At 61.3% G+C, this 55758-nt stretch carries 51 protein-coding genes and 1 riboswitch (1 of these 52 cut by a window edge); of the genes, 12 read left to right on the top strand and 39 right to left on the bottom strand.

Annotated features, from left to right (window positions below; genetic code table 11):
- Positions 1-179: 179 nt before the first annotated feature.
- The 10 genes from AC1D2N_RS22780 to bcoG form a co-directional block, all read right to left on the bottom strand.
- The gene (locus AC1D2N_RS22780; protein ID WP_130654230.1) at positions 180-2183 is read right to left on the bottom strand and encodes a CocE/NonD family hydrolase; all 2004 of its coding nucleotides are present in this window, start codon (positions 2181-2183) and stop codon (positions 180-182) included.
- A gap of 51 nt (positions 2184-2234) precedes the next feature.
- Positions 2235-3866 (bottom strand): ABC transporter ATP-binding protein, encoded by a 1632-nt coding sequence (locus AC1D2N_RS22775; protein WP_130653982.1) that lies wholly within the window; start codon positions 3864-3866, stop codon positions 2235-2237.
- Positions 3859-4686, bottom strand: a complete 828-nt coding sequence (locus AC1D2N_RS22770) for an ABC transporter permease (protein ID WP_028732395.1) — start codon at positions 4684-4686, stop codon at positions 3859-3861. The genes AC1D2N_RS22775 and AC1D2N_RS22770 overlap by 8 nt, the downstream gene beginning before the upstream one ends.
- A complete protein-coding gene (locus tag AC1D2N_RS22765) occupies positions 4683-5687 on the bottom strand; it encodes an ABC transporter permease (protein ID WP_018449111.1) in 1005 nt (334 codons plus the stop codon). The genes AC1D2N_RS22770 and AC1D2N_RS22765 overlap by 4 nt, the downstream gene beginning before the upstream one ends.
- A gap of 97 nt (positions 5688-5784) precedes the next feature.
- Positions 5785-7374: an ABC transporter substrate-binding protein gene (locus tag AC1D2N_RS22760; protein WP_130653983.1), complete on the bottom strand. Its 1590-nt coding sequence runs from the start codon at positions 7372-7374 to the stop codon at positions 5785-5787.
- 118 nt (positions 7375-7492) lie between these two features.
- Positions 7493-8275 carry a carnitinyl-CoA dehydratase gene (locus AC1D2N_RS22755; RefSeq protein ID WP_112908374.1) on the bottom strand — a complete coding sequence of 261 codons (783 nt, stop codon included), beginning with the start codon at positions 8273-8275 and terminating at the stop codon, positions 7493-7495.
- A gap of 6 nt (positions 8276-8281) precedes the next feature.
- Positions 8282-10336, bottom strand: a complete 2055-nt coding sequence (locus tag AC1D2N_RS22750) for an acetate--CoA ligase family protein (protein ID WP_130653984.1) — start codon at positions 10334-10336, stop codon at positions 8282-8284.
- A 4-nt stretch (positions 10337-10340) separates the two neighbouring features.
- Positions 10341-11501, bottom strand: coding sequence for an acyl-CoA dehydrogenase family protein (locus tag AC1D2N_RS22745; RefSeq protein WP_018246824.1), 1161 nt, complete (start codon positions 11499-11501; stop codon positions 10341-10343).
- Between the two features lie 10 nt (positions 11502-11511).
- Positions 11512-13002 (bottom strand): carnitine 3-dehydrogenase, encoded by a 1491-nt coding sequence (locus AC1D2N_RS22740; protein WP_130653985.1) that lies wholly within the window; start codon positions 13000-13002, stop codon positions 11512-11514.
- A gap of 7 nt (positions 13003-13009) precedes the next feature.
- Positions 13010-13912 carry a 3-dehydrocarnitine:acetyl-CoA trimethylamine transferase BcoG gene (gene bcoG / locus AC1D2N_RS22735; protein WP_018449115.1) on the bottom strand — a complete coding sequence of 301 codons (903 nt, stop codon included), beginning with the start codon at positions 13910-13912 and terminating at the stop codon, positions 13010-13012.
- A 101-nt stretch (positions 13913-14013) separates the two neighbouring features.
- Here bcoG and AC1D2N_RS22730 point away from each other — a divergent pair, with 101 nt between their 5' ends.
- A complete protein-coding gene (locus tag AC1D2N_RS22730; protein ID WP_130653986.1) occupies positions 14014-15012 on the top strand; it encodes a GlxA family transcriptional regulator in 999 nt (332 codons plus the stop codon).
- Here the strand turns inward: AC1D2N_RS22730 and AC1D2N_RS22725 are convergent.
- Positions 14987-15862, bottom strand: coding sequence for a LysR substrate-binding domain-containing protein (locus AC1D2N_RS22725; RefSeq protein ID WP_115157858.1), 876 nt, complete (start codon positions 15860-15862; stop codon positions 14987-14989). The two genes, AC1D2N_RS22730 and AC1D2N_RS22725, sit on opposite strands and share 26 nt — an antisense overlap.
- A gap of 112 nt (positions 15863-15974) precedes the next feature.
- Between AC1D2N_RS22725 and AC1D2N_RS22720 the strand changes: the two genes are divergently transcribed.
- Together AC1D2N_RS22720 and fdhA are read left to right on the top strand one after the other, a co-directional pair.
- Positions 15975-16880: a DMT family transporter gene (locus AC1D2N_RS22720; protein ID WP_018246819.1), complete on the top strand. Its 906-nt coding sequence runs from the start codon at positions 15975-15977 to the stop codon at positions 16878-16880.
- 161 nt (positions 16881-17041) lie between these two features.
- Positions 17042-17241: riboswitch (cobalamin riboswitch) on the top strand.
- Between the two features lie 219 nt (positions 17242-17460).
- Positions 17461-18651 carry a formaldehyde dehydrogenase, glutathione-independent gene (fdhA, locus tag AC1D2N_RS22715; protein WP_130653987.1) on the top strand — a complete coding sequence of 397 codons (1191 nt, stop codon included), beginning with the start codon at positions 17461-17463 and terminating at the stop codon, positions 18649-18651.
- 83 nt (positions 18652-18734) lie between these two features.
- On the opposite strand, the gene AC1D2N_RS22710 is transcribed toward fdhA, so the two are convergent.
- Positions 18735-19541 carry a transporter substrate-binding domain-containing protein gene (locus AC1D2N_RS22710; protein WP_130653988.1) on the bottom strand — a complete coding sequence of 269 codons (807 nt, stop codon included), beginning with the start codon at positions 19539-19541 and terminating at the stop codon, positions 18735-18737.
- 105 nt (positions 19542-19646) lie between these two features.
- On the opposite strand from AC1D2N_RS22710, the gene AC1D2N_RS22705 reads away from it, so the two are divergent.
- A complete protein-coding gene (locus AC1D2N_RS22705; RefSeq protein WP_130653989.1) occupies positions 19647-22013 on the top strand; it encodes a putative bifunctional diguanylate cyclase/phosphodiesterase in 2367 nt (788 codons plus the stop codon).
- Positions 22014-22087: 74 nt separating this feature from the next.
- Complete coding sequence (locus AC1D2N_RS22700) at positions 22088-22672, top strand: cysteine hydrolase family protein (RefSeq protein ID WP_047620493.1); 585 nt, start codon at positions 22088-22090, stop codon at positions 22670-22672.
- Positions 22673-22751: 79 nt separating this feature from the next.
- Here the strand turns inward: AC1D2N_RS22700 and speB are convergent, their stop codons facing one another.
- Positions 22752-23807, bottom strand: a complete 1056-nt coding sequence (gene speB / locus AC1D2N_RS22695; RefSeq protein WP_018246814.1) for an agmatinase — start codon at positions 23805-23807, stop codon at positions 22752-22754.
- A 96-nt stretch (positions 23808-23903) separates the two neighbouring features.
- Here speB and AC1D2N_RS22690 point away from each other — a divergent pair, with 96 nt between their 5' ends.
- Positions 23904-25067, top strand: a complete 1164-nt coding sequence (locus AC1D2N_RS22690) for an aminotransferase (RefSeq protein ID WP_028732388.1) — start codon at positions 23904-23906, stop codon at positions 25065-25067.
- On the opposite strand, the gene AC1D2N_RS22685 is transcribed toward AC1D2N_RS22690, so the two are convergent.
- The 4 genes from AC1D2N_RS22685 to AC1D2N_RS22670 all read right to left on the bottom strand — a co-directional run bounded on the left by AC1D2N_RS22685 (position 25044) and on the right by AC1D2N_RS22670 (position 28821).
- Entirely contained in the window at positions 25044-25580 is a 537-nt protein-coding gene (locus AC1D2N_RS22685; protein ID WP_018449125.1) for a flavin reductase family protein, read from the bottom strand. The two genes, AC1D2N_RS22690 and AC1D2N_RS22685, sit on opposite strands and share 24 nt — an antisense overlap.
- Positions 25577-26932 carry an LLM class flavin-dependent oxidoreductase gene (locus tag AC1D2N_RS22680; RefSeq protein ID WP_130653990.1) on the bottom strand — a complete coding sequence of 452 codons (1356 nt, stop codon included), beginning with the start codon at positions 26930-26932 and terminating at the stop codon, positions 25577-25579. Before AC1D2N_RS22680 ends, AC1D2N_RS22685 begins: the two co-directional genes overlap by 4 nt.
- A gap of 218 nt (positions 26933-27150) precedes the next feature.
- Positions 27151-28083, bottom strand: a complete 933-nt coding sequence (locus tag AC1D2N_RS22675) for a LysR family transcriptional regulator (protein ID WP_130653991.1) — start codon at positions 28081-28083, stop codon at positions 27151-27153.
- Positions 28084-28113: 30 nt separating this feature from the next.
- Positions 28114-28821: a UTRA domain-containing protein gene (locus AC1D2N_RS22670; protein ID WP_018246809.1), complete on the bottom strand. Its 708-nt coding sequence runs from the start codon at positions 28819-28821 to the stop codon at positions 28114-28116.
- Between the two features lie 227 nt (positions 28822-29048).
- Here AC1D2N_RS22670 and AC1D2N_RS22665 point away from each other — a divergent pair, with 227 nt between their 5' ends.
- The 4 genes from AC1D2N_RS22665 (at position 29049) to AC1D2N_RS22650 (ending at position 32069) form a co-directional block, all read left to right on the top strand.
- On the top strand, positions 29049-29876 hold the full coding sequence (locus AC1D2N_RS22665) for a transporter substrate-binding domain-containing protein (protein ID WP_130653992.1): 828 nt from the start codon (positions 29049-29051) through the stop codon (positions 29874-29876).
- 98 nt (positions 29877-29974) lie between these two features.
- Complete coding sequence (locus tag AC1D2N_RS22660) at positions 29975-30616, top strand: amino acid ABC transporter permease (RefSeq protein WP_130653993.1); 642 nt, start codon at positions 29975-29977, stop codon at positions 30614-30616.
- Complete coding sequence (locus AC1D2N_RS22655; RefSeq protein ID WP_065277311.1) at positions 30613-31281, top strand: amino acid ABC transporter permease; 669 nt, start codon at positions 30613-30615, stop codon at positions 31279-31281. Before AC1D2N_RS22660 ends, AC1D2N_RS22655 begins: the two co-directional genes overlap by 4 nt.
- Positions 31278-32069: an amino acid ABC transporter ATP-binding protein gene (locus AC1D2N_RS22650; protein ID WP_130653994.1), complete on the top strand. Its 792-nt coding sequence runs from the start codon at positions 31278-31280 to the stop codon at positions 32067-32069. Before AC1D2N_RS22655 ends, AC1D2N_RS22650 begins: the two co-directional genes overlap by 4 nt.
- 49 nt (positions 32070-32118) lie before the next feature.
- Here AC1D2N_RS22650 and AC1D2N_RS22645 read toward each other — a convergent pair whose 3' ends face one another.
- From AC1D2N_RS22645 to AC1D2N_RS22605, 9 genes are read right to left on the bottom strand one after another with little or no spacing between them, the layout of a single operon-like run.
- On the bottom strand, positions 32119-32472 hold the full coding sequence (locus tag AC1D2N_RS22645; protein WP_128400744.1) for a cupin domain-containing protein: 354 nt from the start codon (positions 32470-32472) through the stop codon (positions 32119-32121).
- Positions 32465-33133, bottom strand: coding sequence for a cysteine hydrolase family protein (locus tag AC1D2N_RS22640; protein WP_065277314.1), 669 nt, complete (start codon positions 33131-33133; stop codon positions 32465-32467). Before AC1D2N_RS22640 ends, AC1D2N_RS22645 begins: the two co-directional genes overlap by 8 nt.
- On the bottom strand, positions 33133-34683 hold the full coding sequence (locus tag AC1D2N_RS22635; protein ID WP_130653995.1) for an ABC transporter ATP-binding protein: 1551 nt from the start codon (positions 34681-34683) through the stop codon (positions 33133-33135). The genes AC1D2N_RS22640 and AC1D2N_RS22635 overlap by 1 nt, the downstream gene beginning before the upstream one ends.
- Before the next feature lies 1 nt (position 34684).
- Positions 34685-35740 carry a cyanuric acid amidohydrolase gene (gene atzD, locus AC1D2N_RS22630; RefSeq protein WP_130653996.1) on the bottom strand — a complete coding sequence of 352 codons (1056 nt, stop codon included), beginning with the start codon at positions 35738-35740 and terminating at the stop codon, positions 34685-34687.
- Positions 35740-36441: a biuret amidohydrolase gene (gene biuH, locus AC1D2N_RS22625; protein WP_130654231.1), complete on the bottom strand. Its 702-nt coding sequence runs from the start codon at positions 36439-36441 to the stop codon at positions 35740-35742. Before biuH ends, atzD begins: the two co-directional genes overlap by 1 nt.
- A gap of 11 nt (positions 36442-36452) precedes the next feature.
- The gene (locus tag AC1D2N_RS22620; protein ID WP_130653997.1) at positions 36453-37469 is read right to left on the bottom strand and encodes a formamidase; all 1017 of its coding nucleotides are present in this window, start codon (positions 37467-37469) and stop codon (positions 36453-36455) included.
- A gap of 12 nt (positions 37470-37481) precedes the next feature.
- Positions 37482-38408, bottom strand: a complete 927-nt coding sequence (locus tag AC1D2N_RS22615) for an ABC transporter permease (RefSeq protein WP_130653998.1) — start codon at positions 38406-38408, stop codon at positions 37482-37484.
- A complete protein-coding gene (locus AC1D2N_RS22610) occupies positions 38408-39535 on the bottom strand; it encodes an ABC transporter permease (protein WP_028732379.1) in 1128 nt (375 codons plus the stop codon). Before AC1D2N_RS22610 ends, AC1D2N_RS22615 begins: the two co-directional genes overlap by 1 nt.
- Before the next feature lie 20 nt (positions 39536-39555).
- The gene (locus tag AC1D2N_RS22605) at positions 39556-40683 is read right to left on the bottom strand and encodes a BMP family ABC transporter substrate-binding protein (RefSeq protein WP_130653999.1); all 1128 of its coding nucleotides are present in this window, start codon (positions 40681-40683) and stop codon (positions 39556-39558) included.
- Positions 40684-41021: 338 nt separating this feature from the next.
- On the opposite strand from AC1D2N_RS22605, the gene AC1D2N_RS22600 reads away from it, so the two are divergent.
- On the top strand, positions 41022-41696 hold the full coding sequence (locus AC1D2N_RS22600; protein ID WP_018246795.1) for a GntR family transcriptional regulator: 675 nt from the start codon (positions 41022-41024) through the stop codon (positions 41694-41696).
- 92 nt (positions 41697-41788) lie between these two features.
- Here AC1D2N_RS22600 and AC1D2N_RS22595 read toward each other — a convergent pair whose 3' ends face one another.
- From AC1D2N_RS22595 to AC1D2N_RS22575, 5 genes are all read right to left on the bottom strand, one after another.
- Positions 41789-42586 (bottom strand): ABC transporter ATP-binding protein, encoded by a 798-nt coding sequence (locus AC1D2N_RS22595; RefSeq protein ID WP_130654000.1) that lies wholly within the window; start codon positions 42584-42586, stop codon positions 41789-41791.
- A gap of 11 nt (positions 42587-42597) precedes the next feature.
- On the bottom strand, positions 42598-43491 hold the full coding sequence (gene ntrB / locus AC1D2N_RS22590; protein ID WP_130654001.1) for a nitrate ABC transporter permease: 894 nt from the start codon (positions 43489-43491) through the stop codon (positions 42598-42600).
- 59 nt (positions 43492-43550) lie between these two features.
- Positions 43551-44864 (bottom strand): CmpA/NrtA family ABC transporter substrate-binding protein, encoded by a 1314-nt coding sequence (locus tag AC1D2N_RS22585; RefSeq protein ID WP_130654002.1) that lies wholly within the window; start codon positions 44862-44864, stop codon positions 43551-43553.
- A 467-nt stretch (positions 44865-45331) separates the two neighbouring features.
- On the bottom strand, positions 45332-46336 hold the full coding sequence (locus AC1D2N_RS22580) for an inorganic phosphate transporter (protein ID WP_018246791.1): 1005 nt from the start codon (positions 46334-46336) through the stop codon (positions 45332-45334).
- On the bottom strand, positions 46336-46980 hold the full coding sequence (locus AC1D2N_RS22575) for a DUF47 domain-containing protein (protein ID WP_018246790.1): 645 nt from the start codon (positions 46978-46980) through the stop codon (positions 46336-46338). The genes AC1D2N_RS22580 and AC1D2N_RS22575 overlap by 1 nt, the downstream gene beginning before the upstream one ends.
- 96 nt (positions 46981-47076) lie before the next feature.
- Between AC1D2N_RS22575 and AC1D2N_RS22570 the strand changes: the two genes are divergently transcribed.
- Positions 47077-47610: an NUDIX hydrolase gene (locus AC1D2N_RS22570; protein ID WP_018246789.1), complete on the top strand. Its 534-nt coding sequence runs from the start codon at positions 47077-47079 to the stop codon at positions 47608-47610.
- Positions 47611-47704: 94 nt separating this feature from the next.
- Here the strand turns inward: AC1D2N_RS22570 and AC1D2N_RS22565 are convergent, their stop codons facing one another.
- The 8 genes in view from AC1D2N_RS22565 to AC1D2N_RS22530 are tightly spaced (at most 25 nt apart) and all read right to left on the bottom strand, a layout consistent with a single transcriptional unit that may run on beyond the window.
- Complete coding sequence (locus AC1D2N_RS22565; protein ID WP_130654003.1) at positions 47705-48616, bottom strand: ABC transporter permease; 912 nt, start codon at positions 48614-48616, stop codon at positions 47705-47707.
- On the bottom strand, positions 48613-49713 hold the full coding sequence (locus tag AC1D2N_RS22560) for an ABC transporter permease (protein WP_047620483.1): 1101 nt from the start codon (positions 49711-49713) through the stop codon (positions 48613-48615). Before AC1D2N_RS22560 ends, AC1D2N_RS22565 begins: the two co-directional genes overlap by 4 nt.
- Positions 49710-51233 (bottom strand): ABC transporter ATP-binding protein, encoded by a 1524-nt coding sequence (locus AC1D2N_RS22555; RefSeq protein ID WP_130654004.1) that lies wholly within the window; start codon positions 51231-51233, stop codon positions 49710-49712. The genes AC1D2N_RS22560 and AC1D2N_RS22555 overlap by 4 nt, the downstream gene beginning before the upstream one ends.
- A gap of 3 nt (positions 51234-51236) precedes the next feature.
- Positions 51237-52334, bottom strand: a complete 1098-nt coding sequence (locus AC1D2N_RS22550; RefSeq protein WP_130654005.1) for a BMP family ABC transporter substrate-binding protein — start codon at positions 52332-52334, stop codon at positions 51237-51239.
- Between the two features lie 25 nt (positions 52335-52359).
- Entirely contained in the window at positions 52360-53739 is a 1380-nt protein-coding gene (locus AC1D2N_RS22545; protein ID WP_130654006.1) for an amidohydrolase, read from the bottom strand.
- 1 nt (position 53740) lies between these two features.
- Complete coding sequence (locus AC1D2N_RS22540; RefSeq protein ID WP_130654007.1) at positions 53741-54400, bottom strand: glutathione S-transferase family protein; 660 nt, start codon at positions 54398-54400, stop codon at positions 53741-53743.
- Positions 54397-55242 carry an aromatic ring-hydroxylating oxygenase subunit alpha gene (locus AC1D2N_RS22535; protein ID WP_130654008.1) on the bottom strand — a complete coding sequence of 282 codons (846 nt, stop codon included), beginning with the start codon at positions 55240-55242 and terminating at the stop codon, positions 54397-54399. The genes AC1D2N_RS22540 and AC1D2N_RS22535 overlap by 4 nt, the downstream gene beginning before the upstream one ends.
- On the bottom strand, positions 55239-55758 hold the 3' portion of the coding sequence (locus AC1D2N_RS22530; protein ID WP_130654009.1) for a Rieske 2Fe-2S domain-containing protein. The gene runs 131 nt beyond the window's last position; only the last 520 of its 651 coding nucleotides appear in the window; the start codon falls outside the window, past its right edge; it ends in the stop codon at positions 55239-55241. The genes AC1D2N_RS22535 and AC1D2N_RS22530 overlap by 4 nt, the downstream gene beginning before the upstream one ends.

The raw sequence follows: 55758 nt of genomic DNA, 5'->3' as shown, positions 1-55758 counted from the left end.
CGATCGCCTTTGATCCTGGCGGAAAGATGCCCGGCCCTTCGGGTTGGCTGAAACGGGCCAGCTGATCGACCGGCCGGCTTGGCCGTAGAACTGGGCTACGACGCGCGCCGGCCGGTCGACCATCCGACTCCGTTTGAGCCAACAGAATGCTGCAATCTAACCCGGAAACGCTCTAACGATCACATCAGGTCACGCGCGATCCGCTTTTCCGCAAAGACCTTTTCGAAGATCTGCACATCGTCCTCGAAAGCGGTGACGACAGCGCTGATGATCCAGTCGGTCTGGGTGCAGGCAATGCGCGCGGTCGCGACTGTGCGGACGAACCAGCCGGGGCGGCGCATGTCGCAGGTCCAGGTCGACGTCCCGGTCATCGACAACGGATTATCGGGCGCAATCGACCAGACTTCCTCCCGCAATTGCCGGGTCGAGAGGCCGGTCTCAGGGTGTTCGGTGAGCCCGGTATCCTCGTGGATGTGATACTCCGTTCGGGCGGCCGAGAGATCGCGGACGACCTGCCGCTTCGTCGCGGCGGCCGCGTGCTCGATGTATTTCGGCAGCGGATCGGGATTGGCCGGTTCCTTGATGTCGATCCGCTGGTGCTCGCCGAGCATCGGCAGCCCCAGGCCGAGTGCCGCGATATCGACCTCGATGCCTTCGTCATCAGGCGGCGGCAGGATCATCGGCCAATATGCGGTGGACAGCGAAAGGCGGATGCGATGCCCCTTGCGGAAGCGATAACCGCAGGCATCGAGCACCAGCCGGATCGACACCTTCTCGCCTGGTATCAGCGCCTTTGGATCTGCATTGCCGTCGCGGTGAGTGAGATTGACGACGCCGAAGGCGACACGCGTTGCCGTGCCATCCGGATGAACATCGACGAGCCGGGCGCAGAGATTTCCGCCCGCCGTCCGAGAGCGCAGCGCAAGCGTGAGCACAGGCCGGCCGAGATAGTCGTAATCGCCAGCAAGCGGCATCGTATCGAAGATCAGCGAGCCGGCATCGTCCGAGCGTTGATCGATCGCCATTTCGGCATCGGGCTTCAGCGTAAAATACTCACCGGATGCCGTCCCGGTGTCGAGCGGAGAGCGGAGATAGACGGGATGCTCGGGCGCGTGCGGAATCGGCATGCCTTCCGTCAGCTTGCCGAACTGCTCGACATAGAAACACTGCATCTGCGGCGGCGACCAGACGTCCTTGGCGACCCAGAAACCCGGGTCGCTGTCGCGTCGCGGGGCAGGGCGGATGGCATCGAGAATATAGGCGCGGGCCTGCGGCAAGGTGTCGATGCCGTTATCCTCGCCACGCAGCCATTTGTTCCACCAGGCGATCGCTTCGCCATGGAAATCCGTGCGCGGCTTCGGCCAGGCAAAGTGCGGATATTTGTGAACCCAGGGACCGATCAGTGCCTTCGCTTTGTGGCCCAGACCTTCGACCGCCATCAGCGGCGTATTGCGGTAGCCGTCGGCCCAGCCGGCAATCACCAGCGCCGGGATTTCCACGCTCGAAAAATCCTCTGAGATCGAGCCGTGACGCCAGAAATCGTCGCGCCGCTGATGGGTCAGCCACTCCTCCATGAAGAAGGGTTCGCCCGCCAGGCGTTCCAGCCACATCTCCTTCCAGCGTTCGCCGACAAGTGCGGGATCGGGCGGGCGCGACTGGTAGCCGAGCATCGTTGCCGCCCATGAGAGCTGGGCGGAGAGATGGCAGCCGTTCTTGTAGTGGATGTCGTCATTGTAACGATCGACGGTCGAGGCGATCGATATGACGGCCTTCAGCGCCGGCGGTCGCAATGCTGCGACCTGCAGGCTGTTGAAGCCGCCCCAGGAGATGCCCATCATGCCGACCGAGCCGTTCGACCATGGCTGCGCGGCAATCCAGGCGATCAGCTCGCAGGCATTGGCAAGCTCGCTTTCGGTATATTCGCCGTCGATGACGCCGCCGGATTCTCCGGATCCGCGGATATCGACGCGCACACCGGCAATGCCTGCGGCCGCGAACACCGGATAGGTCGACTCATCCCTGAGGCAGGTTCCATCCCGTTTGCGATAGGGCAGGAATTCGAAGACGGCAGGAACCGGATCTTCCTCAGCACCATCCGGCATCCAGATGCGCGCGGCAAGCCGCGTCCCATCCTTCAGGGTAATCCATTCATTTTCGATGGTGGCGAAGCCGCGCGAGGTCATGCTCATTCCTTGATGCACTTTCCGTGAGACGAGGGCTCTGCCCTCGTCGAGTCAATTACCGGCGCTCTCCATGCGACGCGTGGCAAGCACCCGTTCCAGCCAGCCGATTTCCATTTCCGGTACGGATTTCAACAGCAGATCGGTGTAGTCGTCAAAGGGCGGGGAGAGCGCCGTCGATTTCGGACCGAACCGCACCAGCTTGCCACGATGCATCACCGCCACGCTGTCGGCAATCGCCCTGACGATCGCGATGTCGTGGGTGATGAAGACGTAGGACAGCTGTTCTTCTTCCTGCAGGCGCAGGAGCAGCTTGAGGATACCCTCCGCCACCAGCGGATCGAGCGCCGAAGTCGGCTCGTCGCAGAGGATGAGTTCAGGCTTGGCGGCAAGCGCTCTGGCGATCGCGACGCGCTGCTTCTGGCCACCTGATAGTTCGGCCGGGTAGCGGTCGACGAAACCCTTGCCCATTTCGATCTGGTCGAGCAGTTCCTTGACCCGGGCGGTTTTCTCGGCACCTCGAAGGCCAAAATAAAAGGTCAGCGGGCGGCCGATGATGTCGCGAACCGTCTGCCGCGGGTTCATCGCCGTATCGGCCATCTGGTAGATCAGCTGGATACGCCTCAAGTCGTCATTCGGCCGGCTCTTAAGGCCTGGCATCAGCGGCTTTCCATCAAAGACGATGCGCCCGCTGCTCGGCGGCAACAGGCCGGTGATGACGCGCGCCAGGGTCGATTTGCCCGAGCCGGATTCGCCGACGACGGCAAGCGTCTGGCCCTTCGGCACATGCAGCGAGACATCGTGCAGCACCTTGAAGCCGTTGGAATATTCGGCACTGACATTTTCCACCTTGAGAAGTGCCGTGGACTGATCGGCCGCCTCCTCACGATAGGCCTGCCTGACATTGACGAGGGCGCGGGTATAATCCTGTCGCGGCGCCTCGATGATCTGCTGGACGCTGCCGTATTCGACTTGCTTGCCATAGCGCAGAACCATGATGTCGTCGGAGATCTGGGCGACGACAGCAAGATCATGGGTGATATAGAGGGCGGCCGTGTGCGTTTCCTCGATGGCATGCTTGATCGCCGCCAGCACGTCGATCTGCGTGGTGACGTCGAGCGCCGTGGTCGGCTCGTCGAAGACGATGAGTTCGGGGTTGGAGCAGAGCGCCATCGCCGTCATCGCCCGTTGCAGCTGGCCGCCGGAGACCTGGTGGGGAAAGCGCTCACCGAAGGTTTCGGGATTGGGCAGGCCGAGAACCCCGAACAGATAAAGCGCACGTTTGCGCGCCGCGTCCTTGGTCATCAAACCATGCTTGACCGAAGCTTCGATCACCTGATCGCCGAGTCTGTGCGCCGGATTGAAGGCGGCGGCGGCCGATTGCGCGACGTAGCAGACCCGGGCGCCGCGGATTTTCCGGATGCCGTTCTTGCCGAGCGTCAGGATATCGGCGCCGTCGAGCAAGACCTCGCCGCCGGTGATTTCGGCGCCGCCACGGCCATAGGCAAGCGCGGAAAGGCCGATCGTCGACTTGCCGGCGCCCGATTCGCCGATCAGGCCGAGGACCTTGCCCTTCTGCAGGTCGAAGGAAACCCCGTCGACGATCGTCACCCGCCTGGGCGGTTCGCCCGGCGGATAGCTGGTTGCTTCGATCTTCAGATTGCGAACGGAAAGAAGCTCAGGCATCGCCGCGCCCTCCCTTGAGGCTGGATGTGCGTTTCAGGAGCCAATCGACGACGAGGTTGACGCAGACGGCAAGCACGGCGATCGCCGTGCCCGGCACCAGCGCCGCCGAGATGCCGAAGATGATGCCGTCCTTGTTGTCCTTGACCATGCCGCCCCAATCGGCCGCGGGCGGCTGAATGCCAAGGCCGAGGAAGGAAAGCGTCGAGAGGAACAGGATCGAAAAAGCGAAGCGCAGCCCGAACTCGGCCAGCAGCGGCGACAGGGTGTTCGGCAGGATTTCGCGGAAGATGATCCAGAGCTTGCCTTCGCCGCGCAGCTTGGCGGCCTCGACGAATTCCATCACCGCGACATCGAGTGCCACGGCGCGGCCGAGACGGTAGACACGGGTGGAATCGAGGATCGCCATGACAAGGATCAGGACGATGATGTTCTGCGGCAGGACCGCAAGAACCACCAGCGCGAAGATCAGCGTCGGGATCGACATCATCAGATCGTTGAAGCGCGAAAACACCGTGTCGATGATGCCGCGCGAGACGGCAGCGGTGAAGCTCAGGATAATGCCGAGCGAGAAGGAGATGACGGTGGCGGCGGACGAGACCAGCAGCGTCGTGCGCGCGCCATAGATCAGGCGCGAGAGGATGTCGCGGCCGAGATTGTCGAGGCCGAAGATGTATTGATTATCGGGCAGCTGCCAGACGTCGCCGACGACCTGCGTCTCGCCATAGGGGGCGAGCCAGGGGGCGAAGAGCGCGAAGATGAAGGCGATGGCGATACCGGCCATGCCGATCCAGGCGGTGATGGGGATGTCTCTCAATCTCATCGCGGATGCCTCAGCCGGGGATTGGCGATAATCGCGAGGATATCGGCCGTCATATTGAGGAAGATGTAGACAGCCGCGAAGATCAGGCCGCAGGCCTGTACCACGGGCATGTCGCGCACGGTGACCGCATCGACCATATATTGCCCCATGCCGGGATAGACGAAGACCACTTCGACAACGACGACGCCGACCACCAGATAGGCAAGGTTCAGCGCGATGACATTGATGATCGGCGCGAGCGCATTGGGGGCGGCATGCTTGACGATCGCGCGGAAGGCGCTAAGGCCCTTCAGCTCTGCGGTCTCCATGTAGGCGGAGGACATGACTGAGAGGATCGCCGCTCGCGTCATGCGCATCATGTGCGCGAGCACGACGAGCACGAGGGTCGCCGTCGGCAGCGCGATCGCCTTCAATCGTTCGACGAAACCCATGCTGTCATAGACGGTCGCTGGAAAGGTCGCCATGCCAAGGTTCACCGCGAAGACGAGGATCAGCAGGTAGCCGATGAAGAATTCCGGCAGTGAGATCGCCGCAAGCGAGATCACGTTGATGATCTTATCCGGCAGGCGGTTGCGGAAATGCACCGACAGCATGCCGAGGCCGACCGCGAGCGGCACGGATATCACCGCTGCGAAACCCGCCAGGAAAAGCGAATTGCCGAGGCGCTTGCCGATCTGTTCGCTCACCGAATTCTTGCTGGCCCAGGAGGTGCCGAAGTCGCCCTGAACGGCGTTGCCGAGCCATTCGACGTAGCGCGTCGTGATTGGACGATTCAGCCCGAGATCCTCTCGAATATTGGCAACGGCCTGCGGTGTCGCCGACTGACCGAGATAGGTGGTGGCAAAATCGCCGGGCAGGGCTTCCAGACCGCCGAAGATCAGGATGGAAACGGCAAAAAGCAGGACCAGGCTGAGCACGAAGCGCTCGAGGATAAGGGCAAGTAGCGGAAAGCGCTGCCGGAACCCGAGGCCGGGCAAGATGCTTGGGGCAGGATTGGTCATGGCGAGGACCTCGCGCTAGAACGTCGGGAGGACCGCGGGGTTTCATCCCACGGTCCAGGCTTCGTTGGAGATCGGAGGGGCAAACGCCCCCTTGCCATCAGGCGTCCAGCCAGACGCGGGTCGCGACGTAGCCGTTCGACATGTCGTTGCCGATGTCGTGGACATAGCCCTTCACCTGCTTGGTGGAGGCGTTCACGAAGTCGTTGAACATCGGCAGGATCACCCCGCCCTCGTCGCGCACCGTCATCGCCATGGTGCGATACATGTCCTTGCGCTTGGCTTCATCAAGTTCGGAGCGGGCCTGCAGCAGCAGCTTGTCGAAGTCAGGACGCTTGAACTTGGTGTCGTTCCAGTCCGCTGTCGAGAGATAGGCGGTGGAATACATCTGATCCTGCGTCGGACGGCCGCCCCAATAAGAGGTCGAGAAGGGCTGGACGTTCCAGACGTTGGTCCAGTAGCCGTCGCCCGGCTCGCGCTTGACCTCGATTTCGATGCCGGCCTTCTTGCAGCTTTCCTGATAAAGGACGGCCGCGTCGACGGCGCCGGGGAAGGCGACTTCGGAGGTGCGCAGAAGGACCGATCCGCTATGGCCCGACTTCTTGTAGTGGAACGCCGCCTTGTCAGGATCGTAGGCGCGCTGCTCGATGCCTTCGGGGAACAGCGCATAGGTGCTGTTGATCGGGAAGTCGTTGCCGACCTTACCGTAACCGCCGAGGATCTTCTGCACCATGGTCTCGCGGTCCATGGCGTATTTGAGGGCCAGGCGCAGGTCGTTGTTGTCGAACGGCGCCTTGTCGCAATGCATGATGAAGACGTAGTGGCCGCGGCCGGCAGTCGAGAGGATCTCGACATTCGGCGCGCGCTTCAGCAGGTTGACGGTCTTCGGGTCGACGCGGTTGATGTAGTGCACCTGGCCGGACGACAATGCCGCGATGCGGGCGGTGGCGTCGTTCATGCCGATGATCTCGATCGAATCGACATAACCCCGGTCGGAGCGCCAGTCGTCCTTATTCTTTTCGAAAGTTGCGCGGACGCCGGGCTCGAAGCTCGTCATCTTGTAGGGGCCGGTGCCAATCGAGGCCAGCGGATCATCGACGCCGCCGTTCGGCTGAATGACCAGATGGTAGTCGGACAGCAGCAGCGGCATGTCGGCATTGCCTTCGCTGAGCGTCAGCACGAGATTGCCGCCGTCGGCCTTGATTTCCTTGATCGAGCCGAGAACACCGAGCGCGCCGGATTCCGACTTCGCGTCCGTGTGGCGCTTCAGCGTCGCTACAACGTCGTCGATCGTCAGCTCCTTGCCATCGTGGAACTTGACGCCCTTGCGGATCTTGAAGGTCCAGGTGACAGCGTCCTTCGACGGCTCCCAGGATTCGGCAAGCGAGGGCACGGCAGCACCCGTCAGTGGATCGGACTCGACCAGCATGTCACCCCAGCAGCGGCCGATGCAGAACATGACCTGCGATAGGAACTTTGCCGGATCCTTCGAATCGGTGGCCGCACCTCCTTCGAGGCCGAGCTTCAAGTGGCCACCGCGTTTCGGTTCGGCGGCTTCGGCGCTTTCGGTGAAGAGCTTGTCGGCGACGGCAAGTGTGATGCCCGCCGCCATGGCGCGTCCCATGAATTCGCGGCGGCTGAGCCCGCCGGCGGTGACACGGCTTGCGAGATATTTCGTGTAGTCGTTCATTCCCCAGTTCCTTCTTTATGGTGCGTTGACAGAACTTCCGGGCAGGTCCGCAGACGGTTTCCTCTCCATCTCCGGTGCCCGCATCATGCGGGAAAACAGTGCGGTTGCTGCCGCGCGGTTATTTTCCTTTCCAAATGGGGCTTCGCTTCTCGGCGAAGGCCCGTGCGCCTTCCAATTGGTCTTCGCTCGAATAGAGCCTGTCGACGGTCGCAAACTGCCGCTTGGTGATCTTGTTCATGGCAGTCTGGAACGTCGAACCCTCCGCTTCGCGCACGATTTCCTTGATGGCCGCATGGACGAGCGGCGGCCCGCTCTCGAGCAGCCTAGCAAGCTCCCATGCTCTCTCCATCAGCCTGTCGGCCGGCAGGACCTCGTTGACGAAACCCCAGCGATGCGCCTCGTGAACGTCGAGCCAGCGACCGGTCAAAAGCATGTCCATGGCGATGTGGTAAGGAATGCGTTTCGGCAGCTTGATCGAAGCTGCATCGGCAACCGTGCCCGAACGGATTTCCGGCAGGGCGAAGGTCGCGTGCTCGGCGGCGATGATCAGGTCGGCAGAAAGCGCAATCTCCAATCCACCGCCGCAACAGATGCCGTTGACCGCACAAATGACCGGCTTGTTGAGATCGCGCAGTTCCTGCAGCCCGCCGAAGCCGCCCACACCGTAGTCCCCGTCGACCGCATCACCTGATGCCGCTGCCTTGAGATCCCAGCCGGCACAGAAAAATTTCTCGCCGGCGCCCGAGACGATGGCGACACGCAAGGCCGGATCGTCGCGGAAATCCCGGAAGATCACCCCCAGGGCACGGCTGGTCGCAAGGTCGATGGCATTCGCCTTCGGCCGGTCGATGACGACTTCGAGTACTCCACCGTCATGTCGTGTGCGAATGTGGTCGCTCAACCTTTACTACCTCCTCCGCCGTACGAGGGCATCGACTACGACAACACCATGCCCTTCGGGAAGAACCATCAATGGATTAATGTCGAGTTCCTCCAGGGATGCCGCGTTCTTTACGACATAATCTGCCGTTGCTGAGACAGCACCGACAGCGGCTTCGAGATCGCCTTTTGGCCGCCCGCGATAGCCATAGATCAATTTTGCAAGTTTGAGACGCGAAATTGCCGCGTGAATGTCGGTTTTCGTCGCCGGAAGCGGCAGAATGACGGAATCTTCAAGCAATTCAACGAAGATTCCGCCCGCTCCCAAGGTGAGCGACAATCCGAAGACAGGGTCGCGGATGGCGCCGACAATGAGCTCGGCGACCGGTGAATCGATCATTTTCTCGACGAGATAACCGGCATTCGGCGGCATGGCCGCCGCCGCATTTGAGACCGCTTGCATATACTGTAGGTTGAGTGCGACCGCCCCAGCCTCGGTCTTGTGTGCAATGCCGAGCGCTTTGAGCACGACAGGAAAACCGAGCCGCTCAGCCTGCTCGGCCGCTTGACCGGGAGAGGAGGCCACCAGCCCTTGCGGAACCGGAAGGCCGAAGGCGGCAAGCTCGACCTTCGCATCGGCCTCCGTCAGCGTCTCGATCTCGCCATCGATAGAGGACACATCGAGCAGCGGCAGGGGCGGCGGGCGATCCCACGCCTGGCCGATGCCGGCGGCGACTTCCGCAGCCGTGATGGCTTCGTCGATACCGCAGAAGGCAATGATGCCATTTGCCATCAGCCGATCGGCGATCGGCTCCGGCATGTTTTCCGGAAGGGTTGCCAGAAGGCCGGCCAGCGCACCGGTTGCGGCGGCAGCCGTCATGACCGCGTCTGCCGTCATCGCCCATTCGGATGCATCGCAGCGGTCACCGCGGGGGAAGTCGAGGACGACGAGATTGAGGGCATAGCCGCCGTCGAACATGGCGCTGAAGGCTTCGGTCTGGCGTGCGAGATCCCCCCACACGAAGGTGTGGTAATCGAGCGGATTGGAAAGCGTCACCATCTCGCCCAGCACCCGCCGCAGCCGTGGCAATTGTTGCGGCTGCAACGCCGGGAATTCCACATTGCGACCGACGGCGGCATCCGCCATCAGCGAGGCTTCGCCCCCCGAACAGCTCATCGACGAGATCGAATGGCTGGCGAGCGGTCCGGCGACATGCAGCAACTTCAGGGTTTCGAGCAGCGCCGGCAAGGTCTGGACACGGCCAAGGCCGAGGCGGGCGAGCACGGCGTCGGCGACCGCATCGCTGCCGGCAAGCGAGGCTGTATGCGACACCGCCGCGCGTTTTGCCTGCTCGGACCTGCCGACCTTCAGCACGACGACCGGCTTCCTCGACCGCCGGGCCATGGTGGCCAGACGTTCGAGTGCAGAGAGATCGCCGAAACCTTCGACATGAAGGCCGACCGCCGTGACGCGCGGGTCGTCGATCAGTGCGCAGGCGACATCGGCAAGCGATGTCTGCGCCTGATTGCCGGCAGTGACCACATAGGCGATCGGCACGCCGCGGGTCTGCATGGTCAGGTTGATGGCGATGTTGGAGGATTGCGTGAGGATGGCGACGCCACGTTCGATACGCTGCATGCCATGCTGATCGGGCCAGAGCAGCGCACCGTCGAGACCGTTGATCAGCCCGTAGCAATTCGGCCCGAGGATCGGCATGTCGCCAGCCGCCTCCAGCAAGGCCTGCTGCAGCGCGGCACCGTCGCCGAGTTCACCTGTCGCCTCGCTGAAACCCGATGCATAACAGACCGCCCCGCCGGCACCGGCCTCAGAAAGGCTGCGGACAATCTCGACGGTCAGCGTCCTGTTGACGCCGACGAAGGCGGCGTCAGGCGCCGAAGGCAGATCGGATACGGAGCGATAACAGGGCCGCCCGAGCACCTCTTCGAGCTTCGGATGGACAGGCCAGATCTCGCCCGCAAAACCCATGCGATCGCACTGCTCGATCACCCTGCGCGCCTCGCGGCCGCCAAAGACGGCGATCGTTTGCGGTCTGAGCAGGCGGTCGAGCGGGCGAGGCGTCATCGGCTCACGCTCCCAAGGGTCTAAGCAGGTCGCGGCTGATGATATGCCGCTGGATTTCAGAGGTGCCGTCCCAGATGCGCTCGACGCGCGCATCGCGCCAGAAGCGGGCGAGCGGCAGGTCGTCCATCAGGCCCATGCCGCCGAAGATCTGGATCGCCTCATCGGTGACGCGGGCCAACATTTCGGAGGAGTAAAGCTTGGCCGAGGCGATCTGCCGGTCTGCGGAGAGCCCGGCATCGAGCCGCCAGGCGGCGGCGAGCGTCAGCCAGTCGGCCGCGTCGATCTCGGTTATCATATCGGCGAGCTTGAACGACACGCCCTGATTAGCGCCGATCGGCTTGCCGAACTGTTTGCGCTCGGCGGCGTAGGGCAGCGTCATGTCGAAGACGCGCCGTGCCCGGCCGACGCAGGTGGCGGCAACCGTCAACCGTGTGCCGTAGAGCCATTGATTGGCGATATCGAAGCCGCGATGCACCTCGCCAAGTACCTGGCTCGCCGGAATCCGGCAATCTTCGAAGCTGAGCGTTGAGTTGTGGTAGCCGCGATGCGAAACGGAATCGTAGCCTTTGAGGATTTCGAAGCCCCGCGTGCCGCGATCCACCAGGAAGGCGGTGATCTTCTTCTTGATGCCTTTCGGCGTCTCTTCCTCGCCCGTCGCGGCAAAGACGATGACGAAATCGGCGACATCGGCATGGGAGATGAAATGTTTCGTGCCGTTGAGGACGAAATCGCCACCGTCGCGGCGGGCAGCGCATTTCATGCCGCGCATGTCAGATCCGGCGTCCGGCTCGGTGATGGCGAGCGCGTCGATCTTCTCACCGCGCACTGCGGGCAGGAGGTAGCGCTCTCGCTGCTCGCCCTCGCAGGCCATCAGGATGCCGGAGGGCCGGCCGAAGAAAACCGTCAGCCCCAGGGAACCGCGCCCGAGCTCCCGCTCGACCAGCGTGAAGGTGAGATGGTCGAGGCCGGCGCCGCCGACTTCTTCCGGGAAATTGCAGGCATAGAAGCCAAGATCGATGCATTTGCGCCGGATCTCGTCTCCGAGCTCCGGCGGGACGACACCGCTGCGCTCGACCTGGTTCTCGTGCGGATAGATTTCGGTCTCGACGAAGGCGCGGACCGTCTCGACGATCATTACCTGTTCTTCGCTCAGTCCGAAATTCATGCCGATCCTCCTACCGTTTCTGGCCGACGTGACGGCCAACACCTTCAGGCGAGACCAAATTCGCATGCGCTTCGGCAATCGACTTGACTTTGTCGAGAATGACGGCCGGCGCCGGTGTCGCCTTGCCGGCCTTGCTGTCGACATGCAGCAACATGTGCTCGGCGCTTGCCAGAGCTTCGCCCGTCACTGTGTCGTGGAGGGTGTGGAAGACATGCAGCCGCTTCTCGTCGACGGAGAGGATCTGGCAGGTCGAATGGATCGCCTGGCCGAGCTTCGCCTCGCCGAGATGGCGGATGTGGGTTTCCACCGTGTAATAGCTCCGCCCCGCCTCGACATAGGCGAGATCAACGCCGATGAGGCGCAGCAATGCATCCGAGGTATCCCCGAAAACCTGCAGATAACGGTGTTCGGTCATATGGCCGTTATAGTCGACCCAGGCGGGGCCGACTTTCGTCTCGACAAGCCGCAGCGGCTTCAACGGGTCGAAAGACGTATTTGCCCTGCCGGCTTCTGCCCAGAGCGATTGCTCGAAGTCTTTCAGCAGCTTGCCGGCGCCCCAGCCCTCGCCGTCGTGACCGCCCTTCAGGGCCTGCAGGATGCCGACGAGGTTTTCGTCGCGGATGCGTTCGAGCTCGCGGATCGACAGTCCAGCCGCCTGTTCATCGGATTGCCGGCCGATCTTTTCGATCAGTGCATCGTCGAGATCGACGACATCGGTGAGCTTGGTCCACGGCCAGGCGAGGCATGGACCGAACTGGGCAAGGAAGTGACGCATACCGGCCTCGCCGCCGGCAATGCGGTAGGTCTGAAACAGGCCCATCTGCGCCCAGCGCAGGCCGAAGGAGTAGCGGATGACGTCATCAAGCGTCTCGACCGTGCAGATATCGTCGTGGATCAGCCACAAGGCCTCGCGCCAGAGCGCTTCGAGCAGCCGGTCGCCGACAAAGGCCTCGATCTCCTTGGCGATGTGGACGCCCTTCATGCCGATCGGCGCCAGTCTTTCCATCGCCGTCTGGATGGTCGCCGCCGAGGTCTTTTCGCCACCGACGATTTCGACGAGCGGCAGCAGATAGACGGGATTATAGGGGTGGGCGACGAAGAGGCGTTCGGGATGCTTCATGTCGCGCTGCAGATCGGTCGGCAGCAGGCCTGAGGTGGAAGAGCCGATCAGGGCGTCCGGGCGCGCCACAGTATCGATCTCAGTCAGCACCCCGCGCTTGAGGTCGAGCCTTTCCGGCACGCTTTCCTGAATCCAGTCGGCGCCGGCGACGGCTTCCTCGAGCGTCGTGCAGAAGGTCAGCCTGCCGCGGGGCGGCAGGGGTGCTCCGGTCAGCATGGCATAGGCTTTTTCGGCGTTGGCAAGCACTTCGCCGACGATGCGGCTCGCTTCCGGATGCGGATCGAACACGTTCACGTCGATGCCGGCCAGCAGAAATCGCGCGATCCATCCGCCGCCGATGACGCCGCCGCCGATACAAGCCGCTTTGGTGATCCCTGTCATGCCGTCCTCAGCGCTTCGTCAGTTTGAGTTTCTTGCGAACGTCTTCCGGACCGATGATCCGGGCACCCATGCCCTCGACCACCTGCACGGCCTTTTCGACGAGCTGCGCATTGGTGGCGAGCTGGCCCTTGCCGACGAAGAGGTTGTCCTCCAAGCCGACGCGCACATTACCGCCGGCGAGAACGGCGGCTGCCGGATAGGCCATGGCGTTGCGGCCGATCGAAAAGGCCGAGAAGGTCCAGCTCTGAGGCACGTTGTTGACCATCGCCATGAAGGTATTGAGATCGTCGGGCGCACCCCAGGGAATGCCCATACAGAGCTGGATCAGCACCGGGTCTTCGATCAGGCCTTCCTCGGCAAGCTGCTTGGCAAACCAGAGATGGCCGGTGTCGAAGGCCTCGATCTCGGGCCGCACGCCGAGATCCGTCATCTTCTTCGCCATGGCCCGCAGCATGGCCGGCGTGTTGGTCATGACATAGTCGCCGAGATTGAAATTCATCGTGCCGCAGTCGAGCGTGCAGATCTCCGGCAGGCACTCGGCGACATGGCTGACGCGCTCGGTGGCGCCGGCCATATCCGTGCCCTTAGGATTGAGGGGAAGGGGGCTTTCGACGTCGCCAAAGATCAGGTCCCCGCCCATGCCGGCGGTGAGATTGAGGACGACGTCGACATCGGCCGAGCGGATGCGGTCGGTGACTTCCCTGTAGAGATCGTTGCGGCGGCTGGCAGCACCCGTTTCCGGGTCGCGGACATGGCAGTGAACGACCGCAGCACCGGCCTTTGCCGCATCGATGGCGGAATCGGCGATCTGCTTGGGAGTGATCGGCACGTGGCTGGATTTGGAAACCGTATCGCCGGCGCCGGTGACGGCGCAGGTGATGAAGACATCGCGGTTCATCGCAAGAGGCATGCTTTTGTTCTCCCTCGTCTTGTCCGCATTACGCGACAGGATGGATGGCGATGCGTTGCATTTTCGGAAGCAATTGATACATTATCGGAACTCCGAGGGAGGTGGCCTTGCTGCAGCGATCGATGGAACGGCTCGATATCGACCTTCTCGTCCTGCCGGACGCGAACCTGATCCTGATCGCCTCGGTGATCGAGCCGCTGCGCGGTGCCAACCGCATTTCCGGCAGCGAGCTCTATCGCTGGCGGCTGCTCACGCCGGACGGAGCACCGGTCCCGACCACCAGCAATATCGCCGTGCCCGCACAAGGCGCTTTCAAGGCGACGACCGAGGATACGCCGCTATTCGTGCTTGCCAGTTACAACTGGCGCCACAGCGCGACGCCGGCCCTCAAGATGCAGCTCTCCCAGGCTGCCCGCTATCGCACGGTGATTGCCGGCATCGAGTCCGGCACATGGCTGCTGGCGGAAGCAAGCCTGCTCGACGGACTGCCGGCGACCGTCCACTGGGAGGACTACGAGGATTTTGCGCTGGCCTATCCTGAGGTGCGGGCCGTCAAGGATCGTTTCGTCATCGACGGCAAGCGGCTGACGACCTCCGGTTCGCTTCCAACCGTCGACCTGATGCTGGAAGTGATCAGGCAGCGGCAGGGTTATTCGCTGGCGCTCGAGGTCAGCCGGCTGTTCCGCTATGAGCAGCCGTCCTTCCATGCCGATGAGTCACTTTCCGCAGCCTCGGCTGGGTTGCGCATGCACGATTCCCGTGTCGCGCAAGCGGTGCGGCTGATGGAGGAGCATATCGAGCAGCCTCTGATTCTCACGCGGCTCGCCCGCAGGGTGGGCATCAGCGCCCGACATCTGCAGGATCTTTTCCAGCAGAGTATCGGCGCGCCGCCGCATGTGCATTATCTCGCCCTGCGCTTGAATGCGGCCCGCCGCAAGGTGATCGAGACGACGGCCTCCTTCGCCGACATCGCGGCGGCAACCGGCTTCAACTCGGCCTCAGCCTTTGCGAGAAGCTACCGGGCGAGTTTTTCCGAAAGCCCGTCCGAGACCCGGCGCCGCTTGCGGCGCCGCATCACGTCATCGGAGATGCGGGCATAGGCTGGAATGCGTCCCGTATCATTTCGGCAAGTTCCCGAACGGCCTCGCTGGAACGGTATGTGCTCCGGCGGAGCACGACCTTGGAGGAATCGACCGGCGGGAAACCGTCTTCGGCGGTGAGTTCCCGGCAGCCGGGCGGAATGCTGCTGCGGGAAAGCGTGGTGACGGCAAGGCCTGCGGTCACGGCATTCTTCAGCCCCGAGCCGGTATCGGCAATGAAAGCGATTCGATAGTTGCGGCCGATCTGCTCCAGCGACCGGAGCGCAAAATCGCGTGACCAGGTGGAGTTGCGATAGGTCGCTATCGGCAGGGGATCGATGTCGTGCAGCCGGTGGACCATCGATGTGACCCAGACTGTGGGATCGATACAGATGACCTCGCCTTTCGTCTCATCGCTCCAGTCGAAAACGACGGCCAGATCGAGCTCATCCCGCTCGAGGGCGGCTAAGTTGCGAACCGTGTAGTCGCAGGACACGGTGACCTCGACGGCCGGGTGGCGTACGGCGAAAGCCGCAAGGGCCGCCGGCAGCACCGTCTGGCTGTATTCCTCCGGAATTCCGATGCGCACCGGTCCGTCCAGCGGTTTGCTGCGGATCGTCGCGGCGGCCTCGTTCAGGAGGTCGATTATCCTGCGGGCATAGGGGACGAGCTGTATGCCCTGGCGCGTCAGCAGCACGCCGCGGGCGCCCCGTTCGAACAGGGTTTCGCCGATCGTCTGCTCAAGCCGCTTGATCTGAGTGCTGACCGCCGACTGCGTCCGCCCGATGCGCTGGGCAGCCGCGGAGAAATTGGAGGTCTCGGCAACGACCAGGAAGGTTCTGAGCAGGTCGCTCTCGATCGGTTCGTGCATGGGTTAGCCATAGAAAAAATCGATGATAGATATCTCTACTATTCGTTTGTCTGATGTCAATTCTTGGCGCAGAAATGAACGGCGTTCGACTTCCTTCTTTGAGAATATCTGCGTGACCATTGAAAATCCGGCCAGACGCCTCGCAGGCAGCGAGCACGAGAAGGGTGTGCTTCTCATCATTGCCGCGACACTTGCCTGGAGCGCGAGCGGCGTCTACTCGCGGCTCCTGACGACCGACGTATGGACGGCGATTGCCTGGCGATCGCTGTTCGGCGGCCTGTTTCTGCTGATCCCCTGCCTTTTCCTCGAAGGGGGCATCTCGCGGCAGCAATGGCGATCCGTCTTCCATCCGTCCGGTCTTGCCATGATCGCATGCCAGACCTTCAGTCAGGTATGCTTCATCGGGGCGCTTTACATGACCACCGTCGCCAATGTGACGATGATCTATGCGACCGCGCCCTTTATCGCAGCGTTGCTCGGCTGGGTCATCCTCAGGGAGAGGGTCTCCAGGCGGACGCTGATTGCCGGCGGCATTTCGCTCCTCGGAGTCGCGGTCATTGTCGCCTCGTCGATCGGCGGCGGCACCGGTTGGGGTGACCTGCTGGCGCTCGGCATGACCGCGTCCTTCGCACTCGTCATCATCATTCCGCGCATCAGTCCCGACGTGCCAAGCCTGCCGCCGACCGTGGTCAGCGCTTTCCTGACACTCGCACTCTTCGCGCCGTTCGGTTCGGTCGGCTCGCTCGACTTGCACAACTGGATCGTCCTTGCCGCCTTCGGCGCGACCAATTTCTCCCTGGCGCTGGTGCTCTTCCTTGCCGGGGCGAAACGAATGCCGCCGGCGGAAGCGGCGCTGATCGGCACGATGGAAATCGTGCTCACGCCCTTCTGGGTCTGGCTGCTGTTTTCCGAAGAGCCGCCCGTTGCCACCTTTTTCGGCGGCGCGATCATCCTCGGCGCCGTATTCTGGCACACCGCAATCGACGTCAGCCGCAGCCGGCGACCGCATCGCGCCTAAAGCCTTTAGGCGGCGATCAAATCTTCCCGGACGATCCGGAAAACCGCCGTATTCGCGGGATCAATTATTTCCGCTACGCAGCGCTATTGCGACTTTGCCGACTGTCGTCTTTGAGTTGCGCCCATGTCGTTTTCTTGATCGCTGTTTTACGTCAGGCATGGTTTGCTTGTGGTGTTCAAGGCGCTATCTCGCAAACTGGCGAAATGGACCATTGGGACGCTGGCCTGACGCCGGCGCTGCCCCGCAGCGGTAGAAGAACTGAAATCCTCAAGGAAATCGCCGGATAGACATCCGGAAAGATATCGAGATGGATCGAAAGGAGATTCTGGAGCCGGAAACCAGCTCTTGGCATAGCAAATCGACGGATTGCGGCAGATGATCACGAGCGGAACGACAGGCGAAAACCATGGCGTTCACTCCTCTTCTCCATCCAATCTGTCCCTTTTGCAAATCGAATATCGCCCGATGCGGCGGTATCCTCGTGTTGTGGACCGGGCTGCAGAGGAGGCAGGCCGGAGGGAAGGTTGCCATCGACTGCATCGGTTGCAGATCGAGGCATTCAAACAAGTGGGAGGAACTCATGAGCAAAAATAGAGGCGTCGTCTATCTCCGGCCGGGCAAGGTCGAAGTTCGCGACATCGACGATCCGAAGCTGGAAGCGCCCGATGGCCGCCGCATCGAACACGGCGTCATTCTGAAGGTGATATCGACCAACATCTGCGGCTCCGACCAGCATATGGTCCGCGGCCGCACGACGGCGATGCCGGGCCTGGTCCTCGGTCATGAAATCACCGGCGAGATCATCGAAAAAGGCGTCGACGTCGAAATGCTCGATATCGGCGATATCGTCTCGGTGCCGTTTAATGTCGCCTGCGGCCGCTGCCGCTGCTGCAAATCCCAGGATACGGGCGTCTGCCTGACGGTAAATCCGTCGCGCGCCGGCGGTGCCTATGGCTATGTCGACATGGGTGGCTGGATCGGCGGACAGGCGCGCTATGTCACCATTCCCTACGCCGATTTCAACCTGCTGAAAATTCCCGATCGGGACAAAGCCATGGCGAAGATCCGCGATCTCACCATGCTTTCCGACATTCTGCCCACCGGCTTCCATGGCGCGGTGCGGGCTGGCGTCGGGGTCGGCTCGACCGTCTATGTCGCCGGCGCCGGTCCTGTCGGGCTTGCGGCTGCCGCTTCGGCTCGCATTCTCGGCGCTGCCGTCGTGATGATCGGCGATTTCAACAAGGACCGCCTGGCCCATGCGGCGAAGGTCGGTTTCGAACCGATCGACCTGTCGAAGAGCGACCGTCTCGGCGACATGATCGCTCAGGTCGTCGGCACCAATGAAGTCGATAGCGCCATCGACGCGGTCGGCTTCGAGGCACGCGGCCACTCCGGCGGCGAACAGCCGGCGATCGTGCTCAATCAGATGATGGAGATTACCCGTGCCGCGGGTTCGATCGGCATTCCCGGCCTCTACGTCACCGAGGATCCGGGCGCCGTCGACAATGCCGCCAAACACGGCAATCTCTCGCTCCGCTTCGGCCTCGGCTGGGCCAAGGCGCAGTCCTTTCACACGGGCCAGACGCCGGTGCTGAAGTACAATCGCCAGCTCATGCAGGCGATCCTGCACGACCGGCTGCCAATCGCCGATATCGTCAACGCCAAGGTCATCCCGCTCGACGATGCCGCCAGTGGATATGAGAGCTTCGACCAGGGTGCGGCGACGAAATATGTCCTCGATCCGCACGGAGATGTCGCGAAAGCCGCGTAGCGAATAGTACCGAGGACTCCGCCTGATAGGGATGGTCGGAAACCGGCCATCCCGCATTCGTCAGACGACAGTTTGTTGACGAACTACTGGATGCTGAACGGGAAATATTTTGCGTTGATCATGTCGTAGGTCCCGTCCGCCTTGATGCTCTTCAACGCTTCGTTCAGGCGCGCAAGACGCTCCTTGTCATCGAGGCGCAGCGCGATGCCGGCACCCTCACCGAAGTATGTGATGTCGACCAGATCCGGTCCTTTGAACTCGCAGCAGCTTCCTGCCTTGGTGTTGGCAATCCAGTCGTAGATGGCGAGTTTATCCTCGAGGATAATGTCGACGCTCCCGTCCGCCAGACCCTTGTACAATTCGGGCGAAGACCGAAACACCTTCTTTTTCATTTCCGGATAAAGATGGTTGGCATAGGATTCCTGCGCTGTCGACGATGTCACCCCAAGAATTTTATCGTTGAGGGCGGCGGGGCTGACATCGCTGATCGACGAATCCTTCCGGGCGATGAACACAGACGGGCTGTTGTAGTATTTTTCAGTGAAGGCAACCTTTTGACGCCGCTCAAGGCTCATCGACATGGATGAGATGATCGCGTCGTATTTGTCGGCAACGAGATCGGGGATAATGTCGTCCCACTTCTCGATGATAAATTGGCATTCGAACTTGCCAACCTCGCACAGCGCATTGGCAATATCGATGTCGAAGCCCTGAAGTTTGTTATTTGCATCGAGATAGTTGAAGGGCGGAAATGCACCTTCGACGGCAATTCTCATTGGCATGCGATCTTGCGCAGCCACCTCAAGCGGCGAGGTCGCGGCCAAAAAAATACCCATCCCGCCCGCAATCAGCGCTCCGCGCAGTATAGTCTGAATGGATATGCGCAACATCGTCGGGAGCTCCTCGGGGCATAGTCGATCTCGCCCCATAGTGCGCCGCAGCCTTTAATTCTACGTGAACGCTTCTTTGTTAGCGTCGGCCAATGCGCCCGTGTCGTGGTGTTCAGGGGTCTAGGCTTGCAGATCGTTCTTCCTTCCAGCTCCAAGACGTTTCAGCAATCCTGGATTGCTTCGGGAAGAATTCTGTTTCTGATTGCCGTCAGCGGGCTTGGAGCGATCGGACTTGTTGTACTTTCGGCGCTCTGGGCAGGGACCGAAAGCGATGCTGCCGCCCTTGATCGACAGCGCCAGCTTGTGAATGCCCGCCTGCGGGAACAGGTCGATCAAGTCGCCCATGTCATCGGCCAGTTCGGCAACGGCTACCTCACACGTGTTTATCCGGCTGCCCGGTCAAGCGGAGGTTCCTCCAGCCTCGATGCCGTTCTGACAGCGGCCGCCGGGAGTGCGATCAGCCAGACCGCAATGTCCGCCTTCGGCTACGATCAGGCCTTTGTCGTCGACGAGAAGGCTCAACTGCTGATGCTGGCGGACGCCCAAACGGAAAAGCGTTATCGCTGGATGAAGCCTCTCTTTTTGCCTCTGCTTCAGGATGCCCGCCTTGGGGTGAGACCAGGCACGGTTTCCAACGAAAGAACGCCGTCCTCGATGGAAAGCCGCTTTGCGAGCCCAGGACGCTCCAACACTGCGTTGGCCAATCTAATGCGGCTGGAAGGTCGGCCGACGATCGTCGGCGTGGTCGCCATCAACGATCCCGAAGAGGGGCAACGGCAGACGATGCGGCAATTCCTGATCGTCGTGCGGTTTATCGATGGTGCGGCGCTAGACGAATTGAGCCGGCAACAGGGCCTCAACGGCGCGCGCTTCGCGCGCACAGCCGATGCAGACGAAAACGAGGTTGCCTTCCAGATCGACGCCACGGCAAATGGCGAACCGATCGGCTTCATCGTATGGCGGCCCGATCTTCCAGGCTCGAGAGTGATCGGCCGATTGATGCCGGCGCTTTCGATTGCCGCCCTGGTGATCGCGATCCTGTTCTCGGTTTTGCTGGTGCGCCTGCGAAGCAGCCTCGGCGAGTTGAGAAAAAGCGAGCTGCATGCAAGACAGCTTGCCTTGCATGACGTGCTCACGAGCCTTCCCAACCGCGCTTTGTTCGCGATGAGGTTCGACGAGTGCCTGGCCGAGACGAAGAATTCGGCCGAGCGCTCGGCAGTCGCGCTTCTCGATCTCGACCGCTTCAAGGCCGTGAACGACACGTTCGGCCATGCCGCCGGCGATGAACTCATCAGGATGGCTGCGGAGCGGATCCACTCCCTGCTTCGTCCGGGCGACACGCTTGCCCGGCTCGGAGGGGACGAATTCGCCCTGCTTCTCCGGGACATCAAAGACCATGATCAGGTTTTGCCGGGAATATGCGACGCGATCGTTGCCGAACTTGGCAAGCCCTTCCCGCTTTTGAGGGGCGAGGCGGTCGCACGGGTCGGCGGCTCGATCGGCGTGACCGTGGTGCCGGACGCCGGGCGGAATGCCGATGACATCATGCGCTACGCCGACGTCGCGCTGTACGAGGCAAAGATGGGCGGCAGAGGCCAGTGGCGCGTCTATTCACCGTCCATGGACGGCGGCAGGAATGCGCGCGACATTCTCAAGAACGAATTGCGGGAAGTTCTGGCCAAAGGCACGGCCTCATCCGCTGACGGTCCACAATCCGACCCGATTGCGAACAAGCCGGACTTCGGATCGCTCGAAGTCTACTACCAAACGGTACATCGCGCCGAGGGCGGCGGATACTCGGCGTCGGGCGCGGAGGCTCTCGTGCGTTGGCGTCACAGTCAGCGCGGACTATTGACGCCTGCCAGCTTCATCCCTGTCGCCGAGGAGGGCGGCCTCATCGACGCTCTCGGTTTCTGGGTATTGCGCGAAGCCTGCAGAGCCGCCTGCAAATGGCCGGAAGACACATTTGTTGCGGTCAACGTGTCTCCCGCCCAGTTGAGAAGACCAAATTTTGCCGAGGAAGTATTCGCCGTGCTCCAGGAGAGCGGCCTGCCGCCGTCCCGGCTCGAGCTCGAGCTCACCGAGTCCTCGCTCATCGAGGATAACTCGGACGTCTATACGGTGCTGAAGTCGCTGCGCAGCCAAGGTGTTCAGATTTCGCTCGATGATTTCGGAACCGGCTTTTCATGTCTCAGCCATCTGCTACGCTTCGATATCGACCGCATCAAGATTGATCGTTCGTTCGTCTCACAGCTCGGCACGAAAGCCAACGGGGCGGCCATCATTGGCGCCATCGTCGCGCTTAGCCGCAACCTCGGTATCTCGACGACGGCTGAAGGGGTCGAAACCGAATATCAACGCGACTTTCTGGCCGCCCTCGGCTGCACCGACCTCCAAGGCTACTTCTTCTCCAAACCGGTTCCTCTTCGCGACCTTGATAGTTTCCGGACAGCTGAGAGTGCTGTCGCCTGAGAGGCTTTTGATTTTCCGCCAGGAACTTTCGCCGCGCGCGGCGGTTGACGCCCGAAGACCGAGTGGAGGATGTGATGGGCGAGGTCGGGGAGTGGCGGCACCTTTGCGTCGATATGCAGCGGATGTTTGCCGAAGACACGCCGTGGCACGTTCCCTGGATGGCACGGATCTCTCCCCAGATCGAAGAGCTGGCCGGGCGGCACTCGTCGCGAACGATCTTTACCCGCTTCCTGCCACCCGAGCATGCCGACGACATGCCGGGGAAATGGCGGGATTATTACCAGAAATGGTGGATGATGACGGGTGAGCATCTTCCGCGCGGATTCATCGATCTCGCCCCATCGCTGGCGTCGTTGGTTCCACCGGCAAGGCACTTCGACAAGCGCACCTATTCCCCCTGGATTGACGGCCGCCTGCATCCGATCCTTCAATCGGAGCGGGTCGATACCCTTATTATAACGGGTGGTGAAACGGATGTATGCGTGCTGGCCACGACGCTCGGCGCAATCGATCTCGCCTATCGTGTCATCGTGCTGAAGGACGCCGTCTGCAGCGGCGCCGACGATACGCATGACGCGTCACTGGAACTTCTGCATGATCGGTTTTCCGTGCAGCTCGAGCTCATGAAGACCGAAGAATTTTTGAGCGAGTTTGGCTAGAGCCTGGTGTGACGATACAGCCTCCACAGCAATACTGCTCATCGCCACGAATGACATGGAGATGACCGAGAGGTCGGCCTTAGCGTTTGCCGATCGACGGACTAAACACCATGAGGCTCAGGATTTCAAAGAGCACCTGTGCTGCAGCGTGCGCTGTGTTGGTCGTTGCGTCATATTGCGGGGCAACTTCGACGACGTCACCACCCACCAGGTTTATCCCTTTCAGCCCGCGTATCAGTTCAAGGACTTCACGCGTGGTCAATCCACCGACCTCGGGCGTGCCCGTGCCGGGCGCAAAGCTCGGATCGAGGCTGTCGACGTCGAAGGAAAGATAGGTCGGGCCGTCGCCGACGATGGATTTTGCCTTGGCAACCACGGCCGCAATCCCCATTCCGCTGATGTCCTCTGCGTGAATGACGGTCATTCCCGACGCATAGGAGAATTCCCACAAATATTCCGCCGAACCACGGATGCCAATCTGGATTGTCCGTGTCGGATCGAGCACGCCGTCCAGCACCGCATTGCGGAACGGCCCGCCGTGATGAAACTTCGTCTGATCGAAAGCGCCGCTTGTATCGCAATGGGCATCAATATGAATGAGGCCGACCGGTTGCTGCCGACCGATGGCCTTCAAAATCGGGTGGCTGATGGAATGATCGCCTCCAACGGAAAGCGGGGCAACGCCGGCATCGACGATCTGGCCGATGCGCTTTTCGATGTCGTCATGGCTGAGTTCCAGCCGGTAACGGCTTTGGAACGATATGTCGCCGATATCGGCGACCCGAAGATCGAAGACCGGCGCCGTGGCAAGAACGTGATTATAAGGGCCGATCCTTTCAATGGCGCGAAGTGCTCTCGGCCCGAAACGCGAGCCTGGGCGATTGGTGACGCCAAGATCCATGGGGATACCGGTAATCGCAACCTGGAGATTGCCGAAATCCGGATCCTCGGCTGCGACCTGCATGTAGGGTGCGCTGAGGAAGGTCGGCACTCCGGCGTATGGCGCCAGTCTCGTGCCGCTCTTGGAGATGATCTTCTCCGCCACTTTGCGAAACTTCTCATCGAATATCTCGCCGCCATTGGCGTCTGCAAATTCTGCGCGCAGCTGTTCCAGCCGCGTTTTGTCCCACACCATGCGCATGCATCTCCGCTTCAGGTCCGTCTCGTCAGACAAAGAGGTTGAGAAAACAATTGGTATCGTTGTAGCAATCGGTATCAAAGAGAAATCGATATGATCGCTGCAAAACCCAACTCGCTCGTTGCCCGCCTCTCTGCTCCGCCCATTCCTTCCGTCGTCGCCTGGAGCCGCGAATACAAGGGAGAAAAAGGGCCGCTCATCGATTTGTCGCAAGCCGTGCCCGGCTATCCCGCGCATCCGGAGATGCTTCGGCTTCTTGCCGAGGCGGCCGGACAACAGGCGATGACGGGATACGGGCCGATCGAGGGCGAACCTCTGTTGCGCAAGACCTACGCGGCTCACGTTGCCGAGCTTTACGGCGCCGACCTTTCCGCCGGTAATATCCACATTACCGCCGGCTGCAATCAGGCGTTCATGTGCGCAGCGATCGCGCTTGCGGGCGCCGGCGATACCGTAGCACTGACCAATCCCTTCTATTTCAATCACGATACGACGCTGTCGATGCTGGGGATCGGGCGTCGATTGGTCGATTGCGACGCCGCCGCCGGCTTTCTTCCCGATCTGAGTTCGGCCGAGGCTGCACTTGCGGCCGGCGCGAAGATACTTGCCGTCGTGACGCCCAACAATCCCACCGGAGCCGTGTATCCACCCAGCCTGCTTCACAAGCTTTTTGTGCTCTGCCGGAAATACGGCGCCTGGCTGATCCTCGATGAAACCTATCGCGATTTTCTTGGCGAAGATTACGGGCCGCCGCACTCTCTTCTCTCCGAGCCGGGCTGGGAGGACACGCTCGTTCTTCTCTACAGCTTCTCGAAATCCTTCTGCATTCCCGGTCACAGACTGGGTGCAATCACGGCAGGCCCCAAACTCATCGCCGAGATCGCCAAGGTGATGGACAATATGCAGATCTGCGCGCCGCGTTCGGCTCAGATCGCCGTTGCTTCGGCGATCCCGGCGCTCGCCGAGTGGCGAGCCGGTAACCAGCTGGAGATCACTCGCCGCGCGGATGCGTTGAGGCTGGTCTTTTCCGGGTTGCCGGATTGGGAGATCGCCGCGATCGGCGCCTATTTTGCCTTTGTCCGCCATCCCTACGCTGATCGATCGTCTTCAGAGGTTGCCGAAAAACTCGCCAAGGAATCCGGCATTGTTTGTTTGCCCGGAGCCTATTTCGGGGAAGGGCAGGAGCGCTACCTCAGACTTGCCTTTGCCAATGCGGATGTCGCGTCGATTGGGCTATTGTCCGAGCGCCTTCGCTAGGCCGCGATCAACCTCCGCCGGAAGTTGGTGATAACCACCGCGCCAGTAAAGCAGCGGTCCTATGCCCTGCCGAATTTCAATCGCGCAGACATGTCCGACCAAAATCGCATGGGAATTGTAGTGGAATGCGGTTTCGAGCTTGCAGTCCAGGACCGTCAGGGCATTTTCAAGGACCGCCGCACCGGTCTTGAGGCGATACCATCCGGCGTTGCCGTAGCGTTCGGCGCCCTTTCGCCCGTCAAGACCGGCAAAGGATTGCGCCACCTGCTGCTGGTCGGCAGCGAGCACGTTGACACAAAAGCAGCCGTATTGCTGCAGCGCCGGCCATGAGGAAGACGCTCGGTTGACACTGACGATGACGGAAGGCAACTCCGCCGAAAGCGAGGAGACCGACGTTGCGGTGAAGCCGGTGCGGTCTTTACCGTCGCCGACCGTAATCACACTGACCGCACCCGCCAGATGACGCATCGAAAACTTGAAGTCCGCCTCGCTGATCAAAGGCTCGGCACTCATCGGGCTGGCTCTTTCGTTTTGGCAAAGCGGTTTACAGGCCTTGAAAGACCGAGGTTTTCACGCAAGGTCTTGCCCTCGTAATCCTCACGGAATAGCCCGCGGCGCCGAAGCTCGGGCAGGACCAACCGCACGAAGTCGTCGAGACTGGACGGCAAGGTGGGGAACATCAGGATAAAGCCGTCGGCGGCACGCGTCTCAAACCATTCCTCCATGAAGTCGGCAATCTGGGCTGGCGTGCCTGTGATGCCATTTCCGGTATGCTTCTCGGCATAGTGCCGGATGAGTTCGCCGACGGTGTGGCCGCTTTTCACGAAATCGACCAGTTCGTCGAACAGGGCGCGTGATCCCTTTGGCGCCGCCGGCAGCCGATCCATGGGGAAAGGCTTGTCGAGCGCCACGTCGCGCAGGTCCGCCTCCAGAAATTCGGAGAGCATCAGCAGGCCGACATCCGGATGCATCTTGTCGATCAGATAGTCGACCTTCGCCTTTGCCTCGGCTTCTGTTTCACCGACGTTGATCACGATACCCGGCATGATTTTCAGGTCGTCCGGATCGCGTCCATGGGCCGGCATCCGGCGCTTGACGTTGTCGTAGAAGGCACGGTTTCGGTCGATATTCGATGCGAGGCTGAAGACGATCTCCGCCGTGCGTGCCGCCATGTCCATTCCGGGTTCCGAACCGCCCGCCTGGGCGATGACAGGACGACCCTGGGGCGTTCGCGCGATGTTGAGGGGCCCGCGAACCTGGAAGTGCTTGCCTTTGTGGTTGAGCGTATGGTGCTTGTCTTTGTCATAGTAGACACCGTTTTCACGGTCGAGAAGCAGTGCGCCATCCTCGAAGCTGTCCCAGAGGCCGAACACGACATCGACGAATTCGTTGCCGCGCTCGTAGCGCAGCGCATGCGGGTCGAGCCCCTCGCGGTTGAAGTTGTAGCCGGTTTCGTCGTGATCGGAAGTGACGACATTCCAGCAGACACGCCCCTTGCTCAGATGGTCGATCGAGGCGAACAGACGCGCGACATTGTATGGCTCGTAATAACTCGTTGAGACCGTCGCCACGAGACCGAGATCGTTGGTGGTGACCGCCAGAGCCGAGAGCAGCGAGAGGGGTTCGAAGCGGTTCATCTTGGTCGGAATTCGGGCAAGCGCATTCGGATCGCCGACGGCGGCGGCAGGAGAATCCGCCATGAACATGAAATCGAATTTGGCCGCCTCGGATCGCTTGGCGACATCGAGCAGATGAGCGAAGTCGTTGGCGCCATTGACGTCGCTTGCCGGATGCAGCCAGGAGGCCGGATGAAAGCCGAACGTATAGACGAAAGTCCCGAGTTTCATCTTGTCGGTCCGCGCCATTGAGTTCTCCTGCCATTGTCCGCCACGCCGTCCCCTTGAAGGCGACTGCGCAAATTATCGCCAGGCGCAAATTTTCATCAATATCGCGTAGGTGAGTTCCGTTTTAGTTTTTCTAAAGTGTTGACGTACAGCGCCGCGCGTCCTTTCTGACGCGCAAAGGACGCTGTAACATTTTTGAATCGATGCATAATTTCTCAAATCGATTCCGATTTGAGAAATTATGCAGCAGGAGCCGATGCCGAAGCCTGCTGACGGGAAATAGCAATGAGCCAATCGCGGAATTCGCGCCCATGGGGCTTCTGCAAGGCAGCACGATCCCAGGCGAGAAAATAGCTTTCACGCAGTGCAATGCGCATGTCGACCGGAATGACGAGCGTTTGCGCCTCAAGCTCATCTGATATCATCGACATTTGTGCGAGCACGACGCCGCGCTTGTTGACGGCTGCGTCAATTGCACTGCTCGACAAAGTGAAGGAAAGGCCGGGCGTCGACACATCGAACGCGACGCCGACCTTGGCGGCAAACTCCGCCCAGCTGGGGTAGGGGGTGAAGTGTCGTTCCCACTCGACATGGAGGAGGGGTTGTTCGAAAAGATCGCGCGCCGTATGTGCGCGATCCTGCATCAGCGCCGGCGAGCAGGCCGGAACGACCCAATCGCGGAACAGTTCGGTATAATGTTCGTGCTGGAGGACGTCCGATCCGTAGCTGACGCGGAAATCGACATCGTCGAAACCGATCCGGGGCTCTTTGTCGCGTCCGATAATCCTCACTGGAACTTCGGGATGAAGCGCCTGCCAGTCGAAGATGCGCCTGCCGATCCATTTGTTGACGACGGAGGAAAGCGCACTGAGCACCAGTGCCGTCTCGTTGCGCGCCTTTTCCAACAGTTGCTGAGCGAGCGCAAATTGCTCGAACCCCTTCGATATCTCCTGATGGTAGAGCCGGCCCCAGGCGGTCAGCTCGACGGTTCGCCCGCTGCGCTCCAGAAGCGAAATTCCAAGAAAGCTTTCGATCTTGCGAATCTGCTGGCTGATGGCCCCCGGCGAAACCCTCAGCTCCAGTGCCGCAGCCGTCACGCCGCCGCAGCGCCCCACCGCCTCGAACGCTTGCAAACTTTTCAGCGGTATCGCCTTGAGGCGCTCATCGGTCACTTGAAGAACCTCTCGTGATTTGCGTCGAACTCAATTTGCTGCCGGATGAAACGTCCCCGCAAACTGGAACCGGTCGCCCGGATGGGTAAACTCGACATAGGTCACCGTGCGTCCGTTCTGCCAGGTCTGGCGAATGAGGCTAAGGCAGGCCTCGCCACGTTCCGTCTGCAGGATCCGCGCCGTCGTGGTGTCGGCCGAGACGGCGCGAATGACATGTTTGGCCTTGGACCAGGGAACCTCATCAAGCAGCCATTTGCCGGGCGGAATTGAAGCAAAGCTCTCCTCTCTCGCCCGTGGGACAGCATCGAGCATGATGATCCGCCGCTCGATGGCATTCGGTCTGCCGTCGACGATATGCAGGCACTGAAGCCTGAGGACTTCTGCATCGGCAGGCTCCGACAGCTGCTGTGCCTCCGCCTCTCCAAGGCGCTCGATCTTGCGGGCGAGGATTTCGAAGCGGTGTTCGTGCCCGGCCAGTTCCGCTTCGGTGCTGATATCCTGGATATCCATCACCGTGCGGTCGATCTGGGGCGATGCGACAAACGAACCTGTCTTGCGCCGTCTGACGATCATGCCGCGCTCGGCGAGCGCCGACAGCGCCTTGCTGACTGTCATCCGTGAGCACCGATATTTCGCCGCGAGTTCGTGTTCGACGGGAATACGGTCACCGGGCCGCCAATCACCGCTGATGATCTTCGTCTCGACATCGGTGAAAATACGTTGATAAATCGACACCAAGCCCGCACCTCATCCGGCGTCAACGATCATAAATTCCGGAACGGTCATGCCAGCGAGATCGACGCCACCCGGCACAAATTTTGCGTTCCTCGTCTTTTACATTGACACTCTAGGCCAGCCTATATCTATTTGTATAGTCAAAAGCGGAGCATAGAAATCCGCGCAGAGGAAATCGAAGTCGGGAACCAAAACTCCTCCGCCGGGGGAATAAAACTGGAGAGATGATCATGAAGGCAAATTCACTGCTGAAGGGTCTGGTCGGCGCTGCGTTCCTGTTCGGAGCAGCCGTTTCCGCCCATGCAGCCGACACGCTGGCCGCCGTCAAGGCAGCCGGCACCCTCAAGGTTGGCACCGAAACGGCTTTCGCACCGTTCGACTATATCGATGCCGGTGAACATACCGGCTTGAACGTCGACCTCTTTGCCGAGATCGGCAAGGAACTCGGCGTCAAGATCGAGTGGATAGCGCTTCCTTGGGACGGCGTCTTCCCCGCGCTCGAGGCCGGCAAGTTCGATGTCGTCGCAGGTCCTGCAACGATCACCAAGAAGCGCATGGAGCGCTATCGCTTCACGCCGCCGATCGCCGAAGCGACGATCGCCATTCTGAAGAAGGCTGGCGACACGACGATCAGCAAGCCGGAAGATATTGCCGGCAAGACGATCGGTGTCGGCAAAGCAACTGCCCAGCTCGACCAGCTGAAGGAATTCTCCGGCACGCTGCCGACCAAAGTCGACGTGCGCGAATATCCAGCCTTTACCGAATCCTACGCCGATCTCGCCGCCGGCCGCATTGCCGGCGTTGCCAACTCGCTGCCGAATATCGCCTTCGTCGCTAGCCAGCGAAAAGGTACGTTCGAAGTCGTCCTGCCGCCATTCGGCAAGAAGTCCTATTTCGGCTTCATCGGTCTCAAGGATGTCGATCATGCGCCCCTGATGGATGCGATCGATGCCGCGATGCTCAAGATCAAGGCAGACGGACGTATGGCAGAGCTGCAAAAGAAGTGGTTTGGTGCGTCTTTCGATACGCCTGATGCTGTCAAGGATCCGGCATTCTGATTAGCCGCCGGTGAAACGAACGCGCCCCGCCATCAGTCGGGGCGCAATCCGCCGTGGGATCAAAGTTCACGGCCGCAGCGCCCAGGCAAGCACCGCCCATGTCCATCAAGCTATTCGAACTGCTTCTGCAAGCCTCGATCTACACGGTGACGATCAGTGTGGTCTCCATCCTGATCGGCTTTGCGATCGCGATCGTCATTTCAGCCATGCTGCTCTCACGGCAACGGCTTTTGGTGTTGCCGGCGCAGATTTTCATCAGTTTCTTTCGTGGTGCACCGTTGCTGGTCCAGCTGTTGCTGATCTACAATCTGCTGCCGGTGATCGGCATCAACGTGCCGAGCATCGTTGCGGCCGTCGTTGGCCTGTCCTTGTGTACTGCGGCCTATCAGGCTGAAAATCTGCGCGGTGGTTTTTCCAGCGTTCCCCTGGGCCTGGTCGAATCTGCCGAAATGGTCGGCATGACTCCCATTCAGATCTTCCGCCGCATCAGGGCGCCGATCGCCCTGCGCCTGACTTTCCCGGCGCTCGTCAATGAAGCGATCCTTATTCTGAAGGCGTCTTCGCTCGTCTCCGTCGTCGGAATCGTCGAGCTGACACGCATGGCTCAGGACCTTGCCGGCAGCACCTTCCTGCCGCTCGAGATTTTTGCTTCCGCAGGCCTGATCTATCTCGTCATCAATTGGATCGTTGCCCTTGCGGGCGGCCTGATCGAACGCTCCCTGCCAGGAGTGCCGCGATGACCTTCGATACCAATGTGATTTTCAGCAACTTGCCGGAGATTCTCCACGGTGCGTGGGTCACCATCCTCATCTGGATCGTCACCACTCTTGCCGCTGCCGTACTGGGTTTCCTTGTCGCAGTCGCGCGACGTTTTGGCGGCGTGCTGTTGGACAGAGCGTTCGGCCTTGTCATCGCAGTGCTGCGCGGCACGCCCTTTCTGATTCAGATCTTCCTCGTCTACTATGGCGGCCCCTTCGTCGGATTGTCGCTCGATCCGATCCCGGCCGGCATCGTCGGCCTTTCCATCTACGGCGCGGCTTATTTCAGTGAGATATTCCGCTCGGGCTTTGCCGCCGTCCCGAAGGGACATATCGAGGCCGGCCTGTGCGTTGGCCTGACACAAGGGCAGATCATCCGGCGCATATTGCTGCCGGAGATGACCATGCTGGTGTTGCCACCTTCGGTCAACATGACGATCATCCTCATGAAGGAGACGGCCGTTCTGTCCATTATCACCGTGCCGGAGTTGACGGCGACACTCAGCGCCATCGGCTCGCAGCAATATGCTTTCGTCGAGGCGCTCTTCGTGCTTGCGCTATTTTATTGGGTACTGGTCGAAATCACCGGCTGGCTCGGCCATCTCGCCGAAACGAAACTCACCAGATTCAGGTTTTTCAACATATGAGCGTTCCTGCGATCGCAGTCAAAAATCTCGTCAAGACGTTCGGCGGCTCCATCGTGCTGCACGGCATCGACCTCGAAATCGAGCAGGGACAAGTTTCTTGCGTCATCGGCCCGTCGGGATCCGGCAAGAGTACGCTGCTGCGCTGCATGGCGTTTCTGGAGGAATCGACGAAGGGGACGATTGCCGTCAACGGCGAGGTGCTTGGCTTTGCAGAAAACGCCAAGGGTGTCCGTGAGCGGGTGCCGACTGCTGTGAACCGGCAGATTCGATCGCAGATCGGGATGGTTTTTCAGCAGTTCAATCTCTGGCCGCATATGACGGCGCTCGGCAATGTCAGCGAGGCGCTGAAGACGGTTCACAAGATGAGCCGTAGGGATGCGGAGGAGCGGGCCATGGCCCAGCTCGTCAAGGTCGGCCTGGAGGGCAGGGCGGGGCACTATCCATCGCAGCTCTCGGGAGGGCAACAACAGCGTGTCGCTATCGCCCGGGCGCTTGCCCTCAACCCGAAGATCATGCTGTTTGACGAGCCGACCTCGTCACTCGATCCCGAGCTGACCGGCGAAGTGCTGAACGTCATGCGCGATCTTGCCGCCGAGGGCATGACGATGGTCGTCGTCTCCCACGAGATCGGATTTGCCGCGACGGTCGGCCAGCAGATCATCTTTCTCGACCACGGCAAGGTGCTGTTCACCGGACCGCCGCAGGACGTCTTCAAACGGCCGAGAAACCCCCGCCTCGAACAATTCCTGGACACCTATATCGATCGTGGAGCCTCGATGCTGCTGTGAAATTCATGTCCTTCCGGATCGTCGGGCAGACCTCCAAGGCCGGCGGGGTTCAGGCAATTTCGTCTTCGAGTATTTTCACGGGCCGGTCCCACTGGATGAGGACGACACAGCCGGTATCACTCCAGACCGAGTGTTCGCTGCCCGGCGCGTTGACGATATAACTGCCGCTGATGTAATCGCCCGTCTCGTCGGATTGAACGCCGTCGAGCACCAGGATGGTCTCGAGCCCTTCGTGGCGATGGCGGGGAACGGAGGCGCCGGGCTCATATTTCAGCAGCGCCACGCCCGGCTGATCACCCTCGAAGGGGCGGATCCAGTGAATGGTGACAGCATCGCGGAAGGGGCCGAATTCCAGCTCCTTCCAGCCGCCTGACGTCAGGCGTTCGCGGGTCGTTTCAGGCATGGGCGATACTTTCCAGAATGTCGTCGACATGCGCGGTCCAGCCGACGATCGCGCCTTGGGCGCGGATCATGGCGATGGCTGCGGCTTTGAATTCTGGGAAGTAGCTTTCCGTCGCCTCCTCGGCGAGAAGGCATTCATAGCCGCGGTCGTTTGCTTCGCGCATCGTCGTCTGCACGCAGACTTCGGTGGTGACACCGGCAAAGACCAGCTGACGAATGCCCTTCTCTTGTAGCACGGTGCCAAGTTCGGTGGCGTAGAAAGCGCCCTTGCCGGGTTTTTCGATGACGACTTCGCCCTTCACAGGAGCGAGCTCCGGCAGGATTGCCGTGCCGGGTTCGCCCGAGATCAGGATACGGCCCATCGGGCCTTCGTCGCCGATCCTGAGCGACGGGTTGCCGCGATCCCGTTTGGCCGGTGGCAGGTCCGAAAGGTCCGGCCGGTGGCACTCCATCGTATGGATCACAGGCAGGCCGGCATTGCGGAAGCCCAGAATGAGGCGTTTGACATCAGGCACGATCCTGGTGATACGGCTGACATCATTGCCGAGGCTTGCACCGAAGCCGCCGTGCTCGGCGAAATCACGCTGCATGTCGATGACGATGAGGGCGAGTTCATCGTGCTTCACCGGAAAGGCGAAAGGTTCAGCTTTGATCTTCGCCATCAATGATGCCCCGCCATGTGGGCGCCGATCACGCCAATATCGGCCGAGCGCGCCGGTGTCTCGTAGACCAGCTTGCCTTCCGAAATGACTATGATGCGGTCGGACATCTCGAGCAGTTCGTCGAGGTCTTCGGAAAGCAGCAGCACGGCAGCGCCCAAATTGCGTGCCTTCATGATGCGGGCGCGGATTTCGGCGACGGCCGAGAAATCGAGACCGAAACAGGGGTTCGAGACGATCAACAGATCGACATCGCCGGTCAGTTCGCGGGCGAGCACGGCACGCTGCACGTTGCCGCCCGAAAGCGCTGCGATCGGCGAGGCGGAAGAGGCCGTCTTGACCTTGAAGTCGGAGATCAGCGCCGAGGCACGCTTCTTCATGCTGCCCTTATTCAGCCAGATCGCGTCCTTGCCGTCCGATTTCAAGTCGAAGGTGCGAAACGCAAGGTTCTCGCTCACGGTCATCTTCGGCGCACAGGCATTCTGCAACGGCTCTTCGGGGATGAAACGCACCCTGTTCTTGCGGGTCTCGTCGCGGGTGGCGCCGTAAGCCTCGCCATTGACCATGACCTGGCCGCTATCGGTCGGGCGCTGGCCGGCCAGAATTTCCGTCAGCTCCTTCTGGCCGTTGCCCGATATGCCGGCAATGCCGACGATCTCGCCGGAGCGGACTGTAAGCGCGTCGATCTCGATCGTCTTCAGGCCGGAGCGATCCGGGGCCTTCACCTGGCTGACCGTCAGCACGGATTTGGCCGCTTCCGCCACCGGCAGACGGCTGTCGAGCTCGGCGAGCTTGACGTCGCCGATCATCATCGCCGCCATCTCGGCGGTGGAGAGCTCGCCGACCTTACCGGTGCCGACCAGCTTGCCGCGCCGCAGGATCGAAACGGCATCAGCGAACTTCGTCACCTCGTGGAACTTGTGGGAAATCATCAGCACGGTGAGCTCGCCGCGCTCGGTCATCCCGCGCACGATGCCGAGCATCTCATCGGCTTCGGCGGGCGTCAGCACCGAGGTCGGCTCGTCGAGGACGAGGAAGGAGCGGCCGAGATAGAGCTGCTTGACGATTTCGAGCTTCTGCTTTTCGCCGGCGGCAAGCTCGCTCACCGGCCTGTCGAGCGGGATCTTGAACGGCATGCGCTCCATGAAATCCGCCAGATCCTTGCGTTCCCTGGCCCAGTTGATCACCGCGGGCACTTCGGTGCGGCTGATGACCAGGTTTTCCGCACCGGTCAGGGAGGGAACCAGTGTGAAATGCTGGTAGACCATGCCGAGCCCATAGGCCGCGGCATCCTTGGGTGAGGCAACCGCCACCTCGCGACCGTCGACCGACAGCGAGCCTGAGGTTGCGTGATAGAAGCCCATGATGCATTTGACGAGTGTCGACTTGCCGGCGCCGTTTTCGCCGAGAAGCGCGTGAAAAGACCCAGCCGGAACGACGATCGAGACGTTGTCGAGCGCGGTGAAGCTGCCGAAACGCATGGTCATATCGAGCGTCTCGATGCCGACGGCCTTGCCGGCTTGCGGAAGGGGCGTGTCGCGGACTGTGCTCACTTCATTGCTCCTTTTCGACGATGATGGCGACGGGACCGCCGCCGGGCGGACCCTGGTGTTCGGCGCCGCCGGACACATAGAGATCGGTAATCCCGAAGATGCCGGCGAGAACGCCGCCGACGAAGGCACGGGCATGGCGGGTGCCTGCAATATCCGAGTCATCGAGCATCGTGTGGCGCCTGCCGCCGATCCTGCCGGACGGGTCCGGCTCGGCCTTGGCGAGAACCGCCGCCAGCCGGCTGTTTTCCGGCAGGCGTTCGCGGGCTTTCCTGACGGAATGCGCATCGATCGCATCCCGCATGACCGCGTGGTCGATCGACAGCGGACCGGACCATTTTGCGCTCATGCCGAGGACGATGATTTCGTGATCGGTGAGTTCGACCCCGGACGAGGTTGAGGCGCAGCGGGAAAAGAGATCGAAACGTGTGCAGATGTCGGCATCGCCGATCGATGTCGCATCTATCTCGCCGAGTGCCACGGCGACGCCGAGAGCCGAAGCGCCGCGCGAGAGGCCCATGGATTTCAGCGTGTCGTGGGTTGCGACCGTCCTGCCTGCTGCCTCGGCCTCGGCAATCCGGCGCGAGGTGAGCAGCGGACACTTGATCTGCACGAAATGGACATCGGCGGGATCATCGATGCCGGCATCCCTCATCGCGGACTTCACGCCTGCGGCAACGAGCAGGATCTGTTCCCGGCGCCCGAGATGTTCGGGGGGCAGCGCGGGGGTACGCGACACACCAATGGCCAGCGCCCGTTCGCCCGGGGTTTCTACGGTTTCACGCGCAAAAACCGTCCAATGCGGCGAGAGCGCACCCTCGGTGCCGCCGGACATGATGATCGAGACGCCGTCGACGCCATATCTACTGAACAATGTCTCGAAGCTGCGGGTGGCATAACCGCGGGTAAAATCATTGACGCAGCCGTTGCCTTCCGTCTTGCCGAGAACGGCGACGACGTTGTTCGCCTGAAGGCCGCTGGCAAAGAGCGCCTCGACGCCGGCGACGTCATCGGGGCCGTCGGCTGGCACGCGAAAGACATGGGCACGCAATGACGGCATCAGGGCAGCGCCTCGACTAGAGCCGCGGAATTGGAGACCGAGCCGAAGACGCCGCCCTGCATCTTCACCATCTTGATCGCGGCGAGGTGGTTTCCGTGGTCGGTCGCACCACAGCAGTCTTCCAGCAGCAGGCATTCGTAGCCGCGGTCATTTGCCTCGCGCATCGTCGTCGAGACGCAGACATCGGTGGTGATTCCGGTGAGGATAATGTTCTCGATGCGCTTCTGGTTGAGGATGAGTTCGAGGTCGGTGGCGCAGAACGAACCCTTGCCCGGCTTGTCGATGATCGTCTCGCCTTCGACCGGATAGAGTTCGGGGATGATGTCCCAGCCGGGTTCACCACGCGTCAGGATGCGGCCGCAGGGGCCGGGATCGCCGATGCCGGCGCCGATCCGCTGCGAGCGCCAGCGCTTGTTGGCCGGCAGATCGGCGAGGTCGGGGCGATGGCCCTCGCGGGTATGGATGATGTGGTAACCCTTGGCTCGCATGGCGGCAAGCACACGTTTGATGGGTTCGATCGGCGCCTGCACCAGCGACAGGTCGTAGCCCATGTGGTCGACATAACCGCCCTTGCCGCAGAAATCCGTCTGCATGTCGATGATGATGAGGGCGGTATTACCAGGCCTCAGAGCGCCGTTGTAGGGCCACGGATACGGATCGGCGTCGACAAAATGCCCTTTGGTTTCGACCATCGCGTCCATCATTCTCTCTCCTATTCCGCGGCAGGTTTGAGGGGGTCGCCGTAACGGCGCATCGGCTTGTCAAATCCGCAGGACGTGCCGTCCTTGACCTTTATCTCGTCTTCCCATGGCAGGCGGTATTTGCCGGCGACAAGGTCGTGCATGTAGGTGTAGGGCGCATCCTGGGCGCCGCCGGCAACGGCGACATAGCCGCGATGGCCGAACTGGTAGATATTGTTCTCCACGCCCCAGCCGAGCCGGGCCTCGCGCACCAGGTCGGGACGCACCTCGGCGGTGATGATTTCGTTGGGCCGGCCGGAGGTGCCGTGGGCGATGATCGTGCCGTCGAAATTGCAGATCATGCCTTCACCCATGGAATCGAACGTGCCGTCCGAGCCGCACATGCAGACATTCGCGGTGATCATCAGATTGCAGAAGGCGTTCGCCTGGTTGGTGAAGCGCCAGGCATCGCGGATCGGCGCCGTGTAGCCGGCGGTGCGGATCATGATTTCGGCGCCCTTATAGGCGCATTCGCGCGCCATCTCCGGGAACATGCCGTCATGGCAGACAATCAGCGCGAGCTTGGCGCCCCGTGGGCCCTCGATGACAGGGATGCCAAGATCGCCGGGCTCCCAGGGCTCGACGGGGATCCAGGGATGCATCTTGCGGTAATAGAGCTTCAACTCGCCCTGATCGTCGATGACGATGCCGGAGTTGTAGGGCATGCCGCCAGGGTTCAGCTCCATGATCGAGAAGCAGCCCCAGATCCGGTTGTCCCTGCAGGCCTGCTTGAAGGCCGCGACCTCCGGCCCGTCGAGCGTGCACATGATCTCCGGATTGATGTCCATGGAAAGGCCATGCAGCGCGTATTCGGGAAAGACCACGAGGTCCATGCCCGGTTGGTTGCGCCGCGCTTTGGCCACCAGATCGACGATCACCTGCGTCTGTTTTGCCAAGTCCACTTTGGTGACGGTCACCGGCAGTTGGAGCTGCACCAGGCCGATACCGACACCGTGTTCGGATTTGTTGAGACCGCCAAGTCCGTTCATCGGGATGCTCCGTTATTTCGTGAGCGACAGCGCACCCGGCGCACCGGCGAGCGAGCGGGTGGGCGAGGAGGTGGCGATCAGGATGATGAGGGTGAGCACGTAAGGCGCGGCGTAAAAAAGGTAGTAGCCTTGTGTGACGCCGACTGATTGCAGCGCCGGGCCGAGCGCGCCGGCACCGCCGAAAAGCAGGGCAGCGAGAAAGCAGCCGATCGGGTTCCAGCGGGCGAAGATGACGAGGGCCACGGCCATCAGGCCCTGGCCTGACGAGATGCCTTCGTTCCATGAGCCCGGATAGTAGAGCGAGAGGTAGGCGCCGCCGATTGCCGCCAGCGAACCGCCCACTGCCGTCGCCAGCAGGCGAACTCGGTCCGGGTGGATGCCCATGGCCCGGGCCGCGTCGGTGCTGTCGCCGACGACGCGCAGGATCAGGCCGATGCGGGTGTTCTTGAAGGCCCAGAACAGGAAGAGGGCAAGTGCCGCGCCGATGAAGAACAGTACGTTGATATTGAGCGCCGCCTGCACCTGCGGAATGCTCGACCAGCCGCCGAGCGGGATCGAGGGCAGTTTCGGCGCGACCGGCTGAATGAAGGATTTGCCTAGGAAGAACGCCATGCCGAGACCGAACTGCATCATGGCGATACCGATGGCGATGTCATTGACCTTCGGGAATTTGCAGATCCAGCCGTGGATGAGGCCGAAGATCGCACCCGCCATCATTGCGGCCAGCACGCCAAGGGTCGGCGAGCCGGTCATGACGGCCACCGCATAGGCCGTCATGGCGCCGAAGACCAGCGTGCCTTCGAGGCCGAGATTGATGCGGCCGGAGCGTTCGGTGATCGTCTCGCCGAGGCTGACGAAGATGAAGGGGGTGGAAACGCGAATGGCGCCTGCGAAGATCGCCAGCGGCACGCCCCAGATGCCGATGCCTGTCTCTTCCATCATAGGCTCCTTTTCCAGAGGTCGGGATTGAAGATCTTGAAGCGGCCGTAGAAGGTCTCGCAGAAGAGAATGACGATGAAGAGCGTCCCCTGCAGCACCAGAACAGTCGCATCCGGCAGGCCCATGCGCCGCTGGATGAGACCGCCCGAGGCGTCGATGCCGCCGAGCAGGATCGCCACCGGAATGATCGCCAGCGGATTGTGCCTGGCGAGGAAGGCGACGAGGATACCGGTATAGCCGTAGCCGGCGGCAAGCGAGGCATTGGCACTTCCCTGCACCGCCGCCACTTCGATCATGCCCGCCAGGCCGGCAAAGCTGCCGGCAAGCGCGGTAAATCCGGCAATCAGCTTGCCAACCGGCAGTCCCTGGATCTGCGCGGCGCGCACGTTGCCGCCGGCGATGCGGGCGGCAAACCCGTAGCTCGTCGCCTCGATCACGATCCAGGAGAGCATGCAGGCGAGGATGCCGATCACGAGACCCCAATGCACGTCCATGCCGGGAATATTGCCGAGCATGTATTCCGCCGGCAGCGGCCTGGTCGACGGCTTGTTGAGGCTTGCAGGATCGCGCAGCAGCCCTTCGACGAACTGGTTCATCAGGGCAATGGCGATATAGGAGAGCAGCAGCGAGGAGATGGTTTCGTTGACGCCGCGGTAATGGCGCAGGAAACCGGCAAGGCCGATCCAGATGCCGCCGACCACCATGGCAGCGATTGCCATCAGAATGAGGGTGAGGAAAACAGGCGCGGTGCCGGCGAGCGGCAGAGCCATGGCTGCGGCGGCAACGCCGCCCAGCACGACCGCTCCTTCCCCGCCGATGATGACGAGGCCGAGACGGGCGGGCAGGGCGACGCAGAGTGCCGTCAGGAGAAGGGGTGCGGCACGACTTAAACTGTTCTGCACCGAAAACCAGCTGCCGAAGCCGCCGGTATACATCAGTTGAAAGAGGGTGGCCGGCGACTTGCCGACCGCCAGGATGAAGAGGGAGAAGAGCGCAAGACCGATCAGGATGGCCGCAAGGCCGATGACAACAGGCTCGGCTCGCCGCGCGATCCATTCGAGGACGGGGCGCAGCGAAGCCGGTTTTTCCACGATGGCTATTGCGGGATCATTGGCCTCGATGGTCATGGCGCTTCTCCCTTCGCGGTTTACGCCGTGGACCCGACGACGCCCTCGACCAGGTAATTCATGCTTTCGAGCTCGATCGCATCTTCGGCATAGCTCTTGTCGGCAGCCACGACGGTGTCGCCCTTATTGTCCTTCAACGGTCCCTTGAAAACCGAGAAGCCGCCCTTCATCATCTCCACCTGCGTGGTTTCGAAGGCCTTGCGGCCCTCCGCGGACACGCCGGGGCCGAGCGCGCTCATCTTCACGAAGCCGTCCTTCAGGCCACCACGCACGAAGTTGCCGAGCTTTTCGCCGGCCTGCGCCTTCTTGACAAAGTCGCTGTAGACGTTACCCCAGGCCCACTCGGCGCCGGTGAGGTACTTTTCGGGAGCAAGCGGGCTCTGGTTGGCGTGATAGCCGCAGACGTAGGCGCCGCGGCCGGCAGCCGTCTCGACAACCACTTTGGGGCTGTCGACGTGGCAGGTGATGACGTCGGCGCCCTGGTCAACCAGCGCATTGGTGGCTTCGGCCTCCTTGACGGCAAGCGACCATTCGCCGGTGAAGATCACCTGGCAGGTGATACCAGGATCGACCGTGCGTGCGCCGAGCAGGAAGGCGTTGATATTCTGCAGAACCTGTGGGATCGGCTTGGCGGCGACGAAGCCGATCTTCTTGCTCTTCGTCGCATGGCCAGCGGCGATGCCGTTCAGATACTGGCCCTGGAAGATATAGCCGAAATAGGAGCCCGTATTGGCCGGGTTCTTGCCTTCCTGCCAGAGACCGCCGCAATGCCGGAACTGGATGTCGGGATGTTTAGCGGCCACGGCCAGCATGTGTGGGTCGAAATAGCCGAAGGAGGTCGGAAAGAGCAGGGTCGCGCCGTCCAGGTTGATCATGGATTCCATCGTCTTCTGGACGTCGACGGTTTCCGGCACATTCTCTTCTTCGACCAGCGTCACGCCCGGTAGCGCCTTGATAACGGCCGCACCCTCCGCATGCGCCTGGTTATACCCGTAGTCGTCCTTGGGGCCGACATAGATGAAGCCGACGGTCAGCGCGGTTTGGGCTGCGGCGGAGGAGCCGATCAGACCGGGCATGGCGCCGGCGAGCGCACCGGCAGCGGAAGCCTGGAGGAAATTGCGGCGGTTCATGGAAAGGAGTTTGGTCATCGGAATGCTCCTTGCGGCGCTGGGCCGGTTGTGAACGGGTACAGAAAAGTGCATGCAATGCATGTGCCAGAAATTAATATATTGTTTTTTATAGCTTATCTGAAACGACAAGATCTGCGCATTGCAAAGTGCATGCAGATTGATCGAATCTTTGCGCAAAAAGTAATCAATAGATATTTCTTGTTCATTGTTACTGCGCGGTTGGCATAAAGTCGGATTGCCTGAGGTGCTCGTGCATCAGAAAGCGAAAATTTAACAATATCTTCTCCGCTAGATTTGACTTATCGAGTCTCGAACCGCATCTGTATGCAGAATGTTGACGTGAGCAGATTCGTATTGTGAAGCAGACTAGGCGCAGAGAAGTGATCCGTACCGGAACCACCGTCGAACAGATGGTGCGAGCGATTGCCGACATGATCGTCACGGGTGAAATCCTGCCGGGCGCGAAGTTGGACGAGGTGTCGCTCGCGGTTCGTTTCGACGTTTCGCGCACGCCGGTACGCGAGGCTCTGCGTGAGCTGGGCGCCATGGGATTGATTGCGCGTGAGCCAAACCGTAGTGCCGTCGTTACCAATGTCACCGAGGCTTATCTGCATTCGATGTTCGAAGCGATGGCCGAACTCGAAGCGATCTGCGCCAGGCTCTCGGCCGAGCGTATGACGGTCGACGAGCGGCGCGCCCTGGAGCTGGAGCATCGGGGATCGGTGAGGCTCGTGCATGCCGGCGCGGAGGAAGAATATTCGGCTCACAATACCGAATTTCACACCCGGCTTTATCGTGGCGCGCATAATGATCATGTCTTCGAGATGGTGACGCAGACGCGGGCGCGGCTCGCGCCTTTTCGGCGGGCACAGTTCCGTCTGCCCGGGCGCCTGGCAAAATCCTATGAGGAGCACGGCCGGATCGTCACCGCGATCATGCGCGCGGACGCAGCCGCCGCGGGGCAGGCGGCATATTCCCATGTGGAAATTGTCAGCGATGCCAGCGCGGTCTTTGCAACGCCCGGGGAATAAAGAGGGCCCAACGCCTAAAATCAGGCGCTGCCGGACCCGCCACGAAGACAAAAAAATCAAAGCCGGCAAGCGCCGAGGTTATTCCCCGGTTTCTACTCCGCCGCTTCGATGAAGCGGTGGCGTTCATAGAGGAATTTCAGCACGGCTTCACGGCATTTGAGATATGTCCGATCGGAGGCGAGCTCGATGCGATGGCGGGGGCGGGGCATGGTCACATCGAGCACTTCGCCGATACGGGCCGCCGGGCCGTTGGTCATCATGACGATGCGATCGGACAGCAGCACCGCTTCATCGACGTCATGGGTAATCATCACCATCGTATTGCCAAGCCGTGCGTGGATTTCCATCACCGCGTCCTGAAGATGGGCGCGGGTCAGCGCATCGAGTGCGCCGAAGGGCTCGTCGAGCAGCAGGATCTTCGGTTCCATCGCAAGTGCGCGGGCAATGCCGACGCGTTGTTTCATGCCCCCGGAGATTTCTGAAGGCCGCTTATCCCTCGCATGCGCCATTTGCACAAGGTCGAGGTTGGCCATGACCCAGTCATGCCGATCGGCCTTGGTCTTCGTTCTGCTGAAGAGTTTGGAGACGGCGAGATTGACGTTCTCATAGACCGTCAGCCAGGGCAGCAGCGAGTGGTTCTGGAAGACGACGGCGCGCTCCGGTCCCGGTCCGTTGACCTCTCGGTTTTCAAGCAGCACGGCGCCCGCCGAAACCGGCGTCAGGCCGGCGATAAGGTTGAGGAGAGTGGACTTGCCGCAACCCGAGTGGCCGATGATCGAGACGAATTCGCCTGCGGATATCGTCAGGTTGATATCCTTCAGGACCTCGGCGCGGACGCCGCCCCGATCGAAATGTTTGTCGATATGATCGAGCTTAAGATAGGCGTTCATAAATACCTCCCTCAGTTGGCCATGGCGCCGCGGGTGATGAGTTTGCCGAGCGCAGCCACCAGTTTGTCGAGAGCGAAGCCGACGATGCCGATATAGACGAGCGCGACGATGATGTCCGAAAGGCGCGACGAGTTCCACGCGTCCCAGATGAAGAAGCCGATGCCGACGCCGCCCGTCAGCATTTCGGCCGCGACGATGGCGAGCCAGGAGAGGCCGACGCCGATCCTGAGGCCGGTGAAGATGTAGGGCGCTGCCGATGGCAGCATGATCTTCCAGAAAAATTCGAACTGATTGAGGCGCAGCACCTCGGCGACATTGCGGTAATCCTGCGGGATATTGCGGACGCCGACGGCGGTGTTGATGATCACCGGCCAGATCGAAGTGATGAAGATAACGAAGATCGCCGAAGGGTTGGAATCCTGGAATGCCGCGAGCGACAGCGGCAACCAGGCGAGCGGCGGAACCGTCCGCAGTACCTGGAAGATCGGATCGAGGCCACGCATCGCCCAGACCGACTGGCCGATGATCGCACCGACAATGACGCCAGCGACCGCGGCAAGGCCAAAGCCATAAACGACGCGCTGCAGCGAAACGAGCACGCGCCAGCCGAGCCCGATATCCTGGGAGCCGTAGTTGAAAAACGGAAAGGCGATCAGGTCAAAGCTATCCTGCCAGACCCGATGCGGCGAAGGCAAAGACGCATCCGCCGATGAACAGAGCACCTGCCAGACGAGCAGGATAAGTGCCAGCACGACGACCGGCGGGACGACATTGCGAAGTGCGGTCAGTGCCGCTCGACGAAAATCGATCCGCGATCCGTGTTTGCCGGAAAATGGCACAACCTTTGCTGCCGGCTTGGCAGAGGCGGCCATGGAGGGATTTTCTTTATTTGCCAGGGCGGACATCAACGCGCTCCTCACGTGAATGAAAGGCCGGCGCGCCCGTCGCGCGCCGGAGGCCGGGGTCAGGAGGCAGCCTTGATCGAAAGGCTGTCGAGATAGGCGGAAGGATTTTCCGGGTCGAAGACCTTGCCGTCGAAGAAAATCTCCTTGCCGCGAGAAGACGATGCCGGAATATCGGCCGCCGCGACGCCGAGATCCTTGGCGGCCTCGCGCCAGATGTCTTCGCGGTTCACCTGGTTGACCAACGCCTTGATGTCGGTGCTCGCCGGCAGATTTCCCCAGCGGATGTTCTCCGTCATGAACCAGGTATCGTGGCTCTTGAACGGGTAGGATGCGCCGTCTTTCCAGAACTTCATATAGAGGTCGGTGGCCTTGACCTCGCGGCCATTGCCATAATTGATGTCGCCCTTGAGGCGGCCGAGTACGTCCTTCGTCGGAACGTTGAACCATTGGCGCTTGCCGAGAATGTCAGCCATCTCCGCCTTGTTGTCCATGCTTTCGCACCACTGCTGAGCCTCCATGATAGCCATCAGCAGGGCCTTGGCAGCATTGGGATTCTTTTCGATCCAGTCGGCGCGCAGTCCGAGCGCTTTTTCGGGATGGCCCTTCCAGAGCTCGCCGGTGGTGGCTGCGGTAAAGCCGATGCCCTGGTTGACGAGCTGCTCATTCCACGGTTCGCCCACACAGAAGACGTCCATGTTGCCGACCTTCATGTTGGCAACCATCTGCGGCGGCGGCACGACGATGGTCGATACGTCCTTGTTCGGATCGATGCCGCCGGCGGCGAGCCAGTAACGGATCCAGAGGTCATGAGTGCCGCCCGGGAAGGTCATGGCGGCCTTGATCTCCTTGCCCTCCGCCTTCTTTTTCTCGAATGCCGCCTTCAGCTTGGAGGAATCGAGCTGCACGCCGGTTTCGGCATATTCCTTGGCGACGGAAATGCCCTGGCTGTCGAGGTTGAGCCGGGCGAGGATCGCCATCGGCACCGGCTTATTGTTCTGCGTCACCTTGCCGGTATGCATGAGATAGGGGAGCGGCGAGAGGATATGGGCGCCGTCGATGCCGTTTGCTGCGCCGCCCAGCACGAGATTGTCGCGGGTCGCACCCCAGGATGCCTGTTTGGCCACATCCGTTTCCGGAAGGCCATGCTTGTCGAAAAAGCCCTTTTCCTTGGCGATGATCAGCGGTGCGGAATCGGTGAGAGCGATAAAGCCGAGCTTGACACCTGTCACCTCAGGGCCTGCTCCGGCTGCGAAGGCGCCGGACGGAAAGGCAGCCTTGACGGCGCCGATGAGGGCAGCCGCTGCGGTCGTCTTGAGCATGCTGCGGCGGGTAATGCCGGTTGTCGAAATCCCAGTCTGCAAATTCTTTGTCATGCGCAGGTTCCCTCTGCTGGCTGAATTTGGACACAAAAAAACGCCGCCGGAATTTGCGTCCAGGGGATGAGAGAATCCCGGATTGCAAAGACCTTGCGACGTCGGTGTCTGTTGTAGGCGCTTATGCCGCGCCTATCTGCACCGGTCGCCGTTGACCGATGCGTCTCAGAACCTGCAAGCAGCGTGCCAATTTCGAGAGGAATTGGTAACAGCATGAAGCAAAAGGAGAAATGGTAAGAATTGACGAATGCTTATTTCTTAGGCTTTCTATTTTCTGCTTCCGTTTTGTGCGATTGCTAGCGTAGTGGCGGTCATGGGAGCGCTCTATTTGTGCAGTGCACGCAATATCGAAGCTACACGACGCAGGCGGCAGAATGGGTTCTGCTCGCTTTATTCGTCGGTATTTGCCAGCAGCAAAGCTCAAGAGGGAAGGGCAAGCGTGGCGATTGCCTCGCCATCACCTCATTTCATTGCAGCAAGGATACGAGGCCGTAGAACGCTGCGGATATTGCTGCAGCCGCTGGCATCGTAACGATCCAGGCTATCACGATGTTGCCGGCCAATCCCCAGCGCACGGCCGAGACACGACGAGCTGCGCCCACTCCAACGATTGCTCCGGTGATGGTATGCGTCGTCGAAACGGGAATACCGAGCCACGTCGCTCCGAAGAGTGTCAACGCTCCGCCCGTCTCTGCGCAGAAACCTTGCATGGGATTGAGCCGGGTGATCTTCGACCCCATGGTATGAACGATCCGCCATCCGCCAAAGAGCGTCCCGAGAGCCATTGCCGACTGGCAGGAAATGACCACCCAGAAAGGCACGTAGAATGTCGGGCCGAGATATCCCTGGCTGAACAAGAGCACCGCGATGATGCCCATCGTCTTCTGCGCATCATTCCCGCCGTGGCCAAGCGAATAAAGCGAAGCAGACACAAACTGCATGACGCGAAATGTGCGATCCACCGCAAACGGCGTTTGCCGGATGAATAACCAGGAGACGGCGAGCACCAGCACGAGGGCAAGCAGGAAGCCGATGGCTGGCGAAAGGAAAATGGCACCGACGGTCTTTAGGAGGCCGTTCCAGACGATCGAGCTGAAGCCCACCTTTGCCAGACCGGCCCCCACCAGCCCACCGACAAGCGCATGCGACGAGCTCGACGGAATCCCGAAAATCCAGGTAAGAATATTCCAAATGATGGCGCCCATGAGTGCGGCGAAAATCACTTGAGGCGAAACGATCGCAGGATCGATGATGCCGGTCCCCAGTGTTTCGGCCACGTGCAGGCCGAAGAACAGGAATGCGATGAAGTTGAAGAATGCTGCCCAGGCGACCGCATATTGCGGCCGCAGGACGCGGGTCGAGACGATCGTGGCAATCGAATTGGCCGCGTCATGCAGACCGTTGAGAAAATCGAAGAACAGGGCGACGACGACCAAGCCGACAAGCAGCGGCAGAGCGAGGGAGGCTTCCATCAGACGTTCTCGATGAGAATGCCGCTGATTTCGTTGGCGACATCCTCGAAGCGGTCGACGACTTTCTCCAGCTCTCCGTAAATTTCGCTTCCGATCATGTAGGCCATCGCATTGCCGCTGGCGCCATGTCGCAGAAACAGATCCTTCAAACCCTGGTCGTGGAGCTCATCGGAACGTCCCTCCACTCGGGTGACCTCCTCCGCGATGGCCGCGAGGCGCTGCGCATTGGCTCCCAATCTGTCGAGGAGGGGTATCGCTTCCGCGACAAGGTTTGCCGCCTTGACGATTTCACTGCCCATCTCCTGCATGAGCGGATCGAAGCTGGATTGCTCGAACAAGCGGATCGTCTTGACTGTCTTGTGCATCATGTCGATCGCATCATCCATCGACTGAATGAGGTCTTTGATGTCTCCCCGGTCGAAGGGCGTGATGAAGCTTCGTCGAACGGCAAGAAGAACGTCACGCGTGACGTCGTCCGCCTCGTTTTCCAATGCGACGATTCGATCGCAGTTTTCCTGAACGTCATTGCCCTTCAGAAGTTGATCGAGGGCGTGCGCCGCAGCAACGACGGTCTTCGAGTGCTTGGAAAACATTTCAAAGAATCTGTCTTCCCGTGGCATCAGCTTGCGAAAAATGCTCATCATGCCTGCGAACCTTCCTCGTGCGGCCGATTGTCATAAAAGTGTCATAAACACGCTCAGGCAATTGAAGCAACATGCAAATTCGGTAATTCAATCAATATGACACCTAGCAAAAAAGCCAGGAAGCCTCGACCGGACAAGTCCCAACCACTGCTGCGACAGCTCGCTGCTGTTCCTGAAGTGCTGTTCGCCGGTGCATTCCGTCAACAATATGGTGCTATTTGCTTCCGTCACGGCAATGCCGGATCCGAGGTCGAAATCCTGGTGATCACGTCTCGCGAGAGCGCGCGCTGGGTCATCCCGAAAGGATGGCCGATGAAGGGGAAAAAGCCTTTCGAAGCAGCAGCAATCGAGGCCTGGGAGGAGGCAGGCGTACGCGGGGTGGTGAAGAAGAAGCCGGTCGGCCGCTATACCTATCTGAAAGAACTCGACAATGGCGATGTGGCGCCCTGTATCGTCGACATGTTTCAGATTGAAGTCACGGAGGTCAGCGGCGATTTCAAGGAGCGGGGTCAGCGTATTCTCGAATGGGTCAGCCCGGATGAAGCGGCAAGACGCGTTCGCGAGATCGAACTCAAGTCGCTGCTCGTCCAATTTGACGCGCGCGGTGGCAAGAAACGCGATCGCGGCTGACCACGGGCTTTTTCGGCGACACGTTACAGCGCCGCGCGTCTTTTTAAGGAATTATGCAGTAGGTGTTTGATCCCGAAACCCGCCTTCCGCACCCCTATCGCTCGAATGGTTCGCCGAGTGAAGCGACGCCGTTCAGTTTCAGCAGACGACGGTCAGCGGAGATGATGCCGAGCACGATGATCGTGACGAGATATGGCAGGCTCGAGAGCAATTGCGAGGGAACGTCCAGTCCGGTTGCCTGGGCTGCAAGCCCCATCAGCGAGACCGCCCCGAACAGGCAGGCCCCGAGGAAGATCCGGCCGGTGAGCCAAGTCCCGAAAACGACGAGGGCGATGGCGATCCAGCCGCGCCCGGCGATCATCCCGTCGGCCCAGAGTGGGGTATAGACCACCGACGCATAGGCACCGGCGAAGCCGGCCATCGCACCGCCGAAGGCGATAGCGAGAACGCGGACTGACATTACCGAATAACCGATCGCGTGAGCGGCCTTCGGGTTCTCGCCAACGGCGCGGACGATGAGCCCAAGCTTGGTGTAGGCAAACATGGCCCAGAGAGCGAGGGTCGCGGCGAGTGAAATCCACACGACGATGTCCTGGACGAAGAGGCCGCCGACAATCGGCAATTCCGAAAGCCCGGGAAGGGCAAGCTTCGGAAGTCCCCTGACCGTGAGGCTTTCATAGGTCTTGCCGAAAAGCGCGGAGAGGCCCTGGCCAAGGATGCCGATGGCAAGGCCGGCTGCCACCTGGTTTGCCCGGAATCCCAGTGTGACCAAGGCGAAGAGCAGCGAAAGGACAGCGCTGCCGAGCCCCGCGACGACGAAGCCCAGGAGATGTCCGCCGCCCTGGTAGACGATAATGAAGGCGAGCACGGCACCGAAGGCCATCAATCCCTCGACCCCGAGGTTGAGGACGCCGGCGCGTTCGGCCACCAGTTCGCCGAGGGCTGCCAGAAGAAACGGTGTCGCAGCCGCAAGCATGCCGGCAAGAATGAACTCGATCGCGTTCATGACAGGCTCCGATGGGCGGCGCGGCGCCATTCAAGGCGGTAGCGCACGAAGGCGACGGCGATGAGGTAAGCGAGCAGCAGGCTACCCTGGAAGACACGGACGGCGGCGATCGGCAGGTTGGCCGAGACCATGGCATTGTCGCCACCGATATAGATGACCGCCATGACCAGCGCCGAGACCACGATGCCGATCGGATGCAGGCCGCCGAGATAGGCGACGATGATGGCCGCATAACCATAGCCGCTCGCGACCGAACGCTGCAACTGGCCGAGCGGGCCTGCGACTTCGGCGGCACCGGCAAGACCAGCTGCAAAACCGCCGATCAGCAGCGAAAGCCAGATCGCCCAACCTTCCTTAAAGCCAGCATAGCCGGCAGCCCGCGGCGCCAGACCGCCGACCTGCAGCTTGTAGCCGATGAAGCTCCTCTGCATGAAAACCCAGGCCGCAACCGACAAGGCGAGCGTGATGAGGAATGAGACATTGAGGCGGGTACCGGCGATTAGGGTAGGCACCATCGCATCATACTGGAACATCACCGACTGGGGGAAGTTGAAGCCGTTCGGATCCTTCCAGGGGCCGAGCAGCAGGTAGTTCAGCAGTTGCGCCGCAACGAGGCTCAGCATCAGTGAAACGAGGATCTCGTTGGCGTTGAGGCGCACGCGCCAGAAAGCGGTGAGAGAAGCCCATAGTGCGCCGCCGATGGCGCCGAGCAGCAGCATTGCCGGCCAGATCCACTGGCCCGTTGCCTGCGGAAACCAGACCGGAATGGCAGAGGCGAAGATCGCACCGAGAATGAACTGGCCTTCGGCGCCGATGTTGAAGACCTTGGCGCGAAAGCCGATCGCCAGTCCCTGTGCGATCAGAAGGAGCGGGCCTGCCTTTAAAAGCACTTCCGAAAATGACGCCCAGGAGAGGAAAGGCTCGAAAAGCATCGCATAAACGACCGCGACAGGGTCACGGCCCATCAAGATGTAAAGGCCGAGGTTGAGCGCGATTGCTATGACAAGTGCTATGACGGGCGCCAGCAAGGTCGCAGCAAGCGAGGCGCGCTCCCGGCGGACCAGGGTGGGAACGAAAGCAGGGGACCAAGCACTCATAGATGGACTTTCTCGGGCGAGGCTTGAGCCCCGGTCATGTATCGGCCGATCTCCTCGGGCTTCGTGTCCCGCGTTGCGAGCGGCGGGCTGAGCCGGCCGTGATGCAGCACCTGGATGGAATCGCAGAGCTCGAACAGTTCTTCCAGCTCCTCGGAAATGACGAGGATCGCCATGCCCTGATTGCGCAATGCGACCAGGCGGCTGCGGATGGCGGATGCAGCGCCGATATCGACGCCCCAGGTCGGCTGCGCCACGAAAAGCAATTGGGGAGACAGCATGATTTCCCGGCCAACGATGAACTTCTGCAGATTGCCGCCGGACAGGGTGCCGGCTTCCGCATCCGGGCCTGGCGTGCGCACATCATACTGACGGATGCAATCCTTGGTGAACGCCATCGCCCGCGCCCTGTCGACGAGACCGTGCCGCAAAAGCTTGAGCGGATGGGCGGTCAGCAGGCTGTTGAGGGCGAGCGACATTTCAGGTACGGCGCCGCGTCCGAGCCGGTCTTCCGGAACGAAGGCAAATCCGAGCCTCCGCCGCGCGGCCGCATCGAGCCTGCCGACATCGATCCCCATCATGTAGATCCGGTCGCGTTGGTCGCGCCCCAGTACCGTCTCACCTGAAATCAATGCAGCAAGCTCGCTTTGGCCGTTGCCCGAAATACCGGCGATCCCAAGGATTTGGCCGGCACGCACTTCGAGGCTGATGCCGGAGAGCGGCACCGCGAAGGGATCGTCGGGCTGATAATCCAACCCGATGATCTCCAGTCGCTTTTCCCCGCCAGACAGCGGCAGCGCCGAGATGGGGGCGGGCATGTCGCGACCGATCATCATACGGGCAAGGTCATGGGCATCATATTCGCGCGGGTCGACATCCCCGGTCACCCGTCCGCCGCGCAGGATCGTCGCCCGGTCACAGATCGCCCGGATTTCTTCCAGCTTGTGGGAGATCAACAGGATGGAGACGCCGCCGTCGCGCAGCCGGCGCAGCGTGTCGAAGAGCTTCTCCACCAATTGCGGCGGCAGGACGGAGGTGGGCTCGTCGAGGATCAGCAGCTTCGGATCGGTCATCAGGCTTCGGATGATCTCCACCCGTTGCCGCTCGCCGACCGACAGCGCATGCACATGGGCGAGCGGGTCGACCTCAAGGCCGAATTCCCGTCCAAGCGTCCGAATGCGTTGCTTGAGCTCAGCCTTGCGACCCGGCACGACCAGCCGAATATTCTCAAGGACGGTCAGGGTCTCGAACAGCGAAAAATGCTGGAAGACCATGCCGATGCCGTGGCGCCTCGCCTCGGCGGGGGAGGAGAGGCGCAAGGGTTCTCCTTCCCAGACGACGTCGCCGTCGTCCGGTTGCTCGACGCCGTAGATCAGCTTCATCAGCGTCGATTTTCCCGCTCCGTTTTCTCCGAGGATCGCATGGATCGATTGCGGAGCCACGTCCAGATCGATTGCCTGATTGGCGTGGATCTGGCCGTAGCTCTTCGAAATGCCGCGCAGCGACAGGAGCGGGGTCGTCATGACTTATTTCGTCAACGGCGTGGACACGCCCTTGACGTGCCAGTTCATGGCGATGATCTCGGGGTCGGCCATGGTTGCGCCGGATGCGACACCCTCGCTGCCGTCGGCCTTGGTGATCGGCCCGGTGAAGGGCGAGAAGCTGCCGTCGGCGATCTTTGCCTCGATCTCCTTGATCTTGGCCATCACGTCTGCCGGAACATCCGGATTCCAATCGACCACTTCGACGACCTTGTCGGCGACGCCGAGGAACGCATTGGCGCCCTTGAACGTGCCGGCGAGATGGGCGTCGACCGATGCCTTGAAGAACGGCGACCAGTCCGTCGAGATGCATCCGAGATAGGTTTTCGGTGCGTATTTCTTCATCGAGGAGTTGAGGTTGAAGGCGTAGACGCCGGCTTCCTCGCAGGCCGAGATGACGGACGGCGTGTCCTGGGCGTTGGAGAAGATCACGTCGCACTTCTGCGCGATCAAGGCTTTGGCGGCTTCCTGCTCCTTGGCCGGGTCGAACCAGGAGTTCACCCACACCACCGAGACCTCGATATCGGGCTTGACGGCCTGGGCGCCGAGGGTGAAGGCGTTGATCGAAGTGATGAGTTCGGGAATGGCGAAGGCGGACACGGAGCCGAGCTTGCCGGTCTTGGAAAGTGCTGCGGCAGCCATGCCGAGCAGATAGGTGCCCTGGAAATACTTGGCAGCGAACGGCGAGAAGTTCGGAGCGACCTGGAAGCCGGAAGCATGCAGGACCGTGACGCTCGGGTCGCGGCGGGCGATCTGCAGGGCGCCGTTCTGATAACCGAAAGAGCCGGCAACCAGGAACTTGTTTCCGTCGGCGACGGTCTTGTTCATGATGCGGTCGGCGTCCGGGCCTTCGGCGATATTCTCGAGCACGGTGACCTTCACCTTGTCACCGTAAGCGGCCTTGATCGGCTCGAGACCGGCCGCAAGTGCATGCCCCCAGCCGACGTCGCCGATCGGCGACGGGACGACGAGCGTGATGCCGAGCGGCTCGTCGGCGGCCAAAGCAAGACGGCTGCCGAGCACGCCGGCAAGGCCGGTGGCGGCAGTGGCCGTCATCAGGTTTCTGCGGGTCAGTTTGGTCATGTTCTCAGTTCCCTCTTTTGGTTTTTTAAAATTCCACGGCGGATAGTGCGGCCTCGGCATCGGCTGACAGCTTGGCCTCGTCGAGACCGGGGAATTCGCCCTTCTGCCAGACGATGCGGCCATTGATCATGGTCATATCGGTCGCCATGCCGATGCCGACGCGGGCAATCAGGCTCAGCGGATCGTGCCGCGTGCCGACATAATCCATGCGGCGGGTGTCGATCGCAAACAGGTCAGCGGCCATGCCGGGCGCCAGCCGGCCGATATCGCGCCGGCCGAGCAGGCTGGCACCCCCTGTCGTGCCGTAGCCGAGGAAATCGACCGGCGGCGGCACGGGATGGGCACGGCCGGAGGAGACGAGGCACTGCAGCATATAGGCGGAGTGCAGGCAGTGCATCAGGTTGGAATTGTCGTTGGAGGCCGCACCGTCGCAGCCGAGGCCTATGCGCAGGCCGAAGGCGGCCATGGCGGGAATGTCGGTAACCTCCGCGCCGACCAGATAGACCGGTTCCGGGCAGTGCGCCACACCGGTGCCGCTGGCCGCCATCTTCCTGAGTTCGTCGTGGGTCAGTTCCCAGCAATGGGCATAGAAGGCGTCGGGCCCGGCAAAGCCGAGTTCTTCCAGATAGTCGACCGTGCGCATGCCGTGGCGAGCCTGAATGACCGGGCTCTCGCCTTCCCCGACATGGGTATGCATCATGACGCCGCGATCGCGCGCCAATGCCACCGATTCCACGAAGGTCTCGCGGTAGCAATTGACCGGCTGGCAGGGCGCGACCACGACCTGGCGCATGCTGAAGGGGCCGGTATCGTGGTAGGTCTCGATCAGGCGGGCGCAGTCGGCGATGAATTCGTCGGTCGTTTCCAGCATCTCGTCGGGAATGGTCGAGCCTTCCGACTTCGGCAGGGTGTTGCCGCCGCGACCGGCGTGGAAACGCATGCCGAGCAGCTCGGCTGCTTCGAACTGGCGGTCGATCAACCGTTTTCCGGCGTGCCGGGGGAAATTGTACTGGTGGTCAAAGGCTGTGGTGCAGCCATGCTTGATCATCTCGGCCATCGCCGTGACGGAGGAGTGGTAAAAGCACTCCTCATTGAGCTGCGAAAAGATCGGGTAGATGCGGTCCAGCCACTCGATGACCGAAAGCTTCGTCCAGTCGAGATCGGCGCGGTTGCGCACGAAGCACTGAAAGAAGTGATGATGGGTGTTGACGAGACCTGGATAGACAAACCAGCCGGCAGCATCCTCAACGGTCGTGCCGGCAGGGAGCGCGTCCGCCTCCAGATTTTCGCCGATCGCCAGGATCGCCGGACCGCTGGTCAGAAGATCGACATTGCGATGAACGACCGGTCCCTTGCCCTCGTCGACAATCACGGCTGCGCAGTTCTTCAGGAGATATCCAGCCATCTCACGCCTCGCCCGGTTCGATTTGAGGTTCGGGCTTCAACTCGTGCAGCCGGTGAATACCCGGCATCTCGATAAACCTGTCGAGGGCGCGGAGTGCCCGGGACCAGAGCCGGATCGCAGGATAAGTATCCAGCGTGACGCCGCCATCGGGAGCCAGCGCCACATAGGGAAAGCAGGCGATGTCGGCAATTGTCGGCCGGTCGGCGGCGAGGAAACGCATGCCGCGAAGGCCCTGCTCGACAAGCCCGGCTTCAAGCTCGCGAAGGGCGGCGATGCCCTGGGCCTGCAACGCGCCAATATCGCCCGGCCGCAGCAGCATCTCATGGAGTCGCGCTGCCCCGAGGCTTGCCGTCAGCCGGCCGGAAAAGGACAGCCATTGCTGCACCCGCGCCGCTTCCGCGGCCTTGCGGTTGCCGAGCCATTCGGGTGCTGCCTTGGCGGCGAGATAGACGAGGATCGCCGACGATTCCGTCAGGATAAGGTCGCCATCCTCCAGGATCGGAATGGAGCCTGCCGGATTGAGCGCAAGCAGCTCGATGCCGCGATGCTCGGCGCCGGGATGGAAATCCACCGGGCGCAGATCAAGCTTCACGCCGGTCAGCGCCGCCATCAGACGCACCTTGTAGCAACTGGGCGAGAGAATGTAGTCGTAGAGCTTCATTGCGCCACCAGCTGTGCGCCGTAGGTATAATTGTGGCGCTTCAGCCAGCGCCTGTAGGCGATCGATGTCAGATCGGCACGCGTCGGGATTTCCATGCCGGGGTCGAGCGGCAACAGCCGCGGGATCTGGTTTTCGAGGATCGAACGGTCCTGCAGAAAGATCGTCTGCTGGAAATGGATGAGATCGGTCATCGCGGTTTCGTCGTCGAAGAGCGCCATCCATGGCCAGACGTCGCAGAGGTCCTCAGCCAGCGGCTGCACGAAGAGCGTGATGACATCCCATTCACTCGGGCGCGGCGGGCAGGTCTTGTAAAGCACGGAGCAGGTGGGCGCCGGCACCCGGTACATGTATTCCGTGGTGATCCCCCCGCTTGCCGACTTGGCGGCCTGCGGCTGGTAGAATTTCACCTGCGTTGCCCAGACCTCGTCTTCTTCCTCGCGGATCTCGACCTTGTAGTTCTGGACCTCGGTGTGCGGCTCTGCGCCGAGAATGTCGGTGTGGACGAAGGGGAAATGGGCGATGTCGAGAAAGTTCTCGACGGCGCGCAGGGGCGAGCAGCGCACCCGCACCACGCCGACATCGACGAAGCGGCGACCGGGCTGATCGGCCTCGGGAATGGGGAAAAGTTCCTTTTTCGGCTCGCCGAGAGAGGACCAGACATGACCGTAACGCACACGCACCGGCAGAACGCGGCCGTCTCCGCCCGTCACCTTCGCATTGCCATCGGCATCGCGCGCCACTTCGATCGGCTCGCCCATCAGAGCCGTTGTGCGGCCGGCGCTGTCGAGCTGGCTGAAAAGCCCGACCGGATACCATTCGTCGATCATCGCCTGCATGGTCATTGCGCGATCTCCCTCTGAAGACCTTCAGCCCGGCGGCGCAAGCTCTCGGCCGCCCGTGAAGCACCGATGCCCGCCGCGGGGCCGGTGTCAGCCTTCAGCAGCACATGGATCAACGTCTGTCCGTCTTCCCAAGCGGATAATAACAGACAGACGGCCCCGGTGGATGCGTCGATCTCGACAAGACCGTCAGGGCTCGCCTTCGCACCGGCCGCCGCCTCGATCGCCGCGATGCCGGTGAACGCCGTCAGCGAACGCAAGGGAGTGAAGCCATCAAACTTCGGCGGCTTCGAAGCGGGCGTACCCACAGCCACCCAGATCACGTTATCTGTTTCCTCGACGTCATGGGTGGCGACGCGGATGGTTTCCGGTGGCGTCAGCCCCGGATGGGCCGGAATGCGGAGACAGTTTCCGGCCTGTCCGTAGCTCCAACCGTGATAGATGCAGGAAAGCGTCTCGCCGCGCACGAAGCCGTGAGATAGGCGCATGCCACGATGCGGACAGCGATCCGCCGATGCC

It is taken from the genome of Rhizobium sp. P1_B8, assembly GCF_056406515.1.
This window is presented reverse-complemented; position numbering and strand designations above follow the sequence as displayed.

Coding starts and splice junctions, on each gene's coding strand:
- AC1D2N_RS22640 (WP_065277314.1), bottom strand. CDS start 33,133: ATGGCGAAGATCAAAGCTGAACCTTTCGCCTTTCCGGTGAAGCACGAT.
- AC1D2N_RS22585 (WP_130654002.1), bottom strand. CDS start 44,864: ATGACAAAGAATTTGCAGACTGGGATTTCGACAACCGGCATTACCCGC.
- AC1D2N_RS22540 (WP_130654007.1), bottom strand. CDS start 54,400: ATGAAGCTCTACGACTACATTCTCTCGCCCAGTTGCTACAAGGTGCGT.
- AC1D2N_RS22680 (WP_130653990.1), bottom strand. CDS start 26,932: ATGGCGCGGACCGACAAGATGAAACTCGGGACTTTCGTCTATACGTTC.
- AC1D2N_RS22620 (WP_130653997.1), bottom strand. CDS start 37,469: ATGAACGGACTTGGCGGTCTCAACAAATCCGAACACGGTGTCGGTATC.
- AC1D2N_RS22650 (WP_130653994.1), top strand. CDS start 31,278: ATGAGCGTTCCTGCGATCGCAGTCAAAAATCTCGTCAAGACGTTCGGC.
- biuH (WP_130654231.1), bottom strand. CDS start 36,441: ATGGACGCGATGGTCGAAACCAAAGGGCATTTTGTCGACGCCGATCCG.
- atzD (WP_130653996.1), bottom strand. CDS start 35,740: ATGCCGTCATTGCGTGCCCATGTCTTTCGCGTGCCAGCCGACGGCCCC.
- fdhA (WP_130653987.1), top strand. CDS start 17,461: ATGAGCAAAAATAGAGGCGTCGTCTATCTCCGGCCGGGCAAGGTCGAA.
- AC1D2N_RS22645 (WP_128400744.1), bottom strand. CDS start 32,472: ATGCCTGAAACGACCCGCGAACGCCTGACGTCAGGCGGCTGGAAGGAG.
- AC1D2N_RS22750 (WP_130653984.1), bottom strand. CDS start 10,336: ATGACGCCTCGCCCGCTCGACCGCCTGCTCAGACCGCAAACGATCGCC.
- AC1D2N_RS22665 (WP_130653992.1), top strand. CDS start 29,049: ATGAAGGCAAATTCACTGCTGAAGGGTCTGGTCGGCGCTGCGTTCCTG.
- AC1D2N_RS22615 (WP_130653998.1), bottom strand. CDS start 38,408: ATGGAAGAGACAGGCATCGGCATCTGGGGCGTGCCGCTGGCGATCTTC.
- AC1D2N_RS22685 (WP_018449125.1), bottom strand. CDS start 25,580: ATGAGTGCCGAGCCTTTGATCAGCGAGGCGGACTTCAAGTTTTCGATG.
- AC1D2N_RS22710 (WP_130653988.1), bottom strand. CDS start 19,541: ATGTTGCGCATATCCATTCAGACTATACTGCGCGGAGCGCTGATTGCG.
- AC1D2N_RS22660 (WP_130653993.1), top strand. CDS start 29,975: ATGTCCATCAAGCTATTCGAACTGCTTCTGCAAGCCTCGATCTACACG.
- AC1D2N_RS22565 (WP_130654003.1), bottom strand. CDS start 48,616: ATGAACGCGATCGAGTTCATTCTTGCCGGCATGCTTGCGGCTGCGACA.
- AC1D2N_RS22545 (WP_130654006.1), bottom strand. CDS start 53,739: ATGGCTGGATATCTCCTGAAGAACTGCGCAGCCGTGATTGTCGACGAG.
- AC1D2N_RS22745 (WP_018246824.1), bottom strand. CDS start 11,501: ATGAATTTCGGACTGAGCGAAGAACAGGTAATGATCGTCGAGACGGTC.
- AC1D2N_RS22575 (WP_018246790.1), bottom strand. CDS start 46,980: ATGATGAGCATTTTTCGCAAGCTGATGCCACGGGAAGACAGATTCTTT.
- AC1D2N_RS22760 (WP_130653983.1), bottom strand. CDS start 7,374: ATGAACGACTACACGAAATATCTCGCAAGCCGTGTCACCGCCGGCGGG.
- AC1D2N_RS22775 (WP_130653982.1), bottom strand. CDS start 3,866: ATGCCTGAGCTTCTTTCCGTTCGCAATCTGAAGATCGAAGCAACCAGC.
- AC1D2N_RS22700 (WP_047620493.1), top strand. CDS start 22,088: ATGGGCGAGGTCGGGGAGTGGCGGCACCTTTGCGTCGATATGCAGCGG.
- ntrB (WP_130654001.1), bottom strand. CDS start 43,491: ATGTCCGCCCTGGCAAATAAAGAAAATCCCTCCATGGCCGCCTCTGCC.
- AC1D2N_RS22740 (WP_130653985.1), bottom strand. CDS start 13,002: ATGACAGGGATCACCAAAGCGGCTTGTATCGGCGGCGGCGTCATCGGC.
- AC1D2N_RS22610 (WP_028732379.1), bottom strand. CDS start 39,535: ATGACCATCGAGGCCAATGATCCCGCAATAGCCATCGTGGAAAAACCG.
- AC1D2N_RS22535 (WP_130654008.1), bottom strand. CDS start 55,242: ATGACCATGCAGGCGATGATCGACGAATGGTATCCGGTCGGGCTTTTC.
- AC1D2N_RS22725 (WP_115157858.1), bottom strand. CDS start 15,862: ATGCACGAACCGATCGAGAGCGACCTGCTCAGAACCTTCCTGGTCGTT.
- AC1D2N_RS22580 (WP_018246791.1), bottom strand. CDS start 46,336: ATGGAAGCCTCCCTCGCTCTGCCGCTGCTTGTCGGCTTGGTCGTCGTC.
- AC1D2N_RS22560 (WP_047620483.1), bottom strand. CDS start 49,713: ATGAGTGCTTGGTCCCCTGCTTTCGTTCCCACCCTGGTCCGCCGGGAG.
- AC1D2N_RS22595 (WP_130654000.1), bottom strand. CDS start 42,586: ATGAACGCCTATCTTAAGCTCGATCATATCGACAAACATTTCGATCGG.
- AC1D2N_RS22605 (WP_130653999.1), bottom strand. CDS start 40,683: ATGACCAAACTCCTTTCCATGAACCGCCGCAATTTCCTCCAGGCTTCC.
- AC1D2N_RS22780 (WP_130654230.1), bottom strand. CDS start 2,183: ATGACCTCGCGCGGCTTCGCCACCATCGAAAATGAATGGATTACCCTG.
- AC1D2N_RS22655 (WP_065277311.1), top strand. CDS start 30,613: ATGACCTTCGATACCAATGTGATTTTCAGCAACTTGCCGGAGATTCTC.
- AC1D2N_RS22555 (WP_130654004.1), bottom strand. CDS start 51,233: ATGACGACCCCGCTCCTGTCGCTGCGCGGCATTTCGAAGAGCTACGGC.
- AC1D2N_RS22765 (WP_018449111.1), bottom strand. CDS start 5,687: ATGACCAATCCTGCCCCAAGCATCTTGCCCGGCCTCGGGTTCCGGCAG.
- AC1D2N_RS22770 (WP_028732395.1), bottom strand. CDS start 4,686: ATGAGATTGAGAGACATCCCCATCACCGCCTGGATCGGCATGGCCGGT.
- AC1D2N_RS22550 (WP_130654005.1), bottom strand. CDS start 52,334: ATGACCAAACTGACCCGCAGAAACCTGATGACGGCCACTGCCGCCACC.
- AC1D2N_RS22570 (WP_018246789.1), top strand. CDS start 47,077: ATGACACCTAGCAAAAAAGCCAGGAAGCCTCGACCGGACAAGTCCCAA.
- AC1D2N_RS22690 (WP_028732388.1), top strand. CDS start 23,904: ATGATCGCTGCAAAACCCAACTCGCTCGTTGCCCGCCTCTCTGCTCCG.
- speB (WP_018246814.1), bottom strand. CDS start 23,807: ATGGTGTGGGACAAAACGCGGCTGGAACAGCTGCGCGCAGAATTTGCA.
- bcoG (WP_018449115.1), bottom strand. CDS start 13,912: ATGCCTCTTGCGATGAACCGCGATGTCTTCATCACCTGCGCCGTCACC.